The 47,642-nt window shown below is 58.5% G+C and carries 30 protein-coding genes, 1 tRNA gene and 1 pseudogene; 30 read left to right on the forward strand and 2 right to left on the reverse strand.

Features of this window, described 5'->3' with window-relative positions:
• From OUZ52_RS06825 to OUZ52_RS06920, 20 genes are all read left to right on the forward strand, one after another.
• The coding region (locus OUZ52_RS06825) for an FmdB family zinc ribbon protein (protein ID WP_425493809.1) at nt 1–225 on the forward strand (225 nt) is incomplete at its 5' end.
• 147 nt (nt 226–372) lie between these two features.
• Nucleotides 373–924, forward strand: a complete 552-nt coding sequence (locus OUZ52_RS06830; protein ID WP_425493810.1) for a DUF3011 domain-containing protein — start codon at nt 373–375, stop codon at nt 922–924.
• Nucleotides 925–1,053: 129 nt separating this feature from the next.
• Nucleotides 1,054–2,826, forward strand: coding sequence for an aspartate--tRNA ligase (aspS, locus tag OUZ52_RS06835; RefSeq protein WP_266157634.1), 1,773 nt, complete (start codon nt 1,054–1,056; stop codon nt 2,824–2,826).
• A 129-nt stretch (nt 2,827–2,955) separates the two neighbouring features.
• Entirely contained in the window at nt 2,956–3,630 is a 675-nt protein-coding gene (locus OUZ52_RS06840) for an alpha/beta hydrolase (RefSeq protein WP_266157635.1), read from the forward strand.
• A gap of 213 nt (nt 3,631–3,843) precedes the next feature.
• Entirely contained in the window at nt 3,844–4,566 is a 723-nt protein-coding gene (locus OUZ52_RS06845) for a YebC/PmpR family DNA-binding transcriptional regulator (protein ID WP_266157636.1), read from the forward strand.
• Between the two features lie 172 nt (nt 4,567–4,738).
• Entirely contained in the window at nt 4,739–5,275 is a 537-nt protein-coding gene (gene ruvC / locus OUZ52_RS06850) for a crossover junction endodeoxyribonuclease RuvC (protein ID WP_266157658.1), read from the forward strand.
• Nucleotides 5,217–5,819: a Holliday junction branch migration protein RuvA gene (gene ruvA, locus OUZ52_RS06855; protein ID WP_266157637.1), complete on the forward strand. Its 603-nt coding sequence runs from the start codon at nt 5,217–5,219 to the stop codon at nt 5,817–5,819. Before ruvC ends, ruvA begins: the two co-directional genes overlap by 59 nt.
• A gap of 61 nt (nt 5,820–5,880) precedes the next feature.
• The gene (locus OUZ52_RS06860) at nt 5,881–7,752 is read left to right on the forward strand and encodes a potassium transporter Kup (RefSeq protein WP_266157638.1); all 1,872 of its coding nucleotides are present in this window, start codon (nt 5,881–5,883) and stop codon (nt 7,750–7,752) included.
• Between the two features lie 186 nt (nt 7,753–7,938).
• Entirely contained in the window at nt 7,939–8,988 is a 1,050-nt protein-coding gene (ruvB, locus tag OUZ52_RS06865; RefSeq protein ID WP_266157639.1) for a Holliday junction branch migration DNA helicase RuvB, read from the forward strand.
• A 1-nt stretch (nt 8,989) separates the two neighbouring features.
• Complete coding sequence (gene ybgC / locus OUZ52_RS06870) at nt 8,990–9,409, forward strand: tol-pal system-associated acyl-CoA thioesterase (protein ID WP_266157659.1); 420 nt, start codon at nt 8,990–8,992, stop codon at nt 9,407–9,409.
• Between the two features lie 43 nt (nt 9,410–9,452).
• Nucleotides 9,453–10,142 carry a protein TolQ gene (gene tolQ, locus OUZ52_RS06875; protein ID WP_266157640.1) on the forward strand — a complete coding sequence of 230 codons (690 nt, stop codon included), beginning with the start codon at nt 9,453–9,455 and terminating at the stop codon, nt 10,140–10,142.
• 13 nt (nt 10,143–10,155) lie between these two features.
• Nucleotides 10,156–10,611 carry a protein TolR gene (gene tolR, locus OUZ52_RS06880; RefSeq protein ID WP_266157660.1) on the forward strand — a complete coding sequence of 152 codons (456 nt, stop codon included), beginning with the start codon at nt 10,156–10,158 and terminating at the stop codon, nt 10,609–10,611.
• Nucleotides 10,598–11,545, forward strand: coding sequence for a cell envelope integrity TolA family protein (locus OUZ52_RS06885; RefSeq protein WP_266157641.1), 948 nt, complete (start codon nt 10,598–10,600; stop codon nt 11,543–11,545). The genes tolR and OUZ52_RS06885 overlap by 14 nt, the downstream gene beginning before the upstream one ends.
• An 8-nt stretch (nt 11,546–11,553) precedes the next feature.
• On the forward strand, nt 11,554–12,867 hold the full coding sequence (gene tolB / locus OUZ52_RS06890; protein WP_266157642.1) for a Tol-Pal system beta propeller repeat protein TolB: 1,314 nt from the start codon (nt 11,554–11,556) through the stop codon (nt 12,865–12,867).
• Between the two features lie 244 nt (nt 12,868–13,111).
• The gene (pal, locus tag OUZ52_RS06895; protein ID WP_266157643.1) at nt 13,112–13,621 is read left to right on the forward strand and encodes a peptidoglycan-associated lipoprotein Pal; all 510 of its coding nucleotides are present in this window, start codon (nt 13,112–13,114) and stop codon (nt 13,619–13,621) included.
• Complete coding sequence (gene ybgF, locus OUZ52_RS06900) at nt 13,621–14,487, forward strand: tol-pal system protein YbgF (protein WP_266157644.1); 867 nt, start codon at nt 13,621–13,623, stop codon at nt 14,485–14,487. Before pal ends, ybgF begins: the two co-directional genes overlap by 1 nt.
• A 31-nt stretch (nt 14,488–14,518) precedes the next feature.
• The gene (gene queE / locus OUZ52_RS06905; protein ID WP_266157661.1) at nt 14,519–15,202 is read left to right on the forward strand and encodes a 7-carboxy-7-deazaguanine synthase QueE; all 684 of its coding nucleotides are present in this window, start codon (nt 14,519–14,521) and stop codon (nt 15,200–15,202) included.
• Nucleotides 15,203–15,307: 105 nt separating this feature from the next.
• Nucleotides 15,308–16,003 (forward strand): 7-cyano-7-deazaguanine synthase QueC, encoded by a 696-nt coding sequence (gene queC / locus OUZ52_RS06910; RefSeq protein ID WP_266157645.1) that lies wholly within the window; start codon nt 15,308–15,310, stop codon nt 16,001–16,003.
• Nucleotides 16,004–16,093: 90 nt separating this feature from the next.
• Nucleotides 16,094–16,169 (forward strand) — tRNA-Lys (locus OUZ52_RS06915).
• Nucleotides 16,170–16,911: 742 nt separating this feature from the next.
• A complete protein-coding gene (locus OUZ52_RS06920) occupies nt 16,912–35,895 on the forward strand; it encodes a LysM peptidoglycan-binding domain-containing protein (protein WP_266157646.1) in 18,984 nt (6,327 codons plus the stop codon).
• Nucleotides 35,896–36,847: 952 nt separating this feature from the next.
• Here the strand turns inward: OUZ52_RS06920 and OUZ52_RS06925 are convergent.
• Entirely contained in the window at nt 36,848–37,606 is a 759-nt protein-coding gene (locus OUZ52_RS06925; protein ID WP_266157647.1) for a hypothetical protein, read from the reverse strand.
• Nucleotides 37,607–38,021: 415 nt separating this feature from the next.
• A pseudogene (locus tag OUZ52_RS06930) lies at nt 38,022–38,136 on the reverse strand (transposase); the annotation flags it as partial.
• 538 nt (nt 38,137–38,674) lie between these two features.
• On the opposite strand from OUZ52_RS06930, the gene OUZ52_RS06935 reads away from it, so the two are divergent.
• The 10 genes from OUZ52_RS06935 to flgI all read left to right on the forward strand — a co-directional run.
• Complete coding sequence (locus OUZ52_RS06935; RefSeq protein ID WP_266157648.1) at nt 38,675–39,751, forward strand: tetratricopeptide repeat protein; 1,077 nt, start codon at nt 38,675–38,677, stop codon at nt 39,749–39,751.
• 2 nt (nt 39,752–39,753) lie between these two features.
• Entirely contained in the window at nt 39,754–40,026 is a 273-nt protein-coding gene (locus OUZ52_RS06940; protein WP_266157649.1) for a flagellar biosynthetic protein FliQ, read from the forward strand.
• Nucleotides 40,023–40,772, forward strand: coding sequence for a flagellar biosynthetic protein FliR (locus tag OUZ52_RS06945; protein WP_266157650.1), 750 nt, complete (start codon nt 40,023–40,025; stop codon nt 40,770–40,772). The genes OUZ52_RS06940 and OUZ52_RS06945 overlap by 4 nt, the downstream gene beginning before the upstream one ends.
• Nucleotides 40,773–40,774: 2 nt before the next feature.
• Nucleotides 40,775–41,845, forward strand: coding sequence for an EscU/YscU/HrcU family type III secretion system export apparatus switch protein (locus OUZ52_RS06950; protein ID WP_266157651.1), 1,071 nt, complete (start codon nt 40,775–40,777; stop codon nt 41,843–41,845).
• Nucleotides 41,842–43,905 carry a flagellar biosynthesis protein FlhA gene (locus OUZ52_RS06955; RefSeq protein ID WP_266157652.1) on the forward strand — a complete coding sequence of 688 codons (2,064 nt, stop codon included), beginning with the start codon at nt 41,842–41,844 and terminating at the stop codon, nt 43,903–43,905. Before OUZ52_RS06950 ends, OUZ52_RS06955 begins: the two co-directional genes overlap by 4 nt.
• 10 nt (nt 43,906–43,915) lie before the next feature.
• Nucleotides 43,916–44,590: a flagellar hook-basal body protein gene (locus tag OUZ52_RS06960; protein WP_266157653.1), complete on the forward strand. Its 675-nt coding sequence runs from the start codon at nt 43,916–43,918 to the stop codon at nt 44,588–44,590.
• A 7-nt stretch (nt 44,591–44,597) separates the two neighbouring features.
• Complete coding sequence (locus tag OUZ52_RS06965; protein ID WP_266157654.1) at nt 44,598–45,365, forward strand: flagellar hook-basal body protein; 768 nt, start codon at nt 44,598–44,600, stop codon at nt 45,363–45,365.
• Nucleotides 45,362–46,075, forward strand: coding sequence for a flagellar basal body P-ring formation chaperone FlgA (gene flgA, locus OUZ52_RS06970; RefSeq protein ID WP_266157655.1), 714 nt, complete (start codon nt 45,362–45,364; stop codon nt 46,073–46,075). Before OUZ52_RS06965 ends, flgA begins: the two co-directional genes overlap by 4 nt.
• Before the next feature lie 31 nt (nt 46,076–46,106).
• On the forward strand, nt 46,107–46,655 hold the full coding sequence (locus OUZ52_RS06975; protein WP_266157656.1) for a flagellar basal body L-ring protein FlgH: 549 nt from the start codon (nt 46,107–46,109) through the stop codon (nt 46,653–46,655).
• On the forward strand, nt 46,637–47,642 hold a 1,006-nt coding region (flgI, locus tag OUZ52_RS06980), incomplete at its 3' end, for a flagellar basal body P-ring protein FlgI (protein WP_266157657.1). The genes OUZ52_RS06975 and flgI, both read left to right, overlap by 19 nt.

The following is a 47,642-nucleotide window of genomic DNA, read 5'->3' on the forward strand; positions in this document are numbered from 1 at the left end:
ACTTGCCCGCAATGCGGAGCGCCACGCGTCCAGCGCAAGCTCAGTGCCCCGTCGTTCCGGCTGGCCGGCAGCGGCTGGTATGAAACCGACTTCAAGAAAGACGGCGACAAAAAGCGCAATCTGGCCGGCGACAGCGGTGGAACCGCGGCAGCGGCTCCCAGTGCGCCGGCAGCGTCAAGCAGCGACAGCAAACCGGCCGCCAGCAGCGCGGCATCGAGCGACTGAACAAAGGCCCACCGGTCGAAAGATGTCGCCCGAGGCGTCACAAAATATTCAATCTCGGTTGGGCAAGTTCCGGCTAGCTTGGCGCCACACATCAACCACACATCAACAAAGGACGACGCGATGATCGGGACAGGCAGAATGTTGCTCTTGGCAGCCATCGCAGCTGCCGCGGGCTTGGGTATGGCGGCGCCGCAAACCGCTCAGGCGCAGCGCATCAACGGCGACGGCTCGGTGTATTGCGCCAGCAACGATAATCGTGGCAGCCGCTGCAATGTGCCGTGGCGCTATTCGGAGCTGTCCCAGCAACTCTCCAACGCTAGTTGCCGAGAGGGCGATAGTTGGGGCACCGACCCCTATACCGTGTGGGTGAAAAACGGTTGCCGTGGCAATTTCGTCCAGTCGGACGGACGCCGGGGCGGCGGCTGGCGTCCTGGCCGCGATGACGACGGCGACCGCGGCGGCTGGCGTCCGGGTGGCGGTGGCGGCTGGGGTGGAGATAACCGCGGTGGCGTGCGCTGCGAAAGCTCGGGCGGTCGTTACCAGTTTTGCCCGGTGGATATCGGCCGTGGCGGGGTACGGCTGGATCGCCAGATCTCTGGCGCTGATTGCGACGAAGGCCGCAGCTGGGGCTGGCGCCGTGATGGTATCTGGGTGGATCGCGGTTGCCGCGCCGATTTCTCGGTCGATCGCCGCTGGTAAGCCTGACGGTTGCGGGGCGTTATCAAGCGCCCCGATGGCTCGCCGGCCGCTGTACCGGCGAGCTTGAGTGTTAAGATTCCGGGTCTTTCCATGTCTTATGCCGCCCAAGCGGCCCGGAGTTTCAAGCGCATGCGCACGCATTTCTGCGGCCTCATCGATGAGTCGCTGGTCGGCCAGACCGTTTCCCTGTGTGGTTGGGTCAACACCCTTCGCTTGCAGAGCCACGTGGCTTTTGTCGATTTGCGTGACCATGAGGGGCTGGCCCAGGTCGTGGTCGACCGCGATAACGCCGCCGCCTTTGCCGTGGCCGGCGAGATTGGCAATGAGTACTGTCTGCGCGTGACCGGCACGATTCGCAAGCGCCTGTCGGTGAATGACAAGCTCAGGACCGGCACGGTGGAGCTGGTAGCCGACAAGATCGAGATACTCAACGCCGCGAAAGATTTACCGTTCGCCCAGCATGAGAGCCCGAACGAGGATATGCGGATGACCTACCGCTACCTCGATCTGCGCCGCCCCGAGATGCAGCGCATGCTGCGTACGCGTATTCAGCTGGTCCAGGCGTTGCGCCGTTATCTCGACGAACGCGGTTTTCAGGATATCGAAACGCCGATTCTGACCAAGGCGACGCCGGAAGGCGCGCGCGATTACCTGGTGCCCAGCCGCGTGCATGCCGGCCAGTTCTATGCGTTGCCGCAGTCGCCGCAGCTGTTCAAGCAGATCCTGATGATGGCCGGTTTCGACCGCTACTATCAGATTGCCCGCTGCTTCCGCGATGAGGATTTGCGCGCCGATCGCCAGCCGGAATTCACCCAGCTCGACCTTGAATTCGCCTTTGTCGAAGAGCGCGACGTGCAGGATTTCGTCGAAGAGCTGATTCGTCACGTGTTCAAGCTGGTGCAAAACGTCGAGCTGGACGCGGTGTTCCCGCGCATGACCTGGGCCGAGGCGATGCGTCGGTTTGGCTCGGACAAGCCCGATTTGCGCATTGCGCTGGAGCTGGTCGATATCGCCGATGCGGTAAAGCACGTCGAGTTCAAAGTGTTTGCCGAGCCGGCGAATGATCCCGCAGGCCGCGTGGCGGCGCTGCGCGTGCCGGGTGGCAGCAGCCTGACCCGCAAAGAGATCGATCAGCTGACCGAATATGTCGGCAAGTACGGCGCCAAGGGCCTGGCCTGGTTGCGTATCGACGACCTGGACAAGGGCCGCGAGGGCATCAATTCGCCGGTGGCCAAGTTTCTTGACGATGCGGCGCTGGAAGGGGTGCTCAAGGCAACCGGCGCGCAGACTGGCGACATGCTGTTTTTCGGCGCGGGACGCTGGAAAACGGTCACCGATTTCATGGGCGCGTTGCGCCTCAAGGTCGCCAAGGATCGCGGACTGGTGGAGAACAGCTGGAAGCCGCTGTGGGTCACTGATTTCCCGATGTTCGAGTATGACGACGAAGCCCAGCGTTACGTCGCCTTGCACCATCCCTTTACCGCGCCCAATGTCGATGACATCGATGATTTGCGCGCGAATGCGGCAACCGCGGTGAGTCGTGGTTACGACATGGTGCTCAATGGCAACGAGATCGGTGGTGGTTCGATCCGTATCCATCGGCCGGAAATGCAGAGCGCGGTGTTCGAGCTGCTCGGTATTGGTGCGGAAGAGGCCGAGGCGAAATTCGGTTTCTTGCTCAAGGCGCTTAAGTTCGGCGCCCCGCCGCATGGTGGTTTGGCCTTCGGCATCGACCGTATTGCCGCCTTGATGGCCGGTACGGAGTCGATTCGTGACGTGATCGCTTTCCCCAAGACCACCAGCGCGCAAGACTTGATGACCGATGCACCTTCGCCGATCGCCTCGGCGCAATTGAAAGAACTACACGTACAAGTGGCGGTCGAAAAAGCCGGCACCGTATAAAAGTTGTGCCCCCTCCTTGTTGGAGGAGGGGCCGGGAAGGGCGGCATTCTGGCGATGGATGCCTGCTCTGTTCCAAACCTCTCCTGTCCGTAGGGGAGGGCGTTTGCTCCCCCTTGATTTCGGCAGCCCATGTCCGACCACGTGATTCTTCTGCACGGCCTTTGGATGCGCGGTTTTGCGCTGGTCATGCTGCATCGGCGCTTGATGGAGGCGGGTTTCCGTGTCCATCGCTTTGACTATTTGAGCGTGGCGGCGACCCAGCAGCGCATTCTCGGCCAGATTCATGACCGCATGCGTGAGCTGGAGCAGGAGCAGCCAGGTCAAGCCGTGCATCTGGTCGGGCATAGCCTGGGTGGGCTGTTGGCGTTGCGCGCTTGTGAGCAAGAGGCGGATTTGCCGCCCGGACGCATTGTCTGCCTCGGCTCGCCACTGCAGGGCAGTGCGGCGGCTCGCCGTTTGGCCGGCATGGGCCGCGGCGGCGAAGTGATGTTGGGATATAACCGTGCCCTGCTTGAGCATGGCTTCGAGCAATGGCAGGGTCCGCGCGAGGTCGGCGTTATTGCCGGGCGCCTACCCATTGGGCTCGGGGTAGTGCTGGGCCAGATCGAAGGCGAGCACGATGGCACGGTGGCCGTTGCGGAAACCCGCCTGCCCGGACTGACCGATCATTGCCTGGTCGAGGCCAATCACACCGGCTTGCTGTTTTCCCCCGAGACGGCCCGGCAGATTGCCCGGTTTTTGCGGCAGGGGAGGTTTGATAGGCAGTTGGAGCAGGGAACGGGGAATGGGGAACGGGGAGCGTGAAGTTCGCGTGGCGATTGCCGCCGCATGTTCTTTTCGACCTTTTCCGCTTTATCGGTCTGGCCTTTGCTTCTCGGCTCCTGCTTCTTATGCTTTTCCCCGTTCCCCGTTCCCCGTTCCCCGTTCCCCGTTCCCCGTTCCCCCTGGTTGCCACCCCGTAGCGAGTAGCAGCTAAAATTCCCGGCTTGTCCGTTCGGTCAGCCGCAGGAATTACTTATGGGTAGAGGTCCTTCCATCGAAGGTCGCAAGAATGCCGAAGACGCCAAGCGCGCCAAGGTGTTCACCAAGCTGATCCGCGAGATCACCGTCGCCACGCGTGCTGGCGTGGCCGATCCGGCTGCCAATCCGCGCCTTCGCGCGGCGGTCGATAAGGCGTTGTCGGCCAATATGACCAAGGACACCATCGAGCGGGCGATCAAGCGCGGCTCGGGCGCCGATGGCGGCGCCAATATGGAAGAGCTGCGCTATGAGGGCTACGGCCCGGCCGGTATTGCGTTGATTATCGAGTGCTTTACCGACAACTCGGTGCGCACGGTAGCCGATGTGCGTTCGGCCTTGACCAAGCATGGCGGCAATCTGGGTACCAGCGGTTCGGTGGCCTTCCAGTTCAAGCGCTGTGGCGAGCTGGTGTTCGCTACCGGTGGCGATGCCGCCGCCGAAGAGAAAGTCTTGGAAGCGGCGCTGGATGCCGGCGCTGACGACGTCGTCAACGAGAACAACGAAAGCACGGTGCTGTGCGCGCCGGAGCACTTCGAGGCAGTGCAGTTGGCACTGACCAAGGCGGGCCTGCATGCGGAGCACGCCGGTGTGGTGATGCGCCCGGACAACCGGGTTGCGGTGCCGGACGATGCGCTGGAAACCTTGGAGGATCTCATCGAGAAGCTCGATGGGCTGGACGATGTGAGTGAGGTTTATCACAACGCTGCGTTGAATGATTAAGCGACGGGGCGCCACGGCGCCAGCAAGTGCAGGCAAGGGGACACAGGCCGATAGCGTGGGTGCCGGGGCGGCTACGCCGCGGACCCGGCGCAAGGTGGCGGCTGCCGAGCCACTTGCCGAAGGCGGGCTTTTGTCCGCGGCTGAAGCCCTCGCCCCGCTGGTCCCGGCGAAGATTGCCGGCCATACGCGTATCCTGGGCATCGATCCGGGCAGTCAGCGCACCGGTGTCGGCATCATCGATGTCGACGCCGGCGGTAAGCTGTCACACGTTTTTCATGCTGGGCTGCTGGTATCGGGCGAGGCGAGCTTTCCCTTACGGCTCAAGCGCATCTTCGATGAGCTATGTGCCATTATCGCCGCGCATCAGCCGGACGAGTGTGGCATTGAGCGTGTGTTTATGGCGCGCAACCCCGATTCGGCGTTGAAGTTGGGGCAAGCGCGAGGCGCCGCGATTTGTGCGGTGGTTAGCCAGGGAATTGCGGTGCACGAGTATGCAGCGACAGAAGTAAAACAGGCCGTGGTAGGTAGCGGCAGGGGCGATAAGACTCAGGTGCAGCACATGATGGGCGTATTGCTTGGCCTGAAAGGCCCGCTGCAAGCGGATGCCGCCGATGCGCTCGCGGTAGCGGTCGCGCATGGAGGCGGCGCCGATGATCGGCCGATTGCGAGGCATCCTGATTTCCAAGCAGCCGCCATGGTTGCTGCTTGAAGTGGGTGGGGTCGGCTATGAGTTAGAAGCGCCGATGTCGACCATTTATGACCTGCCCAGTACTGGCAAAGAAGTGATCCTGCTCACCCATTACGCGGTGAAGGAAGACAGCGTCGCCTTATATGGCTTCATGCATGAAGCTGAGCGCGCGCTGTTTCGCAATCTGCTCAAAGTCAGCGGTATCGGCGCGAAGATCGCGCTATCGGTATTGTCAGGGGTCTCTACCGCCGATTTTGCGCGCCTGGTGCACGCCGGCGATGTGGTTGCCCTGACCAAGATTCCTGGCATCGGCAAGAAAACCGCGGAACGTATCGTGATTGAGCTGCGTGATCGTATCGAGGGTCTTGGCGTGAGCCTGACCGGTACGCTCGGCAAGTCGGCCGGTGCACCGCTCGATGCCGCCGGCGAGGCTACCGTGGCCTTGCAGCAACTCGGCTACAAGCCTGTTGAAGTTACGCGTTTGGTGCAAAAGGTTGCCGCTGAAGGCGACAGTGCCGAATCCATCATCCGCAAGGCGCTACGCGCCGCATTAGGGGCGTCGTGATGTCTATCCAGCATGTGCGCCCTTCAGGAGTTAACCCGTGAATCAAGGAACCTCACACGGCATGAGCGACGCTGAAACCAAGCGCCGGCTTGCCGCACTGGCGCTGGGCGCGATTGGCGTGGTCTACGGCGATATCGGCACCAGCCCGCTGTATACCTTGCAGACGACCTTGAGTCACGACGGTCAGTTGCCGGCGGCCGAGAGCATCTACGGCGTGCTTTCGCTGATCTTCTGGGCGCAGATCATCGTGGTGTCATTGAAGTACGTCGTGTTCATCATGCGTGCCGACAACAAGGGCGAGGGCGGCATCATGGCGCTGCTTGCGCTGGCCTTGCGCAGTGTGCGCGGCGAGCCGCGTTCGCGCTGGATCCTGGCGATTATCGGTATTTTCGGCGCCGCGCTTTTCTACGGCGATGGCGTGATCACCCCGGCCATTTCGGTGCTGTCGGCGGTCGAGGGCGTGAAGGTGGCTGCACCCAATCTGGATGCGTGGGTGGTGCCGGTAACGGCGGTGATTTTGTTCTTTCTGTTCGCTTTGCAGCGTCACGGTACCGAGCGCGTAGGGCGGCTGTTTGGCCCGGTGATGGTGGTCTGGTTTATCGTGATTGCCTTGTTGGGCGTGCAGCAAATCATGCGCAATCCGCAGGTGCTGGCTGCGCTCAATCCGATGTACGGGATCAAGTTTTTCTCCTTGCACGGGATGAAAGCGTTCATCGCCCTCGGTGGTGTGGTGCTTGCGTTGACCGGTGCCGAGGCGCTGTATGCCGATATGGGTCATTTCGGTAAAAAGCCGATACGCATGGCCTGGTTTGGTTTCGTCTTGCCGGCGCTGGTGCTGAATTATTTCGGTCAAGGCGCGTTGCTGCTGGCGCACCCTGAGGCGATCAGCAATCCGTTCTTCATCATGGTGCCGGCGCCGTTGTTGTATCCGATGATCGGACTGGCCTGCGTGGCGACCGTGATTGCCTCGCAGGCGGTGATCTCCGGTGCTTTCTCGATGACTCGCGAGGCGATGGCGCTGGGCTATTCCATGCCGGTGGTGCATACGTCGCGTGAAATGTCTGGGCAGATCTTCGTGCCGTGGGTGAATAACTTTTTGCTGATCATGGTGCTGGCGGCGGTCTTCCACTTCGGCAGCTCGGAGAAGCTCAGTGCGGCCTATGGCATTGCCGTTACCGGCACGATGACCATTACCACCGTGCTGGCCTTGTTCGTGGCGCGGCGCCAGTGGGGTTGGAGCCGTGCGGTGGTGATCATCGCCGGCGTGCTGTTGCTGACCATCGATCTCTCGTTCCTCGGCGCCAACCTGATCAAGGTCGAGTATGGCGGCTGGTTCCCACTGGTGTTGGGTGTGGGCATCTTTATCGTGATGACGACCTGGCGCCGTGGCCGTGAGTTGGTGGTGCGCGAGATCAAGCAGTCGGGCCTGGCGCTGGCGCCGTTTATTCACAATATTCGCGAACATCCACCGCTGAGCGTGCCGGGTACCGCGGTGTTCCTGACCGCCAACCAGAACGCCGTGCCGCATGCATTGCTGCACAACCTCAAGCACAACAAAGTACTGCACGAGCGCAATGTATTGCTGACGGTGGAGATTCTGGAGACCCCGGTCGCCGACTTCGAGGAGCGGGTTACCATCACGCCGATGGATGGCGGCTTCTACGGGCTTGCGCTGCGCTTTGGTTTTGCGGAAGACCCGAATATCCCGCTGGCGCTGACGCACTGCGCACGTGTCGGGGTGAGTTTTGACTTGATGGACACGACCTTCTTCCTGTCGCGCGAAACCATCATTGCCGACGCGCGTCGGCCCGGCATGGCGCTATGGCGCGACAAGTTGTTCGCCTTCATGGCGCGCAACGCGCTTCCCGCCACGGCATTTTTCCAGATTCCAGGTAACCGGCTGATCGAGCTTGGCGCGCAGGTGGAAATCTAGAGCGGCGGGGAACGGGGAACGGGGAATAGGGAGCGGGGAACGTGGAGTTCGCGCGGTGATTGCGGTGCTGCGTTCTTTTTCGATCTTGCTTTGTTTTAGCTCTTGCTTCTCCGTTTCTGCTTTTTAGGCTTTTCCCCGTTCCCCGTTCCCAGTTCCCCGTTCCCCGTTCCTGCCATAATTCGCCGCATGACTGAGCGCCGCATCATCACCGCCACCACGCAGCTCGATGACGAGGCGTTAGAGGCCACGATTCGACCCAAACGGCTGGCCGAGTATCTTGGCCAGCAGGCCGTGCGTGAGCAGATGTCGATTTATATCGAGGCGGCGAAGCGGCGCGGCGGGGCGCTTGATCACGTATTGATCTTCGGGCCGCCAGGCTTGGGCAAGACCACGTTAAGCCATGTCATTGCCAATGAATTGGGCGTCAATGTGCGCTCTACCTCGGGGCCGGTGCTTGAGCGGGCGGGGGATCTGGCGGCGCTGCTGACCAATCTCGAGGCTGGTGACGTGCTGTTTGTCGATGAGATTCACCGGCTTTCGCCGGTGGTCGAGGAGGTGCTCTATCCCGCGATGGAGGATTTCCAGATCGACATCATGATCGGCGAGGGCCCAGCCGCGCGCTCGATCAAACTGGATCTGCCGCCGTTTACCCTGATTGGTGCGACCACCCGCGCGGGCATGCTGACGGCACCGTTGCGCGATCGCTTCGGCATTGTGCAGCGCTTGGAGTTTTACACTCCGGAGGAGTTGACCGAGATCGTGCGCCGCGCCGCGCGGATTCTCGGCATTGCCTGCGAGCTGGAAGGCGCGCAGGAGATCGCCCGCCGCTCGCGCGGCACGCCGCGTATCGCCAATCGACTGCTGCGCCGGGTGCGCGATTATGCCGAGGTGCGCGCCGATGGGCAGATTACCCGTGCCGTCGCGCAGGCGGCGATGGATATGCTCAAGGTCGATGCCGAAGGTTTCGATGAGCTGGATCGGCGCCTGCTGACGGTGATCATCGAGAATTTCGATGGTGGCCCGGTAGGGGTGGAGTCGCTGGCCGCTGCATTGAGCGAGGACCGCGGCACGCTCGAAGACGTGGTCGAGCCGTATTTGATCCAGCAAGGCTATCTGGTCCGCAGCGCCCGCGGCCGCATGGCCAGCGCCAAGGGTTGGCGCCATCTGGGCCTGACCCCGCCACCGCGCCAGGCGCAGCCGGGCGACCTTTTCACAGATGGAAATAGCGATGGCTGAGATGCCGACGAGGCCGCCCCAGGACACGTTCCGCTGGCCGGTTCGCGTGTACTGGGAAGATACCGATGCGGGTGGCGTGGTCTATCACGCCAGCTATCTACGCTTCATGGAGCGCGCCCGCAGCGAATGGTTGCGTGGCATGGGCGTGGATCAGTCGGCATTCAAGGAGGCTACCGGGCTGGTGTTCCTCGTGCGCGAAATGCAGATCGACTTTCTCAAGGCGGCCCTGCTGGATGATGAACTGTCGGTGACGGTCGAGGTCAAAGAGCGTCGTTCAGCCAGTATCCTGTTCACCCAGACAATCAGCCGGGCTGACGGCACACAGTTGATTCGGGCGCAGGTGCGCCTGGCCTGTGTCGATATCGGCCGCATGCGCCCGGCACAGATTCCGAGCGGGTTTATCCCCGCTTTTGATCCTTAATCTACTCATACATAACCCAACCCCGGCGGAGAACCCCCAAGCCATGAACGGTGGACTGAACATTTTTAAGCTGGTCGCAGAAGCAAGCGTACCTGTGCTGCTGGTGCTGATCTTGCTGCTGGTGTTCTCTTTCCTGTCGTGGGTCATCATCATCCGCAAGTATTCGCAGCTGAAGGCCGCGACCGAAAACGCCGAGGCGTTTGAAGAGCGTTTCTGGTCCGGTGCTGACCTGGCTCAGCTGTTCCGCGAGGTCAGCAACCGTGGCGCCGCCAATGGCGGTATGGAGAACGTGTTCGAGTCGGGCTTCCGCGAGTTTGCACGTCAGCGCCAGCGCAAAGTGCATGACATGCGCATCGTCATCGAAGGTGCCGAGCGCGCCATGCGCGTGGCAGGTACCCGTGAAATCGGCGCGCTGGAGCGCAATCTGGAATTTTTGGCCAACGTCGGCTCGATCAGCCCTTACGTCGGTTTGTTCGGTACGGTGTGGGGCATCATGGGCGCCTTTCAGGGCCTGGGTGAGATGAAAGACGTCACCATCGCCGTGGTCGCGCCGCATATCTCCGAGGCCTTGATCGCTACCGCGATGGGTTTGTTCGCGGCGATTCCGGCGGTGTGGGCTTATAACCGCTACGCCAACAAGGTCGAGCGCATCGCTTCGCATTACGACGTGTTCCAGGAGGAGTTCTCCTCGGTGCTGCAGCGACAGATTCAAACCGAAGACGCGGCTGCCTGAGCGAATCATGGCCATCCGTCACTCAGGGCGCAGCAAGCGCTTCAAGCTCAAATCAGAGATCAACGTCGTCCCCTATATCGACGTGATGCTGGTGTTGCTGATCATCTTCATGGTCACCACGCCGATGCTCAACTCGAATGTGGACGTGAATCTGCCGCAGGCTCACGCCAAGTCGATGCAAGACAAGAAAGAGCCGATCATCGTCTCGGTCGGTCAGAACGGGCAGTTGTTCCTGACCCTGGGCACGGCCAAGAAAGAGCCGATCGATGTGGAAGGTATGAAGGCCAAGGTGGGTGCGTTCGTGAAGGCGAACCCCGAGGTCAGCGTACTGGTGGCCGGTGACCGCGATGGTAAATACGATGGCGTCTACCAAGTGCTGGCTGAGCTGCAACAGGCCGGCGTGGCCAAGGTCGGCCTGATGAGTCAGCCGGGCCAAGCGGATGCGGGCGCGAAGAATGGACGACCGTAAGGGGACACAGGGGACGCCGAAAGCGGTTGTTCTCGCCGCCGTCCTGCATCTTGGCATCATCGGGTTTCTGGCCCTGGCGGTCGTGCCGTGCTCGTTCTACGAAAAGCTGTTCGAAACCCTCCATCTGCCAGCCAGCTGGAATCCGATCGCCTGCGCCAAGCCGCTGGAATTGCCTGGCGAAATTATCGAGGCGACCTTGATCGGCCCGACCGGCAGTCCGCCGCCGAAGGCGGTGAAGACCCCGCCGGTGCCCAACAGCACGCCACCTCCGCCGGCGGTGCCGCCGCCGACTCCGCCGCAGGAAGAGAAGATCAAGACCCTGCCGCCGCCGCCCGAGCATCCGGATACCAAGGATCAGGAAAAGATCGTGCAGGAGGCCGAGCAAAAGGCTGAGGACGCCAAGCGCGAGCAGGAAGAAAAGCAGCGCCAGCGCCAGTCCGAGATAGACGCTCAGGCAGCCAAGAAGAAAGAAGAAGAGAAGAAAAAGATTGACGAGCTGTTTGCCAAGATGGACGCGGCCTCGACTCGGACCAAGACGCTAGACAGCAAGGCCAAGCAGGCTAAGCAGCAGATTGAAGATCTGAAGAGCGCTGCGGATAACGCCCGCAACAATGTGCCACTGGCCGATCAGGTCCAAACGGGCACCAATGGCCAGGACAATGGCTTGCAGGCGCGTTATCTTGCGGCGATTCAGAACGCGGTCACGCAGAATTGGCTGCGCCCGGATAACATGCCGAGCACCGCGTGCGTTGTGCATATCGTGCAATTGCCCGGTGGCGATGTGATGAGTGCCAAGGTCGACCCCGGTTGTCCTTACGACGAGGCCGGCAAGCGTTCGATCGAGAACGCCGTACTGCGCGCTCAGCCGCTGCCTTACAAAGGTTTCGAGAGCGTGTTCAACCGCAATATTGATTTCACCTTCAGGCCGCAGTGAGCCAACCCATGCGCATAGTGAGCTCTACCTTTGCCCTCGTCCTGTTGGCCGTCTCGGCGTTGTTTGCCGGCCCGGTCGCAGCCCAGTCACTTAGTGTCGACATCGTCGGTGGCCTTAAAACGGCGACCCCGATCGCGGTGGTGCCGTTCGCCCAGGCGGGTGGTGCACCCTTGCCGACCGATATCGCGGACGTGATCCGCAACGACTTCAATCGTTCGGGCAAATTCCGTTCGCTGGCCAAGAACGAAATCGTCGAGCTCCCATCCAAGGGGGCTGATATCAAGTTTGCCACCTGGCGCTTGCTCAAGCAGGATTACCTCACCATCGGCCGGGTCAGCGACGCCGGCGGTGGCATGATTCGGGTGGAGTACGAGCTGTGGGACGTCAACAAGCAGCAGAGCCTGCTGGCCCAGGCGTTTACCGCCCCGGTCGGTGACCTGCGCGGCGTAGCCCACCAGATCGCCGACCAGATCTACGAAAAAATCACCGGGGTGCGTGGTGCCTTCTGGACCCGTATCGCCTACATCACTGCGGTTGGGCTGGGTAACAACACCACCTATTCGCTGCTGGTCGCCGACTCCGACGGTTACAACCCGCAGGTCGTGGCGCGTTCGAAAGAGTCGCTGTTGTCGCCGGTGTGGTCGCCGGATGGCCGCAAGATTGCCTATGTCTCCTTCGAAGGCGGTAACTCGGCGATCTATGTGCAGGACATCACCACCGGTGCGCGCCAGCTGGTTTCGGCACGCGGCAAGGGCATCAACGGCGCCCCGTCGTGGTCACCCGATGGCACCAAGCTGGCTCTTACCCTCTCTTATGTGGGCAACCCGGAAATCTTCGTGCTCGACCTGGCCAGCCGCCAGGAGACTCGCCTGACCAACAATCTGGCGATCGACACTGAGTCGTTCTGGGCCGCCGACGGGCAGATCTATTTCACCTCGGATCGCTCCGGTCGGCCGCAGATTTACCAGATGTCGGCAAGCGGCGGTGCCGCCGAGCGGATCAGCTTCCAGGGGCAGAACAACCTCAATGCCAATGTGAGCTACGACGGCAAGCAAATTGCCATGGTGCAGGGCAACGGGAACGTGTATCGTATCGCCATTATGGACCGTAGTCTGGGTGGGCAGGTGCGCTTCATCTCGCCGGGACCGATCGACGAGTCCCCGAGTTTTGCCCCAAATGCCAGCATGCTGTTGTATGCCGCTACCGAAGGGCGTCGTGGTGTCCTATATGCCGTGTCGGCTGATGGTCTGGTTCGCCAACGCCTGGTGCTTTCCGATGGCGATGTGCGCGAACCGTCCTGGGGCCCCTATCGGCAGCGTTGATATAGAGCTGGGGCACCTTGGGTGCCGCAGCAGGATAAGCCAGGCGAGCATCTAAGTGCGCGCCGGCAATCACATTTACTCGGTCGTGGCATTTTGCCGCGGCCGATAACGCCGACAGTTGCGAGACAGCGCATTGCCGGCGACAAGGTGTCAAAATAACAGCCGGTCCACCGGCGACCACTGTCCCGTAGCCGCAATCGTTATTGACTGTCGGAACTCAAACCCGTTTGAAGGAACGTCCACCATGAATAAGACCGTTCGCGTCGCTCTGGTCGCCCTGCTCTGCGTTGGCGCGGCCGCTTGCTCCAAGAAGCAAGAAGTCAAGCCGCAGCCAGCTGTTGTCGATCAGGCTCAGCCAACCCAGCCTTCCACCGCCTCGGGCAAGTACACCCCGGCTGACCTCGACACTGACGCTTGCCTGCGTCAGCGCGTTGTCTACTTCGATTTCGACAAGACCGAAATCAAGCCGGAATTCCAGCAGATCATGGCTTGCCACGCCAAGTACTTGCAGGACCGTCCGACCTCGCAGATCCGTCTCGAAGGCAACACCGACGAGCGCGGTTCGCGTGAATACAACCTTGGCCTCGGCGAGCGTCGTGGCAATGCTGTGTCCAGCGCGCTGCAGTCGGCCGGTGGTTCGGCCAGCCAGCTCAACGTGATCAGCTACGGCAAAGAGAAGCCGGTGTGCCGTGAGCACAATGAGGATTGCTGGGGCAAGAACCGCCGCGTCGAGATCGTCTACACGGCGAAGTAATGAAAAAGCGACTGGCTAATAGTTTTGCAGCCAGGCTAGGCATGGCGGGTGCTTTTGCATCCGCCATGTTTTTTGCCGTTACGGCCGCAGCCCAGGATTCCCGTTTGAGTCTCGCCGATCGCGTTGCACGGCTTGAGCAGCAAGCGCAGAACCAGGACCAGGGCGGCATCGGCATGGTCAATCAGGTGCAGCAACTGCAGGCGCAGATACAGCAGCTGCAGGGCCAGATCGAAGAACTGCAGCATCAGTTGCAGGGACTCCAGGACAAAGGCAAGTCGCAGTACGTGGATCTCGATTCACGCCTTGGTCGCCTCGAAGCAGGCGCCGGCGCTGCGTCTGGCAACAATAATCCGGCGGCAGCCAATGCTGCCGCACCAGCGGTGAATACCCCGGTTGCGGATAAGGGCAAGGGCGGCAAGCCGCCAGCCAATACGGCGCAACCTGCCGGCGCTGCCAGTGCCGCCGCTCCGGCGGATGCCGCCGGCGCCCAGGCAATTTACGATGCGGCGTTCAAGTCACTGCGCAGTGGCGATTACGCGCAAGCCTCGCGTGGCTTCCGTGGTTTTATCCAGCAGTACCCCGATCACGCGCTGACCCCCAATGCTTTTTACTGGTTGGGCGAGTCGTACTACGTCACGATGAATTACCCGGTGGCGCTAGAGACCTTCCAGCATTTGCTCAGTCAGTTTCCACAGAGCGACAAGGTGCCTGACGCGTTGCTCAAGGTCGGCTATAGCCAGCTTGAGTTGAAGCAGACGGATGCCGCCAAGGCCACATTGAAATCCGTCACCGCCAAATATCCGGGTTCCAAGGCCGCTGGCCTGGCTCAGGAGCGACTGCGCCGCGTGCAGCAGCCGGGCAATTGAGGTTAGGGTTGTGAGCGATAAAGACGCTGGCGTGGCGACCACCACGTTAGCCACGTCACCCGCGCAGGCCAAGCCGGAACGCCTGCGCATCACAGAAATTTTCCACTCGATTCAAGGCGAGGCCGATGCGATCGGCTGGCGCACGGTTTTTGTGCGCCTCACTGGCTGCCCGCTGCGCTGCGTCTGGTGTGACACCGAGTACTCCTTTTACGGTGGCAACTGGCATGCGATCGACGACATCCTCGCTGAGGTAGCCGCGCATGGTGCCAGGCATGTTTGCGTGACCGGCGGTGAGCCGTTGTCGCAAAAGCGCTGCCTGATTCTGCTGCGCCGCCTGTGCGACGCCGGTTACGAGGTTTCGCTGGAGACCTCCGGCGCGCTCGATGTTTCCCAGGTCGATCCTCGCGTGCGCAAAGTAATGGATCTGAAAGCGCCGGATTCGGGTGAGGCCAAACGCAATCTCTGGTCCAATCTTGATCACTTGCTGCCGCACGATCAGATCAAAATCGTGATCGCCAGTCGCGCCGATTACGAATGGGCGCGCGATGCGGTTGCCGAGCACGTGCTTGAGCAACGTTGCATGGTGTTGTTCTCGCCCGTGCATGGTTCGGTGAAACCCCGTGATTTGGCCGAGTGGATTATTGAGGACAAATTGCCGGTGCGCTTCCAGATGCAGTTGCATAAGCTGCTATGGGACGACGCTGCCGGTCATTGAATCCCTCTCCTGGTAGAAGAGGGGTTTGATGTTTCTGCGCGCTGGCCTGTGTTGCCGGTGGCGCCTTTCGGCCGGTGACCGGCTTGACCCCTCATGGATCTAACCATGTCTCAAAACTCTCCCCGAAAAGCCGTCGTGCTGGTCTCTGGCGGTATGGATTCAGCCGTCACTATCGCTATCGCCCGCGAGCAGGGCTATGACGTATACGCCCTGAGCGTAGCCTATGGGCAGCGGCATAGTGCCGAGCTGGAAGCCTCCGAGCGTGTTTCGCATGTGCTTGGCGCAGTAAGGCATAAGACGGTCAGTGTCGATCTGCGATCCATTGGCGGCTCGGCCCTTACCGCCGATATGGATGTGCCGCTGGATACCGACCAGGTGCCTGGGGCCGAAGCTATTCCGGTGACCTATGTGCCGGCACGCAACACCATCATGCTGTCGATTGCGCTGGGTTGGGCCGAAGTGCTCGGATCCAGTGACATCTGGTGCGGTGTCAATGCGGTCGATTACTCAGGTTACCCCGACTGCCGCCCGGCATTTATCGAATCCTTCGAGCAACTGGCCAACGTGGCGACCAAGGCTGGCGTAGAAGGGGCGGGTATTCGTATCCACGCGCCGCTGATGCGGATGAGCAAGGCCGATATCGCCCGGGAAGGCCAGCGCCTGGGCATCGATTTCGCAGTGACCGTGAGCTGCTACCAAGCCGATGCCGAAGGCCGCGCATGCGGCCATTGCGACGCGTGCCGCCTGCGTGCGCAGGGATTCCGCGATGCAGGTCTGCCCGATCCCACGCGTTACATCTGAATAAACAGCGCTGATGTGCCGCCTCTAAGGCGGCACAACTTGTGTCAAACGCATATAGGCCGTAAAATTGCCGGCTTCGCATCAAGCGACGGGCCGTTAGCTCAGTTGGTAGAGCAGTAGACTTTTAATCTATTGGTCGATGGTTCGAATCCATCACGGCCCACCAATAAAAACAAAGGCTTGCATCATTGCAGGCCTTTTTTATGTCTGTTGAAAAAAAGCTTCCTGGTGCCGCTTTTGACCAAAGCCAATAGATTATTGACACTGCGATGAATCTTTCATGCGCTTGGGCATTGGCAGTAGGCTGTTTTGGTGAGCCTCTACAGACGTAAACCGGGTACTGGGGCCGATGCGCGCCACGTTACCTTCGTAACGAGTTGACTACTCAAGGCTTGGGTGCCGATGTTGAGTAACCCTTGCTCGCTCTTCCTAACTAAGGATTTGTTTCAAGGTGGAGGCAGCCTCAACCTAGTGACATATGCTTCCGATTGCTGCAAAAAGCTCCACAAGTCCTCCCCGCAATTTGCAGCGGCACTTCTGTCTACTGGCGAGATGATCCAGGTAGGTACGCAAAGTGAAGGTGTGCGGACGATCAACTGCGGAGATTAGGTTCAAATATTCACGGCGGACTCAGCTGATGAATTCGACGCAGTAAAACTCGCACAAGCAGCAAGAATGGGCTGCCAAATCGGGCCCATTCAGTATGCCGGCTTGTAGGAGGCCCTCTCCTCATTACGTTGCCGCCAATCGACTCAGTGGCCTTGGCGGTGGTTAACGTTGCTATTGCGTATAGCGCGCGGACCACTCGTCCTAAACTTTTCCTCAGTCCCCTGGATATGACTAATAGGGGCGCCGCGTAACTCGTGGCGCCAAAGATTAGTCATGGATTTTGCCCAGGGGAAATTACGATGGTCGCAGTGATTGCAGGGAATGGTCTGGGTCTGGATAACACGTCGCTGACTCAGCTCGGACAGGCATCGGGCGGGCAGGGGGCCATCGGCCAGGGCAGGGTCAACCAATATCTCAATGTGGCGAACGGCAATCTCGTGTTGCAGGGGCAAGACCAGGGGCTGATTTTTGACGGTACGCCGCTGAATGCTTTGCGCACTTACAACAGCCAAGGTCAGCTCAGTGGCAATCAGGGCTGGTTGTTCGGCTTCGGACAAACGGTCAATGGCCTGAGTGGCACCGTCAATACGGTGGGAAGCACCATCGTGCGCACCGGTGATGACGGTTCTGCGGTGACTTACACCTACAACGCCACGCTTGGGGTGTATGTCAGCAGCGGTCAGAGCGGGGCACAGGACACGCTGGCGTGGAATGCCGCCTCCTCCACCTGGAGCTGGACTGAAAGTAGTACGAGGCAGCAAGAAATCTACAACGCCCATGGCCAGCTGACTGCATTGAGTAATGCCGCGACGGGAGCCAGCTATAACTTCAGCTACAGCAATGGGATGCTTAGCCAGGTGGTGGCTGGCGATGGCGACACTCTGATTCTCGGTTACAACACGGCGAACCAGCTCGTCAACCTTTCGATTCAAGAAGTGCCTCCTGGACAGAGCGCCGCCGTGACGCGCCAGCAGGTAAGTTACAGCTACGACAGCCAGGGGCGTTTAAGTGTGGTGACTACCACGCTAGGGTCCGATACCAATAACGGCCTTGGAAGTTACAGCACCGCCTACGGCTACGACGGTACCAGTGATCGAGTGGCATCCGTCAGTCAAAGTGACGGCACCACTGTCAGCTATACCTATGGACAAAGCCCGCAAGGGCTTTATCGCGTGACCGGGATCATCACGGGGAGTGGGGCGGCAGCCCAGGCAATCACCCTGAGCTATGGCAATGGAACCACGACGTTGACCAATGCTTTGGGGCAGGCGTGGGTTTACTCATACAACGCCGCTGGTCAGCTGATTTCGATCGCGGCACCTGCAGTCAATGGTGCCAATCCGACGACGCAATACAGCTATGACAGCAGCGGCAACCTGCTGCAGCAGACCGATGCCAACGGCGCCATGACCAACTATGGCTACGACACCAACGGTAACGTCCTGAGCGTCGAAAACCCCGACGGAAGTACGATCAGCTACACCTACAATGCCGACGATCAGGTGTTGAGCAGGACAACATATACGGTGCCGGCCCAGGGGCGGCAGGGACAGTCGGGCTATGTCGCGCCTAGCGGCACTCAGACTACGTACTACATCTATGACACGAGCGATCGCCTGAATTACCTGATCGACGCCACCGGCGCGGTCACTGAGCACGACTACACCGCCACAGCAGCGGGCATTTATGTGCTGGCGACGACTCGTCAGTACATGGGGGCAACCTACGGGCTCACTGGGCTGAGCCCAAGTACGCCGCCAACCTTGGCGAATATGCAGGCCTGGGTCGCAAGCAATTCGGTCCAAAGCACGCTAAGCCAGATGAGCCGCGTGGATTATACCTATGACCTTCGCGGTCAATGGGTGACGAAGACGCAATGGGACACAGTCGATGCCAATGGCAACGGCGTGTCGGATGCGGCGACCGCCATCACGACGGCGACCCACGATGCGCAAGGCCGTCTGCTGCAAACGGCGACAGAGCGAGGCGCTACTCGTACGACTTTAGACATCACCAGTTATACCTACGATGGCCTTGGTCGAATCCTCAGCACCAAGGATGCCATTGGCAACGTCACCAGCTATATATACATCGATAGCAGCAATACGTTGACCATTACCCGCGCTAACGGATCAACGCTGACTCAAGTGCGTAATAGCGCAGGGCTGCTCATCAGTACCGAGCAATCGTCAGGTCCGCAGTCCAATCCTACGACGACCCTGTTGTACAACGCGGCAGGTCAGTCTGTAGCGACAATCAATGGACAGGGAAATACGAGCTACACCTTTTACGACGCTACAGGCCGTGTAACGGGCACCGTAGACGCGAGTGGACTGGTCACTGCATTCAGTTACGATGCCAGCGGCAATCGGCTTCAGACGATTCAGTACGCAACAGCCATCAACACCGCGGGCTGGGTGAGCAATGCCGCACTTACGGCGCAGTACCCGGCGGCGTTGCCGGTTCCCGCGGCAAGCAGTGGCGATCACGTCAGCTTGGTCATCTATGACGCTTTCAGTCGACCTGTAGCCACCGTCGATAGCACGGGGGCGGTGACGGTCACGGTGTATGACGCAACGGGGCACGTTACGGCGGTAACGCACTACGCCACATTGTTGACCGCGGCTCAAGTGACTGCCTTAGGTGGGTCACCCACGTTAACTGCTTTGCAAGCAGATATCAGTGCATCCAGCAGCGACCGTACCAGTCGGACGATTTACGACGCAAATAGCCATCCGATTGCCACGATCGGTACTGGTGGTAACGTCACGATGCTGACTTACGATGCGTCGGGAAATGCCATTGTCAGCATGGCTTACGCCACGGTACTGACATCAGCGCAAATGACGGCGCTAGGTACGGCGCCAACCCTGAGTGCGCTGCAGGCTGATCTCAGTCCCAGCAGCAGCGATCAGAAAAGCCTGGCCATCTACGATACGAATAATCATCCGGTGGCGAGTATCGATGCCGTCGGTAACGTGACGATGACGACTTACAACAGCGCCGGTCAGATCATCGCCAGCGCGGCCATGACGACGCCATTGACTGCTGCGCAATTGGTTGCGCTGGGCAATACGCCCACGCTGGTCATGTTGCAGGGGTTTCTCGATACCAATGCAGGTGGTTATTCAACGCCAACGATTTATGACGCCAACGGAAATGCGGTTGGTGTCATTGATGCAGGCGGGAAGGTCACGATTACCACATACAACGGCGCTGGTAATGCCACGTCGGCGACGCAGTATGCAACAGCCTTGGCGGTTGCGCAGATAGCTGCGCTTGGAAGCGCGCCGACACTGTCTGCGCTGCAAGCGGCGGTCAGTCCGAGCGCGGCAGATACCCTTACTCTGACCATCTACGACGCGAACAATCGTATCGTGGGCCAGGTAGGCGCCAATCTTCAGGCTACGATCACCACGTACGACAATGCTGGCAACGTGATTGCCAGGCGAGGGTATGAGCAGCCGATATCGGCTGCAACGGAGGCCAGCCTAGGAGGGGCGCCTACGCTAGCCCAATTGCAAGGTGTCATTACGCCGAATGATTCTGACCAAACCTATTTGGCGATCTACGATGCAAGCAATCACCTTTTGGCAACAGTCAATAATGGCCAGGTCACAACGAATAATTACAATGGCGCGGGCAATATCGCCAACGCCACGACGTATGCAACGGTACTGACTGCAGCTCAAATAACCGCGCTGGGCAATGCACCTACGTTAGCGGCGCTGCAGGCTGATCTTACCCATGGTGCTAACGATACGGTTATCACGATGGTCTACGATGCAAGCAATCGCATCGCTGCCACCGTGGATAACAGCGGTAACGTCACGACCACGACTTACGACAGCGCAGGCAATATTTCTGCAAAGACGTATGGCTCGAATACGTTGACTACCGCGCAGGTGGCCGCGTTGGGTTCTGCGCCGACACTCGCTGTGCTGTTGGCTGACCTAAGTCCAAGCGTTGGCGATAGCGTCAATCGAACCATCTATGACGGCAATAACCGTCCGGTAGCAACCATTGACGACCAGGGTCATGTCACCACAACGACCTATGATGCAGCCGGCCATGTCGCGGCGACGATAGCGTATGGAAACCCCGTCACCGTCACGCAGCGTGCGGCACTTTCGACATCGCCCACACTGGCCACGCTCACCTCTTTCTTGACTTCCAGTGCAAATGACGTCGCTCAGGTGTCGATCTACGATGCCAGCAACCATCTTGTTGGAATGGTCGACGCCAATCGCAACGTGTCGACCATGATCTACGATGTTTCCGGTCACCTGGTTTCGACAACGCATCACACGCCTGCGTTAAGCCTGTTGCAGGCCGAGACGCTTGCCGCATTGCCCACGATGGCTGCCTTGCAGGCTGATCTGAATATCAACGCCGGCGCCCATCTGATCCAGACGATTTACGATGCATCCGGGCACGTGATTGCCACCATTGGCGCTGACGGCACCGTCAATACTTCGACTTACGATGCGTCCGGCAACATGGTTGCAACGACACGTTATGCCACACCGTTGGCGGCAGGGCGAAGCTATATAACAACACTGTCCGCTTTGTTGGCTCAGTTAAGCCCGAGCTCCAGCGACCTTACAACGCATACGATTTATGACCTCAATAATCGCCCTGTGGCGACCATCGATACCACCGGTCATGTCACTACAACAACATATAACGTCGCTGGAAGCGTCGCTTCCACGACCAGCTTTACCACGGCTTTGACGACAGCTCAGCTCGCTGAGCTAGGCGGCACGCCGACACAGGTCGCGTTACAGGCCATAGTCAATGCGACATCCCATGTTATCTATGATGCCGCGGGTCAGGCAGTTGCCATCATCGATCCGCAAGGGGCGGTCAGCTATAACTTCTACGATGCCGATGGACGCGTGGCAGGCACCGTCGATGAGGCGGGGGCGCTGACTGCCTATGCGTATGATGCTGATGGCCATCGTACGCAAACCATCCAGTACGCGACCTCGATCAATACATCAGGTTGGGTGAGCAGCGGGGTGCTTACCAGCGGCTTTCCGTCGCTACTTCCCATCCCTGCCGCGAATGCACAAGATCGAATCACGCAAGTTATTTATGACGTAGCAGGCCGTGTCGTTGCGACAATCGGTGCTACGGGTCAGGTCAGCACCAGCACATTTGATGGTGCAGGCAATACTGTTTCCAGCACATCTTATGCCACTGCGTTAACAACGTCGCAGCGGACGCTGCTCGGCAGCGCGCCTGGCTTGAAAGCTCTGCAAGCCGATCTGAGTGCCAGCGCAAACGATCGTACGATCAGTGCGATCTATGACGCTGATAATCGTGTGGCAGCAACCATTGATGCACAAGGGTATGTCACAACAACCCTTTACGATGCAGCTGGCAACGTCGCCACGACGATGGCATACGCAACTCCGCTGACGGCACAGCAGCGGATCAACCTGGGTAGTACTCCCACGTTGGCGACGCTGCAATCAGATCTGACGAACAGCCCCGGGGACCAAGTAACGCGCAACTACCACGATGGTCAGGGGCGCCAGGTTGCTCAAGTCGACGCGGATGGTTTTCTGACCATAACAACGTATGACGAGACGCTGCGCAACGTCACGTCGGCCCGGTATGCGACATCATTGACGGCCGCCCAGCTGAGTGCGTTGAACGGGCATGAAAGTGCTGCTGTTCTTGTCGGCTTGCTCGGCGCTATAGCTGCCAACGAAGTCACACGGTCGACTTACAACGCCGACAATCAGCTATTGAGCAAGGCTGATCCTGACGGGGTGACGACCACTTATTTTTACGACAACATGGGGCTAGTCCATCTAACGATGGCCATGCCACTCCATGGCATACCTAAAAGCACGTCAACGACTTATGACGCTTTTGGCAACGTCATCGCCAAGGTGAATGAAAATTATCTGACGAGCACCATGACGGTGGACGCGTTGGGCAGAAGAACCTCGATTACCGATGTAGAGGGAAATGCGACATACACCTATTACGACGCTGCCGGCAGGGTGATTTACTCCGTACAAGGTGAACCCAATGGCAGTGTCTCCAACAGCTACGGCGAAGTAATCGCGTATACCTATAACGCATTCGGTGAGGTGCTGACAGAAACGCGTTATGCGGCCAAGTTGAACCTGGCCTCCGCAGGATTGACAGCAGCTACCCCACTGGCAACGGTTGCCGCACTGGTTAACGGGCTGTCTGCTCCAGGCGGCGATGCAAACGCCGTAAAAACGATGACCTATACCGGCGATGGTCAGATATCGACCATGACCGACGGTGATGGCTTTCAAACAACGTACAGCTATGACGCTTTCGGTGATTTGGTTCAAACGACGCAACAATTGAGCTCGCCTGGCACGGCGTTGGCATCGGGCAATAGCACGACGACGCAATACGGCTACGATGCGCGCGGCGAGCGCACGAGTGAAATCGATGCCCTAGGTACGTCGATGGCGCGTCATACGAGCAATGATTACGACGCGTTTGGACGTGTTATCCGTAGAACCGATGGTAATGGGAATACCGCTACCTATAGCTACGACCCGCTGGGTCGGCAGATCGATATCAGCCAGAGCGTGCAGGGGCGAGTTCTTCACCAGCAGGCTACTTACGATGCCTTTGGGCAGGTGCTGACGCAGACCGATGCGCTCGGTCATGCCACGACATATCAGTACGATGTGGCAAATCGCACCACCATCGTGACGACGCCCGATGGCGTCAAGATGACCACGATCGAGGATGGTTTTGGTCATGCCGTGAGCGTGACCGATAGTGCCGGGAATACCACGACCTACTCGTACGATGGTGTCGGTGAACTGGTCACGGTGACCGATGCGCTTAATGTCATCAGGAGCACGAGTCTGCAAAGTGGTGGTGGTCGTATCGTCGATACCACCGACCAGGCTGGGGAAGTGGTCGTGACGTACGATGCCGCCGGTCGGGTGTTGACGCGCGTAGTCGATCCCAAGGATTCAGTCGACCCCAATGGTCTCAATCTGGTTACTACCTATACCTATGATGGTGTTGGTCGTGAGCTGAGTGTGACTGATCCAAGCGGAGTGGTGACTTACTTCAGCTACGACGCATCGGGTCGTGTTCTAAGCCAGGTGCAGGACGCTGGTGCTGGCGAACTTAATCTCACCACGACCTATAGCTACGACGGCCAGGGTCGGGTGCTGATGGCCACCGTCGGGTCGGGCACTTCGGGGGCCAGCACGACGCAATATGTCTATGACGCGCTTGGCCGATTGGTGCAGAAAACCGTCGATCCCACTGGACTTCAACAGACGACCAGTTATTCATACGACGCAAACAACAATCTGGTCCAGCTGACTGACCCGAGCGGTAATGCGACGTATACGATTTATAACGAGGCTAACGAGGCTGTTTACAGCATCGCGCCAACGGGAGCACAAGGTTCGAGTCAAGGCATCGTTACGCAATATGGGTATGACGCGGATGGCCATGTGGTGGCTACCCATGTCTACTCGACGCCGGTGAGCGTCAGTAGTCTTGGCGCGCTCGCCAATGGCGGTGTCGCTGCCAATCTCGCTATTGGCGCTACGCTGGTTTCAGGTGCTGCGACTGCAAGTGATGCAATCAGTTATCAGGTATTCGATGCCGATGGGCGTCTGCAGTACACGATTGATCCCACTGGGGCTGTTACCGAAACACGCTATAACGCATTGGGGCAGGTTTCTGAAACCTTGGCCTATGCGACGCCTGTCAGCGTGTCTTCAACGCTGGGCGCTGCCTTGTTTGCCGGTACGGTGCAGTCCGGAGATTTGCAGAATGCGTTGGGCGCTGCCGGTGATAGTGATACCACCACGCGAGTCACGTACACCTACTACGATGGCGACGGGCGTGTGGTCTACACGGTGACGCCGAATCTGATCAGTGGCGTGTTGGGCGCAGCCGTCAGCCAGCTGCAGTACGACCTGGCGGGCCGCGTCGTCAGTACCATCGTCTACGGCTTGCCGTTGCCGATGAGCAGTGTGGGCGCCAGTGCTACGACGGCCTCGATCGCCCAGGCTCTTGCACAAGTGGAGACGGCTTCAACCACGCGCAGTACACAGTCTGTTTACAACGGAGCCAATGAGAAGGTTGCGCAGATCGATCCGAATGGCAACGTCAGCTATACCTTCTACGATGCCAACGGAAGGGTATCGGCGACGGTGGATGCGGCGGGTGGAGTAGTGCAGTACACCCGCGACACATTGGGCCGGGCTATTCAGCAGGTGGCCTATATTCGGGCAGTCAGCACCGCAGGTTGGTTAGCCAACGGGGCGGTGACGGTTACTGTTGCGGCCACGATGCCGCTGACACCAGATGGTCGTCTGACGCAGTACACCTATGATGCCTTGGGGCGCCTGTCGTCCGTCACTCATTACTCGCAACCGCCTGGCATGGGTAGCCCTGTAGATGGCGATACGCTTACCTACTTTTACGATATGGCATCTCGTGTTGTGCATACGACGGATGTCGATCTCAGTGGAAGCGCCGCGACTCGAGCAACCAGTTTTTTCTATGACGCAAATGGCCGCACTATCGGTACGCTGGATGCAAACGGCTATTTGACCACCCGCAGCTACGATGCGGCTGGCCGGCTCGTGCAGACCGTGGCTTATGCCACCGCGACAAACCCCTCTTTGCGGGGTGCTTACGCTACCTTGACGCCATTGGTCCCCGCATCATCAGGCTCGGATCAGGTCACGACGAACTACTACGACGCACGCGGCAATGTGTCGGGCGTGCTGGACGCGGACGGCTATTTCACGCAGTACACCTACGATCAAAACAATCGTCAGTTGACCAGCACGCGTTATGGCACGGTCGTTTCTGCAGCGAACCGCACCAGTCTGGTCGCTATTACGGCGGTGCTCGCCGGTACGGCTGCCGAAACCACGACCAGAAGCTATGACACCTATGGTGACGTGCTTAGTGCGCAGAACGCCGAGGGAACGGTTACTCAATACGCCTACGATTCCATGGGGCGCGTACTGCAAGAATCCGTGGCACCGGGCACGACGGATGCTCGCATCATGGGGACGACCTACGATGCGTTCGGCAATATTGCCAGTACAACGGATGGCGTTGGCGCTGTATCGAGGTATGCCTACGATCTATCGGGCAATAAAACGTCGATAACTGATGCGAGTGGCAATAGCACGTGGTACGTCTATGACTTGAAGGGGCGCTTGGTCTACACGGTTAGAGGTATCGCCGATGCTTCAGGAAAGCAAAACGCGCTGGGTGAGGTCAGCGAAACCGATTACGACGTATTTGGGGATGCATTAAAGACGACGGTGTATGCGGGGCTTATCCCGCTTAGTGCGGGTTTTGCCCCAACCGTGGCTTCGATGACAAGCGCCGTAACGGCAATGCCTGGAACCGGACATGACCAGGACGATCAAGTCAGGTACCAATATGATATGGAGGGTAATGTTGTCTTCAAGTCTGATGGAGACTTCAATGTAACTCAGTTTGCATATGATGGTTTCGGCGACCTTATTACCCGTACCAGGCAGCAAATTGGAAGCTTTAATTTTTCATCTGCTTCGACATTGAGCAGATCGGGTGTTCATATTTTTTCACGTCCAGCACCTATTACTAACTTTATCACCAAGTATAGCTACGACGCCTTAGGTCATATGACCGACCAATTCGATGAGTCTATTAGCTCAAGTAATGTCACTACTAATCTGCGTGAACTTCAATGGTCCTATGATGCTTTTGGTCGTGCAGTAGCCTATGTTGACGGCAATGGCGCCACCACAACCTACGGTTATGACAGCCTCAATCGAGAACTGACTCAAAGCCTCTCCGTATCGGGTGCGGTGCGCACCGTTGCGACAACGTACGATGCTTATGGTCGCGTGCTCAGCAAGGCTGATGCGCTCGGCCTGATGACGTTGTATGCCTACGACGATGTCCATCGCAGCATAACGGTTACCAGCCCAGGTGGGCTCGTGACGACGACCGTGCACAGCCGTGAAGGTCAAGACATCGCCATCACCGATGCGGGCGGCAATACCACCAGCTACCATTACGATGGCGATGGTCGCCTCTTGCAAACGTCACACCCTGACGGTGGGGTTGTCGTCAATCACTACGACTCATTAGGTAATCTGATTCAGACGCAAGATGCCGATGGGCATGTCATCACTTATGCCTACGATGCGGCCGGCCGCGTGCTTACCCAGACGGTTGACCCGGCCGGGTTGAAGCTGGTGACGACCTACACCTACGACGGTCGGGGTCTGAAGATCTCTGAAGTCGATCCCAATGGTGCAGTCACCACCTACGATCACGATGGCAACGGTAATGTCGGCACGATGGTCGAGGATGCGGGTGCCGCCGCGACTGCGCTTAATGTCAGTACAAGCTACGTATACAATATTAATAATGAAATTATTAATAGTTCTACGACTTCTTCGTTAGATCCATCGGGCTCTTCCAATCTTTATCAATACGATGGTCTGGGTCGTCTGATTAATGAGCAGTTGCAGACGGGTCAGGCGTCTTCTATCAAGTATAGCTATGACGCCAACGGCAATGTCGTCAAGAAAATCGACGGAAGCGGAAGCACATACTATTTCTACAATGAAGCGAACGAGCGAATCTATGCCTTGACGGACGTGGGCGGAGGCCCCGGCGTCGAGGGGTCGCTTCCCGACTTTGGTGCGATTACTCAGTATTGGTATAACGCCGACGGCCAACTTACCGGCACGCGGCAATACACAACGACTATTTCGTCATCGAGCCTGTCCGCTATCGTGAGGAATCTCCCTGTTTCATCGGGGGGCATCGAGGCAGCACTAAGCAGTGTCGCTTCTGTGGTAATCCCCGGCGTCGACGATCCGGTTTCCTATAAGGTGTACAACTCAAGCGGACAGCTGCAGTACACCATCGATCCGTCAGGGGCCGTCGTTGAGGCTCGCTACAACTCCGCAGGTCAGGTATCCGAAACACTGGCCTATGCACAGACCGTTAGCACCACGCCTGCTTTGGTTGCGGCGCTGTTAGCGGGGACGGTGTCCGCCAAGGATATTCAGTCAATCCTGGCATCGGCACAGAACAGCGAAGCTTCGGCGCGCATCACTTATACCTATTACGACAGCATGGGGCGTGTGCGCTTCAGTATCAGTAATGCATCGGTGGGTGGTCAGGGCGGTGGTCTGGTCAAAGAGACCCGATACGATGCCGATGGCAATGTCGTCGCCCAGCTTCAATATGGCACGTTGATTGCTCCTTCATCATGGGGTGGTACAGCCAGCACAAGTTCGATAAGTCAGTTGCTCGCCAGCATCACGAATGTGCAGGTCACCCAGGCAATCTACGATCAGGCCGGAAGGCAGGTCTATGTCGTTGATGCGCTTCATCAGGTCACCGAAACTCGTTACGACGGCGATAACCGGGTTACCTGGACGCTGCATTACGCGAATGCGATACCCGCGGCGACAGTATTGACCGTGGCAGCCGTTGCGGCAGCTGTGCAAGTGGCAAATCCTGACGCCACTAGCGTTCGCGGAGTCGGTAGCGTCTATGACAAAGCAGGCAATGTCATACAGACACTAGATACATTGAGCACGACGCCCAGTGCGATCTACACCTACGATGCGATAGGTCTGAAGACCTCTTATACCAACCGTGATGGACAAACCTGGACCTATGCCTACGACAGCTATGGCAACCTCATTCGGGAGACAAGCCCTGCGGTAGCGGTAGCCACCTACGGTAGCGATGGTTCCTATACGGGGGCGACACAGCAAGCGCTGGTCACCTTCTACAGTTATTACAGCAGTGGTCTCGTCAAATTCAAGACCGAAGCCTATGGACTGGCACAGGCTCGCCAAACCCAGTACAGCTATGACAATACGGGAAATCTGACCCGGATCTCGCAAGTGGATCCCGGCGTCATCAATCCCGCGACGGGTTTGTTGGTGGCGACTGGCAATCAGCTTGTCAATGTCACGACTTACAGCGCGCTGGGTCAGGCAGTGAGCAACCGAGTGCAAGAGAACTACCCGACTTACAAGGTCTATGACCTGGATGGTCGATTGGCCTATGACATTGACGCAAATGGTTATGTCACCGGATATCAGTACGACGCTTACGGTGAACAAACTGCGGTTACGCGCTATGCGCAGGCGATTGATCACTCCTTGTTGGCTAACGGGTCTCAGTCCCCAAGCAAGGAGCAGGTGCAGGCCTTGCTGGTGACATCATCGGCGGATCGCGTTGTCTCAACGACCTACGACAGCCTTGGCAATAAATTGTCGGTAATCGAGCCGGCCGTCACTTATACCAAGAGCGACGGCAGTACCGCCGTAGGTTCACCGACGACGACCTATACCTATGACGCCTATGGCAACGTCACCAGCCAGGCGGTATTGGTACAAGGTGACCCTGCCCAGGGCACTGCGATTTGGGCGACCACCTACAACTACTACGACGCGCTCGGTCACAAGACCATGTCGGTCGATCCGATGGGCTATGTCAGTACCTGGAGCTATAACGCCTTCGGTGATGTCACCAGCACCACCGATTGGGCCACCGCCATTTCGACCAGTGGCCTGGTGGCCGGTGGCGCACAGCCAGCGAATCCTCCAGCAGGTAACCCCGCCACGACCGGGGCTGATCGAACCACCCAGACCACCTACGACAACGATGGTCGAAAGCTCAGCGAATCGGTACTGCGAACCTACGTCAATGCCAGCGGCGCGACGGTGCAAGGCTTTGTCACCACCACGTATGGTCACGACGGCGAAAATCGTGTCACCACGGTCACGCAGAACGGTCAAACCATCACCACGCAGTACGACGCCCTGGGTCGAATACTCAGCGTGACAGCACCGCAAGAGCGTGTGCTGGTAAGCAACTGGCAGGCGCTGCTGGCGGCCAACCCGGTGCTCGATCTGACCAGTGCGTCGTTGTACATCATGGCCTCTCAGGTGATGAGCTACACCTACGACGCCTTCGGTAACAAGTTGGTGCAGACGCAGAGTTCCACGGGCTCCAGTCAAGCGGTAAGCACGTATTACCAATACGACAATGCCAATCGGCTTGTGGCCAGTCTCACGCCGTTGGATGGCAGTTTGCCGAACTGGACATCGAGCCAGGCCAAGTACATGACGTACGACAGCAGTGGCAATCTGTTGAGTACGATCTCGACACTGACGGGCGAGGACAATTCAACAGTCACCGTGCAGACGAGCAATGTCTATGACGACGACAACCTGCTGATAGGTACCACCACCTCACGCTCTGGCATACCCACCCCGGACAGCATCACCAAGACGCAATACAACGCGTTTGGCGAGGTCATCAGTGCCGGTGATGGAGTCATCGCCGCTGCCGTCACCAGCTATGACAACGCGGGCTGCCGACTCACGGCGACCGATCCCAAAACGGGTGTGTTGCATACCTACGGTTACAATCTTGCTCATCAGCTGATCATCGATGCCGTTCCACTCTCCGCGTCGGGCGGTACGGTCTGGACCAAGTACACCCGCGACCTGGATGGCCGGGCGATTGCCGAGCAGGTGCCCAGTACAAATGCCGCGACGGGCGAGAATGCCGGAACGCTTTCGGCGGCATACGATCACTGGGGCAATGTGCTGTCGTCCACCGATGCTGCCGGTAACACCACGACCTATACCTATAACGAGCGCAACCAGGTCATCACGCAGGCAGGTCCCGCCGTCTCCGTGGTGGACATGCATGGGGTCAGCACCTTATCGACACCGACCAAGACCTCGGCCTACGACATCAACGATAACCTCGTTGCTGTTACTGACGAGAACGGCAACGTCACACGCACGACTTACGATACGGTGCGCCAGTTGGTGCAAACCACCGATGGTGCCGGTGCAACCTCCTATGTGGCCTACGATGCCTTGGGTAACGAGGTGGCTGACCAGGATGGTATCGGCCATGTCACCTTCAAGAACGTCGATGCCTTGGGGCGGGTCGTGCAACAAGGCGACTTCGTGCTTTCGGCCGATGGCAAATCCCGCGTCGCGACGTGGCGGCAGGCCTATGTGCTCGATCAGGGTGGCAATCGCCTGGTGACCTATGACGGTATGGGCAGTGCTTATCTGCAGAGCGGGGACGCAACCAACGCCGCGCTGCATGCCAATTTCTACGGTTATGACAGCCAGGGGCGTGTGCAGTGGAGTCAGGGTGCGGCACAGCGCGCTGCCAGCACCTTCAATGTGCATGGCCTGCAAGGCGGTTCGTGGACGCAAGCCATTCCTAATGCCGATTTTTCACAGGGTGCTACCGGCTGGACCCCTGGCCCAGGCTGGTCCGTAGGTAATTTCGGGACTGGCCCGTACGGCCCTTGGACGGCGTCCTTCGGCGGATCTGGTAGCAGCACCGCGTTCATGTTCAACAACAATCGCGTCCCCGTGGTTCCAGGCCAGAGCATTACGGCCTGGGGCTGGTTCGTAGTGAACGGCGATCATGGTGGTGGCGCGATTCAAATCACCTGGTTCGATGCCAACGGTAATTCGCTTGGTGGCCCCAATAGCCAAGACATCGTGTCGGCGGGTAATGGGGCGGGTAAGTCGACCCTGACGGGTACGGCTCCAGCCGGAGCGGCCTGGGCAGAGATTGGCGTTGGGGCGACCAACGACAGCGGCTCAACAATCAATACCAGCGGAGTCGGTTGGAGCTACGTGCCGCCTGCATGGGCCACCAGCACCGGTGCGGATGGTTCACCCATCGTTACCTTGCCTAGCGGAAGCTTTTCGCAGCAGCCGACCAATCCGGATTTCGAGAATGGCGACAGCGGCTGGAATATGGGCACGGGTTGGTCCACACACACCCAGTCCAATACCTCCAATGGCTCTTGGGTTGCTAACTACACCGGCAACGGTTCGGCCCTGATGGTCAACCAGGATCGAGTGCCGGTAACGGCCGGGCAGAGCATTTCTGCGTCGATCCAGGTTTCTCTCTATCTGGCGCCTAGTGGTGCGGCGGCTTCCGGTGCGGTGGCTATCCAATGGTTCGATGCTGCGGGCAACGTGATCAGCACCAGCATGGGCAATGTGGTCAATAACGATAGTCAGGGCGACTGGCGCACTTCCAGCCTCACGGCTACGGCGCCTCCCGGCGCGGCCTTTGCGGCGCTGGCTGCCTATGGCAGCGCCAATGGCATCGGCAATGTGAATGTGGATGCGGCGGTATGGAATTACCAATACATTGCGCCCACGCCCACCGGCGTGGTGCAAACCACCTACATCTACGATCGAGACGGCAATCTCGCCAGTGAAACCACGGCCGATGGCGATACCGAAACCTGGGTGCGCGATACCTATGGCCGGGTGCTGCAACACACCGACCTGAGCGGGGCGCGTTATAACTACAACTACGACCCTGCCAGCGGACAATTGATGAGCGAAAGCGACAACTGGTCGCCCGGTTCGCAAAATCAATCCACCCCGGCCTATGTCACCGCGCCGCTCGCCACGCCGAACAGTTCCACCCGCACCTACTACGCGGATGGCCAGCTCGCCACGCTGACCTATGCCGACGGTTCGGTCTACAGCTATAGCTACGACGCCAACGGCAACCAGACACGGCAAGAGTCGACCACGGTCGATGGCAATAACAAGGCGGTGCATACCGTTACCCAGACCACCTATGACAGCCACAACCGCATCAGTCACGTGGTTGCCACCGATGTTATAGCGGGCACCACCACGCTGGATGAAACCTTTAGCTACGATGCGGCCGGCAATCGTCGTGAGATCGTCGCTACCAGCGGCGCGACCACGACCAACGCCTGGTACACCTATGACGGTGACAACCGGGTGCAGGTCTCGGCAGGTGCGCTACAGAATGGCGTCATCCTGGTCACCAATGCGGCGACCTCGTATGCCTTGGGCTATGACGGTGACGGCAACGCGATCACCCGTAGCACCGTCATGGCCGGTGGCGATACGTCGCTGCAGCGTTCGTACTTTGATGCTCGTGGTGAGTTGATCCGTGCCGACTACGCCGTGGATATCACCGCAGGCGGTACCTCGCGTGGCATCGAAGAGCTGCGCACTTACGATGCTGCCGGTCATGTCACCTCGATCAATCAGTTCTACGCCCTGGGCACGACACTGGGCGCGCGGCCACCAAGCAAGGTAAACCCCGACAGCGGTGAGGGTGACCCCGGCACCACCGGTACGAATGTGGGTGGCGAGATGTCCAGCGCCACCATCGATCGCTATGACGCCGTAGGCCGCCTGGCTGAAGAGCAAAACTTCGGCCATGCCAGCAACTGGGATGGCACCGGTGGCGATGTCACCGTGCCGGTGTCGTTGCCCACGCCCGATGCCACCACCTATGGCAGCCTGTCGTTGCAGAACGCGGTGGTCTACCAGGGCCCCAACGGCAGCGCAGGCTATGACGCGATGGGCCACGTGGCGTCGTATCAATACCGCGACGCCAGTGGACGTGTCGATCAATACGCGGTGACCTATTTGCGCAAGGACGATTATCTGGAGGCGGCCACCAGTGGCCAGAATGTCTCCGGCACCGCCAACGTGCGCCCTGCCACCGACGAAAGCTATTACGACAATCGCGGCAATCGCCTAGCGATCGCCCAGCACACGCAGTATGCGGGCGGCACGGTTGCCGATACCGTACGTGTGTTCGCCTACGACGGTAACGGTCAGATCATCGAGCGTCGCGACGGCACCGCCAGTGGTGCCACGCTGAGTCAAGGCAGCAATGCCAGCCACCAGAACCAGCACTATGTCTACGTCAATGGCCAGCAAGTAGCCCATGTCGATGAGGGCGGCACGCTGGATGTACTCGATCAGGTCACCGCGTTCAGCAGTGGCAGCAGTTCGGGTGGCTATGTGGTGCAGGCGGGCGATACGCTTAAGAGCATTGCACAGGCGCTCTACGGTAACGCCAGCCTGTGGTACGTCATTGCGCAAGCCAATGCGCTGTCCAGCGATAACGACCTGGCGATTGGCCAGAGTCTGACCACTCCGGCGGTAACCACCAACGCCAACGATGCGACGACGTTCAAGCCGTATAACCCTGGCGAGATCGCCGGCAGCACCACGCCGAACTTGCCGACGATAGCGCCGCCACCGCCGCCGACTCATCAGCATTGCAATGTGCTGGCGGAGATCATTGTGATTGCGGTGACGGTGGTCGCGACGGTGTTCACGGCGGGCGCCACTAGTGAATTGCTGGCTTCGGAAATCGGTGCCGCCTTCGTCGCTGGCGCCGCAGGCAGCGTGGCCGGTCAGTTGGCTGGTGACGTGCTGGGTGTTCACCAAGGCATCGACCTGGGTCAGGTGATCACCAGCGGCGCAACCGCTGGTGTTGCGGCAGGTGTGGGCAGTGAGTTGGGGCAGTTCAGCGATCTTGCCGCCGAGAGTGGGCAGGGCCTGAATTTTACCGGCAACGTGATCCAGGGCGCGGCAACCTATGTAGGTGCCGATGCCGCCGCCAAGATCACCGGTCAGTCGGCGCACTTTAGTTGGGCCGGGTTGGTTGCCAACAGCGTGAGCGCAGGGGTGAGTGGTGAGTTGGGCGCGACTACGGCGGATGTGCTGCAGGGCAGGCTGGGCGTGAACTATTGGGGCAATATCGCCGCCAGTGCCGCAGGTGGCGTAGTCAATCGCGAAACGAGTCTGGCCTTGGGCGATCGCCATGTGCAGAGCTGGCAGCAGATCGGCGAGACGGTGGGTGGGAATGCGCTGGCGAATGCAGGTGTTGCGGATTACCGGGCATACCAGTCGCAGCAAGCCATGGCGGCACTCAATAGCAGCGATAGTAATTTGTTGGCGAATACGCAGGGCGGATTGAATGCTGCTCTATGGCAGCAGAGTGGTGGGTTCGATAACGGGCAGCCGATGTTGGATGCAGCGTGGCAGCACGCTCAAAATAGCATCGACGGTTCGTTTGCTACGGGAGTGCAGGCCAGCCTGGGTAGTGGTAGCTGGGCAAACTCTAGCCTGGTGGACACGGGTTACGGAGCTGGCAATACGTCAAATGCATACGGCGGCGTCACTTATGATCCTACCTCCAACATACCGCTGGCTAGGTATTTTGTGCAGCCTGATGCTTCGGATGACGTCGGATCTCAAGAGGTCTCCGCAAGCTCCCGGACACAAGAAATGCAGCGCATTCGTGACATTGTTCCACTCATAAACGGAGCTCGTGATAATCCGTCTGTTGACCAGAGTGCATGGAGCCAGGCGCGGGTGGCTGGCGAGTACGCTACAAATCAAGTGATAAGCAATGCCCCCGATGCTGAATCCAGCGTTGCGCGAGCTGAGCTGCTGGCGCATGGTTTGATAGCCACTAATCTGGAAGCGGTACAAGTGTCGGCGCAGAGCGATGCGGGGTCACAGGATGGTCTCGACGACGCTGCGTCGAGTAATACCGCTGGCGCCAGTACAGGCGCGGTCGATAGCTTGTGGAGCTATGGCACTGGGTCGGTACTAAGCGGTTTAAATGATCAGCTGCGGGATACTGTCCCGGGCAGTGCAAGAGATACTGAATTACGTCGCCAAGTAGCGCTAGCCGGTTCCGTGAGTCGTAGCCCGCTAGACAATATGCAGGCCCAGCTGACAATTCAAGAACTTGGCCTAAGTCGTTTGCAAGGTGAGATTGCTAGCTATGGTGCGCCGCTGCCGACGCTTCGAGCTTATGATCCAGTCATTGATGAACGAGCCCAACGACAAGTGGCTCAGCTTGAGATGCTTACGGGAAATTCGTTTGCAGGAGGATTTTATGGAGCCTCTGTCGCACTCGGTGCAAGTGATCAAAGGGCTGCCCAGATTGCGACTGCTGCTGGATTGGCGACAGATGCTGTGATGGCTGCAGGTGCGGTATCTGGTATACGGTTGGGGAGTGTTCCAAATAGCGGCGTTGGGCGCATTGAATTCGCTGGGGAGCCGCAAGAATTTGTTACCGATCTAGGCCATGTGACGGGTAAAAGCGCGCAGGCAAGGAATCAAGCAATTAGCGCCATCATCAAGGAAGACTTCCCTAGCCTTAATTTGTCCTATCAACCGCAGTACAGTCCTTTCATCCGTACCGGGATTGCTCAAGAAGGCGGTGGAACTCAAATTGGCAAGGCCAATTTCTCGTCCAGAGAATCGCTCCGCAACGTGATTGTTCACGAGGAGCTACACCACAGGTGGTGGGAACGGGGTGTGCTCGACCATCATCCGAGGGGAGGTGCGAAGGAATTTAGGTTCTATGAAACAATCCGACGCTATGAGCGAATGAGAGGCTGGGGCGAGTGAAGAGTTCAGACGAAGTATTGTTTCCGTGCCCGCGTTGCGGTAGCGCCGATCAGTTGCGAGCAGGCCAGTCCGTATTCCATTCACAGTTGCGATGGTATGAATCCGTGAATTGCCAACACTGCGGACTGAGGACCGAGGCCGATGGCCTCGGGTTCCCACCGGATGGCGTACGAGAGCGGATGTTATCGGTTACCGGTCTCTGGGAATTATCTTTCAAGGAAGTAAGGTCGCTACCTCTCGCTGCCAGAATTATTAAGGAGCATCTTGCTCTTGAATCGAAGGAGGCATTGGCCCTTTTGCGGGGGGCTGGGGCAGTCGTGATCTACAAAGGCACAAGCGTGGAAGCCCTCTGGCTGGCTGAGCAATTTGAGAAGGTGCTTGAAAGCCCGCAGATATCGCGTATCGGATGATGTCCGGCCCGATGCCCTAAATAGCGTTATAAACGGCTCTGAGCGAACCTTGGGATTGGTACAAGCGGACTCGAGAATCCGAGCACGCGGCGAATGGGTGCATTGTGAAAAGGGAGGACTTCTACGGCGGGGATATGATCGCTGTCGCGGTTGATATTGGTACAAGAGATGAGCGAATCAAAGACGATCTGTGATCGCTTAGCTGGTGTTGTCTATAAGCCCGCCTATCGGCGGGCTTATAGTTCCAAACACAGCAACTTCGTTGCCAGACGCTTGAAGTGCCATCAGAAGAAACAAACGGGTCAGTGACATTCTCTTTATGTCACTGACCCCTTATTTGGCTTGAGAGTTGAATACATCAGGCATGTTGGGGGGGGCTGCTGTGGCCGTTACGGATAATGCGGCTACCTATGCAGGTATCTATGGACTAGGGCGTGGACATAACGATCTGCCGCCTCCCACGGTGGATGTGACGGAGCAAAGGGGTCAGTGACACTTATCCCTAAAGAAAATGCCACTGCCACCTTAGTTGAAATCTTTAGCTATTCGACCTTGAATTCATCGAAATGCCAAGTGAAATGCATATTGGTTTTTTTCATTCCCTTGATTAACGCCACTCCATAAGCGTCAAGGTAGACATAACTTTGCTGGGAATCGGCTATGCCGTTATCATTGGTGACGCTGCACGTATACTCTCTCGCATCACCTTGCATTTTTGCATTCAATTTTGAAGCAGAGTAAGTGCCCGCAGATGTGCACGACATGCTGCGATCGCCATCCCGGGCTCTTGGATTGTTCCAGCTGGCCTGATACATATAGTTCAGCGAGGGCTTATCAAGCGACGTGTCAATCTGCGAGATTGATTTGGCTCGTCCAATAACGGGCATCTTGACATTGTTCGGATAAATAACTTGCCAGATCAACGGATAGATGCCGCGATACGTCAGTGCGAAGGATGTATAACTCTCGATGCCATTGCTGTAATCGGTGACAACCTTTTCGATCAGGCCATTACCGGCGTTCTTGTAAACTATATCGCTCGACCATTCCATGGTCATGCCTGTTGCATACTTGAATGTGGTTGTCTGCTTGACAGTGAGCTTATTGAAGGGAAGTGGCTTTTCTGTGGGCTGGGTTGCCGTTTCCAGTAATGACTTGGATAGTTGATTTGGCGCAAACGATCGCACCAAATACTCCTCTTTATTTTGATGCGCAGATTTTGGCGTGTCGGTGGCACAGCCTGACAACAACAGGCAACCCAGGGTCGCCGCTACAGCAGCCCTGTTTCTATGAAAATACATCAATTTATCCCCTGAATCCGTTGCGAGACTATTTAAGCCTCATTTCGCACATCCGACCTCGGCGTAACGGCTGCTACAAAGCGGTCAAGACATTCCGCGGAGGATCATGCCCGAAAATAGGGAATGAAATAAGGGGCTGGCAGCGACTCTTCTGAAGAAAAGGTCACTCAACTCACAACCATTGCAGATGGCGTCGTCAATGGGTTGGAGGTGTCTTATGCATGCCCACTTTGTTTGCGAAATGGTATCTGACACGGCCTGCGGCGTTGGGGTTCGCTTGTAGCTCACTTTTTTGCAGCCAAAGCACCAATTAGGCAGATTGCTGCTGAAATCCGGGGTCGGCATCGAAGGCTTTGTGTATGTGTCGACTCCCCTCATTTCAGTGCCACGAGTAACTAGAGGTGGCCGGGTCGTTGTACGTCGCTCCAGAGATGCCTAGCTCGCGGCATATATCCTTGACCTGCCGACCGCTGTCGGCCTGTTTTAGGGGGGGGGACGATCTGACTCTCAGTGAATTCGCTCTTACACATCGTTGGTCTCCTTGGGGCTAGTTTTAACGGGACCTCTTCCTATGCGTGGAGTGAGATTACGGGAGGGCGATAGACTCATAGCGGCGTACTTAATTGGCCATCTATGCATTTATTTGTATCGGCTAGTGTATTTTCCTCTAGTGATACTCCAGTCAGGCTATTGGCTCTTGAGCTTCGTTGTGAAGACGTGTTTCGAGAGCGGAAGATCAACGAATGCCCATGCACCTGTCACTGGCTCAAGTGCACGAATGCGGTCCATTCCGAAGGGATGAGGTGGCTATTAGGTATCGCAATTATTTGCGAATAAGATATTTCTTGCGAAACGCGTCAGCGAAACCCTACATGTTTTTCAGCTTGCGGCGGGCTGACTTTCGCCTGTACATTCTTGCGGCGTGCTGCGAAGTGGATCTCGTGGTTGATAGGGGCGCGTTTCACGTCTGAAGTTAGACGTCTAGGGGTAGTCTGTGTCGTACGGTGTGATCGGCGTCACCCACGTTGTGGTGACGAGTGGTTTTGTTTGCCTAGGGCATGCCGTTGTATGAATCGCCTGATTCAGCTGCGGGCCTATGCTCTGCAAGATCCTGACAATGAGCGGATCGTTCTCGACATCATCGATGAACTCCTGGATAAGGGACTCATCAGTGAGGCGCGTTCCGTACTGAACGATATCCGCGAGTCATGGCGTACTCATCCTGATTTTCTCTGGCGCACCGGGCGTTGCGCTTTATGCGGCGGGCAGTTTGCCGAAGCTATCGAAGCCTTGCAGTCCTTGCTGGCGGCCGGGAGTGATGCGGCGGCTGTGCGGCATGATCTGGCTTTTGCCTTGCTCTGTGATCGTCAACTGGATGCTGCCGAACAGGTGTTGGCACCGGTGCTGGCGCAGGCTATTGCATTGCCATCGATAGGTATATTGCACGCCCGTTTGTTGCAGCATCGCCGTCAGCTGGACGATGCGGTTCTTATCGTCGAGGCCATCGTCCACGACCATCCCGAGCATGCCGAGGCATGGGGGCTTTTGGCCTTGCTGCATGTCGACCTGGTGCATCCCGAAGCAGCCCGAAAGGCCGCCGAGACTTCTTTACGGCTGATGCCGCATCAGCCCGACGCGTTGACTGCGCTGGGTACGCTGGCCTTATGGTCGCGCGATTCGCGTGCGTCGTATCAGGCTTTTGCCGATGTGCTGGTCTTTCAACCCGATGCCGGACGCGCGCTGGCAGGCGCCGGCGAATCGTTGATGTTGACAGGCGATATCGCGGCGGCGCGTGCGTTTTTGTCACGTGCGGTAGCGCGCATGCCAAACCATATTGGCACCTGGCATGCATTGGAGATCGACCGGAATTTTGGCGAAACCCATGGCGGCTTTGCCTTGATTCATGCACTCAACGGGCAGATGGACGAAGCCAGGCAGGCCATCAAACGCGCGCTGCGGCTGGATTCGGATAGCCGTAACGCCCGCTATGCGCAGAGCCTGCTGTGGACAGCCGAGGGCCGCACGCGTGAGGCCGCCGCCATGGTCGACGGTATCTTGGCCGAGGCCGGCTTGAACCCGGCGCAGCGGCCGGTCGGGTTTATCGAACAACTGCAAGCGCGCATAAAACCCGCAGGATGTGTCTAGGCATGGATGCGGATACCGGCATGCATTTGCTGGCGCAGATGCTACTGACGGCAGCCAAAGTATCGGCACCGATACTGATCGGTACCTTGCTGGTGGGCCTGCTCGTTTCGGTATTCCAGGTAGTGACTCAGATTCAGGAAATGACGCTTACCTTCATTCCGAAGCTGGTGCTGGTGGTGGCGATGTTTCTGCTGTTGGGCTCGTGGATGATCGCCGTCGTGGTGGAGTTTGCGCGCCACGTCATCGGCATGGCGGGCGGCATAGGCTCGTTATGATCGATATGACAAGCCTGATGACGGGATGGTTGCTGGCGCTGCTGCGCTTTACCCCGCTGCTGCTGATGCCCGCCCTGACTCCTTTCAGCTGGGCCCCCTTGCATGTACGCATGATGCTGCTGATCGCCTTGTCGTGGTTGGCGGTGGGCGTGATGCCGCAGGCGCCCGAATCATCACATTTGCTATTGGCCAGTGGTTGTTCAGAGCTATTGATCGGTGGTTGCTACAGCATGGCGGTGATGCTGCCGATGGCTGCCTTGGGTTTGCCGGCCCGCCTGCTTGATGTGCAGGCAGGCCTGGCTTCGGCCAGTTTGTTCAATCCTAGTGTGCAAAGTACCGATTCCCTGCTGGGCACCTTGCTATCGCTCGCCGGTACCTTGGTGTTCTTCGCACTGGGCTTTCACTTGTTGGTGTTGCGCAGCTTGATGGCCTCGGCGCGCCTGGTGCCTTTGGGCGCGCTCGCTCACGCCCCGCATCTTTCGGCCTTGCTCGGCATGTTGGGCTCGCAGTTTGTCTTGGGCCTGATGGTGGTATTGCCGGTGGTGTTGGGGCTGTTCGTGATCGATCTGGTGATCGCGTTCGCCAGTCGCTCCATGCCGCAAGCGAATATTTATTTTCTCGCGCTGCCGCTGAAAGTGGTGGCGGTGCTGGCCTTGCTTGCAGGTTCCTTGCGATTGGCGCCGACCTTGATGAGTCGTTTGTTTACCGACGCATTGGTCGGGTCGCAAGCCATGGTGAAGGGCTGAGCATGGCTGACGACCAAGACAAGACCGAAAAGCCAACCTCGTTCCGCTTGCAGGAGGCTCGCGAGAAAGGACAAGTCGCGCGAAGCACTGAACTTTCCTCAGTCATTACGCTGGCGTTTTTTTGTTTTGCGCTGATCTCCGGATTGACCGGCATTGTTACTGCCATGGCCGCGGCGCTACGGGCATCCATTGCTTTGGCCGGGGCTGAGCCGCAGCTCGGGCCGGGGTTTGCGCACTGGATGAGTGGTGCCTTTGCGCCGGTATGGCACGCGCTTGGGCCCGCCATATTCGCCCTGGTTGTGGCGGCGATTGCCATCAATGTGCTGCAGACGGGGGTGATTTTCACGACGACGCCGTTGAAGCCCGATCCGTCGCGATTGAATCCGATCAAGGGTTTCAAGCGTATTTTCTCATTGCGAACATTTTGGGATTTGTCGCGGCTTTTGCTGAAGCTGGCGATTTTGTCGGCAACGATGTTCTGGATGACCAGGGCATTGTGGCGACCGTTGATGGCGTCGGCGGCGGCCGCGCCATCCACGGTGCCGTGGCTGCTGTCGGACCTGTTTGCGCACGTTACAAAATGGCTGCTGCTGGTGCTTGGCTTTATCGCTATGCTCGATCTGTTGTTCTCGCGGAAAGAGTTCATTCGCAAGCTGCGGATGAGTCGACGTGAATTGAAAGACGAGCACAAACGTCATGATGGCGACCCCGGCATCCGCTCCAAGCGGCGGCGCCTGGCGCGTGAAATACTCACGCGCATCCAGTCGGTGGCACGCGTGTCGGCGGCCGATGTGATCGTGACGAATCCAACTCATGTGGCGATCGCCTTGCAGTACCGTACCGCGCGGATGCAGGCGCCGATCGTCTTGTCCAAGGGCAGTGGCTGGTTGAGCGCGCGTATTCGCAAGATTGGCGCGCAGCATGGCGTGCCGATCGTGCGCTCGCCTGCGCTGGCCCGAGCCTTGTTCAAAGAGTGCGCGATCGATGCGGCCATTCCGGCGCATCGCTATGGCGAAGTGGGTGGTATCTATCGCTGGGTCATGGCACGCCCAGGGCATCGGGTGCACTCATGAAGGTTTTGCTGAAGCAACTGTTGGTCGGCAAACAGGATATCGCCCTGGTCGGGGCGGTGATTTTTATTCTCACCATTTTGTTCGTGCCGGTTTCCGCTGGTTTGCTGGATTTTCTGCTGATCGTGAACTTCAGCGTAGCGTTGCTGGTTTTGCTGATCACGTTTCTTACCGATTCGCCGCTGAACTTCTCGACCTTTCCATCATTGCTGTTGATTACCACGCTGTTTCGCCTGGCGTTGAACGTCTCGGCGACACGGCTGATCTTGAACGGTGGCAGCGCGGGTCACGTCATCGGCGCGGTAGGCGCCTATGTCGTAGGCGGTAACTATGTCATCGGCCTGGTGGTGTTTCTGATCTTGGTGGTCGTGCAGTACGTCGTAGTGACCAGCGGTGCACAGCGTGTGGCCGAAGTGGCCGCTCGCTTTACCCTGGACAGCATGCCTGGCAAGCAGATGAGCATCGATGCCGACATGAACATGGGGCTGATCGATGAGGTGGAAGCCCGGCGGCGCCGTGCGCTGATCGAGCGCGAGGCGAACTTCTATGGTGCGATGGACGGCGCCACCAAGTTCGTCAAGGGTGATGCGATTGCCGGCATCATCATTTTGTTGATCGACATCATCGGCGGCCTTTCCATCGGCATGCTCCAACACGGCATGCCTTGGACCGAGGCCGTTCATCGCTATACCTTGCTGACGGTAGGCGACGGCATCGTCACGCAGATCCCCTCGCTGGTGATCGCGGTGGCGACGGGCATCATCATTACGCGAGCTGCCTCGGATGCCGAACTGGGCGGCCAGATCGCCAAGCAAGTGCTGTCCAATCCACGAACCTTGCTGGTCGTCGGTATCACCCTGTTTATGCTGTTGCTGCTGCCCGGGCTGCCGTTTTTTCCGGTGCTGGTGGTGCTGGCAGGTATTGTGGGTCTGATCTATATGACGCGCCGTGGTGATGATGCTTTGGCGGATGCCGCCATGGAGATCAAGGACACGGCAGCCAAGGACGCAGAGGAAGATTTCTATAAGACATTGCAAATCGATCCGCTGGAAATTCGCCTGGGTTCGGCGGTATCGGCCGTTTTCCGCGAGCGATCCACAGAGTTGAACGAGCGCGTGCAAGGGCTGCGGCGCCAGTTCGTCCTTGATTACGGCTTTGTGTTACCACCGGTAATGACGCGCGAGTTGGCGGCCGGAAGCGGCAGTGAACAGCAATATCAGGTGTTTCTGCATGGCAATCGTATCGGCCAGGGAGAGCTGTATTTCAACGCTGTCCTGGCGATCAATCCGGGTGGACAGCGACCACGTCTGGAGGGGCGCGAAACGCGCGATCCAGCTTACGGGTTGCCTGCGCAATGGGTGTCGCCTGATATACGACAGTTTGCGCGTGGCGCGGGTTACACCCTGGTCGACACCGACACGGTGCTGATCACCCATTTGAACGAGTTGATCAAACGTCATGCTGCCGAGTTGCTGACACGCGGCGAAGTAGAACGATTGGCGCTGCGCTTGAAAGAGCGCCAGGCGAGCCTGGTCGATGAGTTGATACCTGCGGTGTTGACCTATAGCGACGTGCAGAAGGTGCTGCAGATCCTGTTGCGGGAGTTGGTCAGCATTCGTCAGCTGGAGACTATCTTTGAAGTGCTGGTCGATGCGGGCAAAGGTACCAAGGTGGCCGAAGATCTGGCCGAGCGTGTTCGCGAACGCCTCGGTGCGGGCATCTGCCAGAAAGCCAGCAATGACCAGGGTGAACTGCATGTGCTTACTCTTGCCCCGGAGTTTGAGCGCTCGATGCTGCAGGCGGCGCGGCAGCGCGACAACCACGCGCTCGTGCTACCCGACGCCAGCCAGCTCGACGGCTTCTTATCCAGCCTGGCCAAGCAGTCGGACGCCATGCTCAGCAAGAGCCTGATGCCGGTGCTGTTGTGTCCTTCGCTGTTGCGGCGACACGTGCGTGGGCTGATTCAACGCTCGCTGCCACATATCACCGTGATTGGTATCAACGAATTGCCGACCACCGCGATCGTACGTGCTTTCGGAACTGTGACGCCGGCGACGGCGTGAGGAAACATCAATGACCGACCCCATCAGCGCCATCGCCCGATATCTCAGTGCCGACGTTCGAGCGCTAGGCACGCTCAGTCAGAACGTCGCCAATCTGACCACGCCAGGTTTTCGCGCAGTTCAGCGTGTCGAGAGCTTCAGCAGCACGCTGGCTTCGCCTACGCGTATCGACTTGCACGATGGCGCCTTGATTCATACCGGGCGTGCGCTTGATCTGGCACTGCAAGGACCAGGTTTTTTTCAGGTGCAGAACGGCGAGCAGACCTACCTGACCCGCAGTGGGCAGTTCAAGGTGGATGTCGACGGACAACTGGTCGATTCGCAGGGGCGCGCGGTATTGGGAAAGAACGGACCAATCACACTGGCTCACGAGGCGGTAACGATCAGCGAGGATGGCTCCATTCACGATGGCGCCACGGTGGTCGATCAGCTGGCGTTGGTCGACGTCGCCGACGGTACGCAACTGCAGTCTTTGGGGCAGGGTTTATATGCCTCGTCCGGCGCGATCGCCGAAGCGCAAAGCAAGGTTCATCAAGGTGCGCTGGAAGGGTCCAATGTCGATCCGGGACACGAGATGGTGCGCCTGATGGAGCTGTCTCGACATGCAGGCTCGATTCAACACGCTATTTCCACCTACCACGCAACATTGGTGGCAGGCATTGACCAGATCGGCAAGAGCTCCTGAGGACACCATGATCGACGCACTCTATATCGCAGCCAGTGGCTTGAGCTCGCAGCAGCAACAGATCGATGTCATTTCAAACAATCTCGCCAATATGCAGACGCCAGGCTATAAGCGTTCGCGTGTGGCGTTCACCGATGTTTCGTCGCTGACGCCAGCGCAAGCTCAGCAAGGGCTGGCGACCAATCTGGTCGGCGCGGGCACGCAGATCATGGAGACGGCTCCCGTCATGCTGGATGGCACCATTCAGCAGACCAACAACACCTTGGACGTGGCTATTCAAGGAGCCGGGTTTTTCGAGATCGAAAGCGGCGATAACGAGCGCCTGTATACGCGTGCCGGTCAGCTGAAAATCGACAGTGACGGCTATCTGGCCAACGCGACCGGGCAGCGGCTTGCCCAGAACATCCAGATTCCTACGGATGCCACACACATCACCATTGCCAGCAACGGTGAGATTCGCGGCGTGCTCGGCAGCGACAAGCAGGACAGCTCGATTGGCAATTTGCAGCTGGCAACCTTCTCTGCGCCAGAGGCTTTACGCTCAGTAGGCGGGAATAATTTCGCAACTACGCCGGCATCCGGCGATGCGGTGATCGGCAAGCCCGGTGATGCTGGATTCGGTTCGCTCAGCCAGGGTTATGTCGAAGGCTCCAATGTCGATCTCGTCGGAGAAATGTCCACGCTGGTATTGGCGCAGCGGGCCTATCAGCTCAATGCGCGCGTGTTGCAAGCATCCGATCAGATTCTCGACACCATCAATAATCTGAATCGATGAAATGGCTGACCTCCATCGGCATCAGTATCGGCGTGCTTTGCGTGCTGCCGCTTGATCTCACCGCTGCAACGCCGTCGTCCGATGCGGATGCCATCGTGGCCGCTGCGCAGTCATCGGTCGAGCAGCGGCTAGGTAGCGGTTACTCCCGAGTAGAACTGATTGTCACGGGGCGCCCCGAGCGGGTGTCGCATGGCAGCGAACATGTTGAATATCGTGCCACTCCTGTTACCGGCCATTGGCCGCGTGCGCGTTTCAGGGTCATGGTGGAGGTTCGGGTCAAGGGGCGTTTGCAGCAAACGGTGCCCGTGGGTTTCGCGTTGGCAGCCTACGCGCCCGCCTGGGTTTATCGTGAAAATGTTTCAGATCGAGCCATTGCCGAGGACTTGAGCCTTAGTCAGCAAACCGCCGATGTGGCCGCGAGCGCCGCTGAGCCGGTGGCTTCACCGGAGCTACTCAAGGGCATGCGTCTGCGGCGTGTGGTGCGCGCTGGCCAAGTGGTCACCAAGGCCGATTTTGAGCCCGTGCCAGATATCGATAACCGCCAACGCGTGAAGCTGCTCGCTGCCTTTGGCGCCATTACCGTCGAGAGTGTGGGGGTGGCCATGCAAGCAGGTAACAAAGGCGACGTTGTGCCTATTCAGGTGGCTGGCAACAGCCAGCCGGTCAAGGCAACCATCACCGACCGCGGAGTAGCGCAAGTTGTACCGTAAATTGACCCTAGGATTGCTGCTGGCCTTTGTTATGCAGGCCCAGTCCGCGCATGCGCAAGAGCATGCTGCCGGCATGATCGACCCGACGACGTATCACGGCTTGGCCGAAGATCGTCGTGCCCATCGGGTGGGCGATACGCTGACGGTACTCGTCGTGGAGACTTCGCGCGCTTCGGCAACCGCAAACACGGCGTCAGGAAATGATGTGCAGTTGAATGCCGGTCTGCGCACGACCAATCGCGATCACGGCGGCGTGTTGAGCCTGGGTGGCAGTGATACGGGTACGGGCCAGACCAATCGATCCGGTGCGGTGCAGACCCAGTTGGCGGTGCGCGTTGTCGGCATCGACGACTCCGGCACCTTGCGCATTCGCGGCGAGCAATCGGTTGTGGTCAACGGCGAGACTCAGCACATCGCGCTCAATGGCGCCGTGCGGCCCGAAGACATCTCGTCGGCCAATACCATTCTTTCCAATCGCATCAGCGAAGCCAATATCGAATTCACCGGACGTGGTGACGTCAGTGAGCCACAAAAGCGCAGCATCATCTATCGGATTACCAAATGGCTGGGTCTACTGTGAAGCGCTGGTTGGCGGTCGCACTTTTTGCCTGTGTCGGGATCAGCCAGGTGCACGCGCAGGGCTTTGTCGGCGTGCGCCTGAAAGAGATCGCCCGAGCTGAAGGTGTGCAAGACAATGCGTTGATCGGCTACGGCTTGGTCGTGGGCCTTTCAGGTTCGGGCGACAGCAGCCGCAATCACGCCACCATGCAATCGGTCGCGAACACGTTGAGCCATTTCGGTGTCAACGTCACGACCGATGACCTCAACAGCCGAAATGTCGCGGCTGTCATGGTCACCACGACATTGCCGGCTTTTGCCGAGCCTGGACAGAAACTGGATGTGTCGGTGGCATCGGTAGGTGATGCGCGCAGTCTCAGTGGCGGTACCTTGCTGCTCGCGCCGTTGGATGGCCCGGATGGCCAGGTTTACGCGCTGGCCCAAGGTGCGATCTCGGTCGGTGGCTACAAGGTTCAATCGTTCGGTAGCGTTGAACAGAAAAATCACCCTACGGCGGGACTCGTGCCAGATGGCGCCACCGTGCAACGCTCAGCCCCGTTGGGAGCCTTGGGTACAACGGGGTCGATCAACGTCATCCTGTATCAGCCCGACTTTACGACGGCTACGCGGGTTGCCCAGGCCCTGCAGCGTTCGCTGCCTGGAGTGCAGGCAGCAGCTGTGCATGCCGGCAAAGTGGTGGTGCATTTCAATCAACCATCGGGCAGCGTGGTGCAAGCTATTTCGGCGATCGAGAATGTAACGGTCGAACCCGACCAGGTGGCACGCGTTGTCGTCAACGAGCGAACCGGCACCGTGGTTTCCGGGGGCGACGTTCGCTTGGCTAGCGTCACCATTTCACAAGGTGACTTGCGGGTTTCGATCAAGACCAATTATCTGGTCTCGCAGCCTGATGGCATTTACGTCGATCCATCGCGCAACATTCAGACGGCGGTTGTCCCGGAGTCGAAGATCAAAGTCAACGAGGACGATGCGCGCATGGTCAATCTGA

Origin of the sequence: Dyella silvatica (genome assembly GCF_026283955.1) — a bacterium.
Lineage (GTDB): Bacteria > Pseudomonadota > Gammaproteobacteria > Xanthomonadales > Rhodanobacteraceae > Dyella_C > Dyella_C silvatica.

Excerpts from the sequence above, each read along its gene's own strand:
- aspS (WP_266157634.1), top strand. The coding sequence starts at position 1,054 with ATGCGCACGCATTTCTGCGGCCTCATCGATGAGTCGCTGGTCGGCCAG.
- OUZ52_RS06840 (WP_266157635.1), top strand. The coding sequence starts at position 2,956 with ATGTCCGACCACGTGATTCTTCTGCACGGCCTTTGGATGCGCGGTTTT.
- OUZ52_RS06845 (WP_266157636.1), top strand. The coding sequence starts at position 3,844 with ATGGGTAGAGGTCCTTCCATCGAAGGTCGCAAGAATGCCGAAGACGCC.
- ruvA (WP_266157637.1), top strand. The coding sequence starts at position 5,217 with ATGATCGGCCGATTGCGAGGCATCCTGATTTCCAAGCAGCCGCCATGG.
- OUZ52_RS06860 (WP_266157638.1), top strand. The coding sequence starts at position 5,881 with ATGAGCGACGCTGAAACCAAGCGCCGGCTTGCCGCACTGGCGCTGGGC.
- ruvB (WP_266157639.1), top strand. The coding sequence starts at position 7,939 with ATGACTGAGCGCCGCATCATCACCGCCACCACGCAGCTCGATGACGAG.
- ybgC (WP_266157659.1), top strand. The coding sequence starts at position 8,990 with ATGCCGACGAGGCCGCCCCAGGACACGTTCCGCTGGCCGGTTCGCGTG.
- tolQ (WP_266157640.1), top strand. The coding sequence starts at position 9,453 with ATGAACGGTGGACTGAACATTTTTAAGCTGGTCGCAGAAGCAAGCGTA.
- OUZ52_RS06885 (WP_266157641.1), top strand. The coding sequence starts at position 10,598 with ATGGACGACCGTAAGGGGACACAGGGGACGCCGAAAGCGGTTGTTCTC.
- tolB (WP_266157642.1), top strand. The coding sequence starts at position 11,554 with ATGCGCATAGTGAGCTCTACCTTTGCCCTCGTCCTGTTGGCCGTCTCG.
- pal (WP_266157643.1), top strand. The coding sequence starts at position 13,112 with ATGAATAAGACCGTTCGCGTCGCTCTGGTCGCCCTGCTCTGCGTTGGC.
- ybgF (WP_266157644.1), top strand. The coding sequence starts at position 13,621 with ATGAAAAAGCGACTGGCTAATAGTTTTGCAGCCAGGCTAGGCATGGCG.
- queC (WP_266157645.1), top strand. The coding sequence starts at position 15,308 with ATGTCTCAAAACTCTCCCCGAAAAGCCGTCGTGCTGGTCTCTGGCGGT.
- OUZ52_RS06920 (WP_266157646.1), top strand. The coding sequence starts at position 16,912 with ATGGTCGCAGTGATTGCAGGGAATGGTCTGGGTCTGGATAACACGTCG.
- OUZ52_RS06925 (WP_266157647.1), bottom strand. The coding sequence starts at position 37,606 with ATGTATTTTCATAGAAACAGGGCTGCTGTAGCGGCGACCCTGGGTTGC.
- OUZ52_RS06935 (WP_266157648.1), top strand. The coding sequence starts at position 38,675 with ATGAATCGCCTGATTCAGCTGCGGGCCTATGCTCTGCAAGATCCTGAC.
- OUZ52_RS06940 (WP_266157649.1), top strand. The coding sequence starts at position 39,754 with ATGGATGCGGATACCGGCATGCATTTGCTGGCGCAGATGCTACTGACG.
- OUZ52_RS06945 (WP_266157650.1), top strand. The coding sequence starts at position 40,023 with ATGATCGATATGACAAGCCTGATGACGGGATGGTTGCTGGCGCTGCTG.
- OUZ52_RS06950 (WP_266157651.1), top strand. The coding sequence starts at position 40,775 with ATGGCTGACGACCAAGACAAGACCGAAAAGCCAACCTCGTTCCGCTTG.
- OUZ52_RS06955 (WP_266157652.1), top strand. The coding sequence starts at position 41,842 with ATGAAGGTTTTGCTGAAGCAACTGTTGGTCGGCAAACAGGATATCGCC.
- OUZ52_RS06960 (WP_266157653.1), top strand. The coding sequence starts at position 43,916 with ATGACCGACCCCATCAGCGCCATCGCCCGATATCTCAGTGCCGACGTT.
- OUZ52_RS06965 (WP_266157654.1), top strand. The coding sequence starts at position 44,598 with ATGATCGACGCACTCTATATCGCAGCCAGTGGCTTGAGCTCGCAGCAG.
- flgA (WP_266157655.1), top strand. The coding sequence starts at position 45,362 with ATGAAATGGCTGACCTCCATCGGCATCAGTATCGGCGTGCTTTGCGTG.
- OUZ52_RS06975 (WP_266157656.1), top strand. The coding sequence starts at position 46,107 with ATGCAGGCCCAGTCCGCGCATGCGCAAGAGCATGCTGCCGGCATGATC.